Origin of the sequence: Citrobacter rodentium NBRC 105723 = DSM 16636, from assembly GCF_021278985.1 — a bacterium.
In the GTDB taxonomy this organism is placed as follows: Bacteria; Pseudomonadota; Gammaproteobacteria; order Enterobacterales; family Enterobacteriaceae; genus Citrobacter_A; species Citrobacter_A rodentium.
Genome location: NZ_CP082833.1, coordinates 2295460 through 2351132, shown reverse-complemented (window position 1 = coordinate 2351132; position 55673 = coordinate 2295460). Strand labels below are relative to the sequence as shown.

Annotated in this window: 54 protein-coding genes, 6 tRNA genes and 1 pseudogene (2 of these 61 only partly in view); 32 read left to right on the top strand and 29 right to left on the bottom strand. The window is 57.6% G+C overall.

Features of this window, described 5'->3' with window-relative positions; translation table 11 throughout:
* Together sitB and sitA are read right to left on the bottom strand one after the other, a co-directional pair.
* Window positions 1-110: the start of an iron/manganese ABC transporter ATP-binding protein SitB gene (gene sitB, locus K7R23_RS11160; protein WP_012907194.1), read on the bottom strand. It extends 706 nt beyond the left edge of the window; only the first 110 of its 816 coding nucleotides appear in the window; the start codon lies at window positions 108-110; its stop codon lies off the left edge, out of view.
* A complete protein-coding gene (gene sitA / locus K7R23_RS11155) occupies window positions 107-1024 on the bottom strand; it encodes an iron/manganese ABC transporter substrate-binding protein SitA (RefSeq protein WP_012907195.1) in 918 nt (305 codons plus the stop codon). The genes sitB and sitA overlap by 4 nt, the downstream gene beginning before the upstream one ends.
* 201 nt (window positions 1025-1225) lie before the next feature.
* Here sitA and K7R23_RS11150 point away from each other — a divergent pair, with 201 nt between their 5' ends.
* Window positions 1226-1570: a nitrous oxide-stimulated promoter family protein gene (locus K7R23_RS11150; protein ID WP_012907196.1), complete on the top strand. Its 345-nt coding sequence runs from the start codon at window positions 1226-1228 to the stop codon at window positions 1568-1570.
* A gap of 98 nt (window positions 1571-1668) precedes the next feature.
* Here K7R23_RS11150 and flhA read toward each other — a convergent pair whose 3' ends face one another.
* The 6 genes from flhA to hypA form a co-directional block, all read right to left on the bottom strand.
* A complete protein-coding gene (flhA, locus tag K7R23_RS11145; RefSeq protein ID WP_012907197.1) occupies window positions 1669-3750 on the bottom strand; it encodes a formate hydrogenlyase transcriptional activator FlhA in 2082 nt (693 codons plus the stop codon).
* 144 nt (window positions 3751-3894) lie between these two features.
* Window positions 3895-4905: a hydrogenase maturation carbamoyl dehydratase HypE gene (gene hypE, locus K7R23_RS11140; RefSeq protein WP_024132864.1), complete on the bottom strand. Its 1011-nt coding sequence runs from the start codon at window positions 4903-4905 to the stop codon at window positions 3895-3897.
* Entirely contained in the window at window positions 4902-6023 is a 1122-nt protein-coding gene (gene hypD / locus K7R23_RS11135; protein ID WP_012907199.1) for a hydrogenase formation protein HypD, read from the bottom strand. The genes hypE and hypD overlap by 4 nt, the downstream gene beginning before the upstream one ends.
* Entirely contained in the window at window positions 6023-6295 is a 273-nt protein-coding gene (gene hypC, locus K7R23_RS11130) for a hydrogenase 3 maturation protein HypC (protein ID WP_012907200.1), read from the bottom strand. Before hypC ends, hypD begins: the two co-directional genes overlap by 1 nt.
* Window positions 6286-7158, bottom strand: coding sequence for a hydrogenase nickel incorporation protein HypB (hypB, locus tag K7R23_RS11125; protein WP_012907201.1), 873 nt, complete (start codon window positions 7156-7158; stop codon window positions 6286-6288). Before hypB ends, hypC begins: the two co-directional genes overlap by 10 nt.
* Before the next feature lie 58 nt (window positions 7159-7216).
* Window positions 7217-7591: a hydrogenase maturation nickel metallochaperone HypA gene (gene hypA / locus K7R23_RS11120; protein ID WP_012907202.1), complete on the bottom strand. Its 375-nt coding sequence runs from the start codon at window positions 7589-7591 to the stop codon at window positions 7217-7219.
* Window positions 7592-7801: 210 nt separating this feature from the next.
* Here hypA and hycA point away from each other — a divergent pair, with 210 nt between their 5' ends.
* The 11 genes from hycA (at window position 7802) to K7R23_RS11065 (ending at window position 16400) form a co-directional block, all read left to right on the top strand.
* The gene (hycA, locus tag K7R23_RS11115) at window positions 7802-8263 is read left to right on the top strand and encodes a formate hydrogenlyase regulator HycA (RefSeq protein WP_012907203.1); all 462 of its coding nucleotides are present in this window, start codon (window positions 7802-7804) and stop codon (window positions 8261-8263) included.
* A gap of 133 nt (window positions 8264-8396) precedes the next feature.
* A complete protein-coding gene (hycB, locus tag K7R23_RS11110; RefSeq protein WP_012907204.1) occupies window positions 8397-9008 on the top strand; it encodes a formate hydrogenlyase subunit HycB in 612 nt (203 codons plus the stop codon).
* Window positions 9005-10831: a formate hydrogenlyase subunit 3 gene (gene hycC, locus K7R23_RS11105; protein ID WP_012907205.1), complete on the top strand. Its 1827-nt coding sequence runs from the start codon at window positions 9005-9007 to the stop codon at window positions 10829-10831. The genes hycB and hycC overlap by 4 nt, the downstream gene beginning before the upstream one ends.
* Window positions 10832-10833: 2 nt before the next feature.
* Entirely contained in the window at window positions 10834-11757 is a 924-nt protein-coding gene (locus K7R23_RS11100; protein ID WP_012907206.1) for a respiratory chain complex I subunit 1 family protein, read from the top strand.
* Between the two features lie 17 nt (window positions 11758-11774).
* Entirely contained in the window at window positions 11775-13484 is a 1710-nt protein-coding gene (gene hycE, locus K7R23_RS11095; protein ID WP_012907207.1) for a formate hydrogenlyase subunit HycE, read from the top strand.
* A 9-nt stretch (window positions 13485-13493) separates the two neighbouring features.
* Window positions 13494-14036 carry a formate hydrogenlyase subunit HycF gene (gene hycF / locus K7R23_RS11090; protein WP_012907208.1) on the top strand — a complete coding sequence of 181 codons (543 nt, stop codon included), beginning with the start codon at window positions 13494-13496 and terminating at the stop codon, window positions 14034-14036.
* Window positions 14036-14803 (top strand): formate hydrogenlyase subunit HycG, encoded by a 768-nt coding sequence (hycG, locus tag K7R23_RS11085; RefSeq protein WP_012907209.1) that lies wholly within the window; start codon window positions 14036-14038, stop codon window positions 14801-14803. The genes hycF and hycG overlap by 1 nt, the downstream gene beginning before the upstream one ends.
* The gene (locus K7R23_RS11080) at window positions 14800-15210 is read left to right on the top strand and encodes a formate hydrogenlyase maturation HycH family protein (RefSeq protein ID WP_012907210.1); all 411 of its coding nucleotides are present in this window, start codon (window positions 14800-14802) and stop codon (window positions 15208-15210) included. Before hycG ends, K7R23_RS11080 begins: the two co-directional genes overlap by 4 nt.
* On the top strand, window positions 15203-15673 hold the full coding sequence (gene hycI / locus K7R23_RS11075; protein ID WP_012907211.1) for a hydrogenase maturation peptidase HycI: 471 nt from the start codon (window positions 15203-15205) through the stop codon (window positions 15671-15673). The genes K7R23_RS11080 and hycI overlap by 8 nt, the downstream gene beginning before the upstream one ends.
* A gap of 86 nt (window positions 15674-15759) precedes the next feature.
* A complete protein-coding gene (locus K7R23_RS11070; protein ID WP_012907212.1) occupies window positions 15760-16032 on the top strand; it encodes an AbrB/MazE/SpoVT family DNA-binding domain-containing protein in 273 nt (90 codons plus the stop codon).
* Window positions 16032-16400: a type II toxin-antitoxin system PemK/MazF family toxin gene (locus K7R23_RS11065; RefSeq protein WP_012907213.1), complete on the top strand. Its 369-nt coding sequence runs from the start codon at window positions 16032-16034 to the stop codon at window positions 16398-16400. Before K7R23_RS11070 ends, K7R23_RS11065 begins: the two co-directional genes overlap by 1 nt.
* Before the next feature lie 58 nt (window positions 16401-16458).
* Here K7R23_RS11065 and K7R23_RS11060 read toward each other — a convergent pair whose 3' ends face one another.
* From K7R23_RS11060 to ascF, 3 genes are all read right to left on the bottom strand, one after another.
* Window positions 16459-16695, bottom strand: a complete 237-nt coding sequence (locus tag K7R23_RS11060; RefSeq protein ID WP_024132865.1) for a SymE family type I addiction module toxin — start codon at window positions 16693-16695, stop codon at window positions 16459-16461.
* Between the two features lie 171 nt (window positions 16696-16866).
* Complete coding sequence (locus K7R23_RS11055; protein ID WP_012907215.1) at window positions 16867-18291, bottom strand: 6-phospho-beta-glucosidase; 1425 nt, start codon at window positions 18289-18291, stop codon at window positions 16867-16869.
* Window positions 18292-18313: 22 nt separating this feature from the next.
* Window positions 18314-19768, bottom strand: coding sequence for a PTS cellobiose/arbutin/salicin transporter subunit IIBC (ascF, locus tag K7R23_RS11050; RefSeq protein ID WP_012907216.1), 1455 nt, complete (start codon window positions 19766-19768; stop codon window positions 18314-18316).
* Window positions 19769-20032: 264 nt separating this feature from the next.
* Between ascF and K7R23_RS11045 the strand changes: the two genes are divergently transcribed.
* The 3 genes from K7R23_RS11045 to hypF all read left to right on the top strand — a co-directional run bounded on the left by K7R23_RS11045 (window position 20033) and on the right by hypF (window position 24120).
* A complete protein-coding gene (locus K7R23_RS11045; RefSeq protein ID WP_012907217.1) occupies window positions 20033-21049 on the top strand; it encodes a LacI family DNA-binding transcriptional regulator in 1017 nt (338 codons plus the stop codon).
* A gap of 142 nt (window positions 21050-21191) precedes the next feature.
* Complete coding sequence (gene hydN, locus K7R23_RS11040) at window positions 21192-21737, top strand: electron transport protein HydN (protein WP_012907218.1); 546 nt, start codon at window positions 21192-21194, stop codon at window positions 21735-21737.
* A gap of 139 nt (window positions 21738-21876) precedes the next feature.
* The gene (hypF, locus tag K7R23_RS11035; RefSeq protein ID WP_012907219.1) at window positions 21877-24120 is read left to right on the top strand and encodes a carbamoyltransferase HypF; all 2244 of its coding nucleotides are present in this window, start codon (window positions 21877-21879) and stop codon (window positions 24118-24120) included.
* A gap of 251 nt (window positions 24121-24371) precedes the next feature.
* On the opposite strand, the gene norW is transcribed toward hypF, so the two are convergent.
* Window positions 24372-25505: an NADH:flavorubredoxin reductase NorW gene (gene norW, locus K7R23_RS11030; protein ID WP_012907220.1), complete on the bottom strand. Its 1134-nt coding sequence runs from the start codon at window positions 25503-25505 to the stop codon at window positions 24372-24374.
* The gene (gene norV, locus K7R23_RS11025; RefSeq protein WP_012907221.1) at window positions 25502-26947 is read right to left on the bottom strand and encodes an anaerobic nitric oxide reductase flavorubredoxin; all 1446 of its coding nucleotides are present in this window, start codon (window positions 26945-26947) and stop codon (window positions 25502-25504) included. Before norV ends, norW begins: the two co-directional genes overlap by 4 nt.
* A 187-nt stretch (window positions 26948-27134) precedes the next feature.
* On the opposite strand from norV, the gene norR reads away from it, so the two are divergent.
* Complete coding sequence (gene norR, locus K7R23_RS11020) at window positions 27135-28652, top strand: nitric oxide reductase transcriptional regulator NorR (RefSeq protein ID WP_012907222.1); 1518 nt, start codon at window positions 27135-27137, stop codon at window positions 28650-28652.
* Here the strand turns inward: norR and gutQ are convergent.
* The 7 genes from gutQ to srlA form a co-directional block, all read right to left on the bottom strand.
* Complete coding sequence (gene gutQ, locus K7R23_RS11015) at window positions 28649-29614, bottom strand: arabinose-5-phosphate isomerase GutQ (protein ID WP_012907223.1); 966 nt, start codon at window positions 29612-29614, stop codon at window positions 28649-28651. The two genes, norR and gutQ, sit on opposite strands and share 4 nt — an antisense overlap.
* Entirely contained in the window at window positions 29607-30380 is a 774-nt protein-coding gene (gene srlR / locus K7R23_RS11010; protein WP_012907224.1) for a glucitol operon DNA-binding transcriptional repressor SrlR, read from the bottom strand. The genes gutQ and srlR overlap by 8 nt, the downstream gene beginning before the upstream one ends.
* Before the next feature lie 68 nt (window positions 30381-30448).
* Window positions 30449-30808, bottom strand: a complete 360-nt coding sequence (gutM, locus tag K7R23_RS11005; RefSeq protein ID WP_012907225.1) for a transcriptional regulator GutM — start codon at window positions 30806-30808, stop codon at window positions 30449-30451.
* A 97-nt stretch (window positions 30809-30905) separates the two neighbouring features.
* Window positions 30906-31685 (bottom strand): sorbitol-6-phosphate dehydrogenase, encoded by a 780-nt coding sequence (gene srlD / locus K7R23_RS11000; protein WP_012907226.1) that lies wholly within the window; start codon window positions 31683-31685, stop codon window positions 30906-30908.
* Between the two features lie 10 nt (window positions 31686-31695).
* Entirely contained in the window at window positions 31696-32058 is a 363-nt protein-coding gene (gene srlB / locus K7R23_RS10995; protein WP_012907227.1) for a PTS glucitol/sorbitol transporter subunit IIA, read from the bottom strand.
* 11 nt (window positions 32059-32069) lie between these two features.
* Window positions 32070-33041, bottom strand: a complete 972-nt coding sequence (srlE, locus tag K7R23_RS10990) for a PTS glucitol/sorbitol transporter subunit IIB (RefSeq protein WP_012907228.1) — start codon at window positions 33039-33041, stop codon at window positions 32070-32072.
* Entirely contained in the window at window positions 33038-33601 is a 564-nt protein-coding gene (gene srlA / locus K7R23_RS10985) for a PTS glucitol/sorbitol transporter subunit IIC (protein WP_012907229.1), read from the bottom strand. Before srlA ends, srlE begins: the two co-directional genes overlap by 4 nt.
* Window positions 33602-33863: 262 nt before the next feature.
* Here srlA and mltB point away from each other — a divergent pair, with 262 nt between their 5' ends.
* The 16 genes from mltB (at window position 33864) to luxS (ending at window position 45387) form a co-directional block, all read left to right on the top strand.
* Complete coding sequence (gene mltB / locus K7R23_RS10980) at window positions 33864-34943, top strand: lytic murein transglycosylase B (protein WP_012907230.1); 1080 nt, start codon at window positions 33864-33866, stop codon at window positions 34941-34943.
* A gap of 212 nt (window positions 34944-35155) precedes the next feature.
* Window positions 35156-35653, top strand: a complete 498-nt coding sequence (gene pncC / locus K7R23_RS10975; RefSeq protein WP_012907231.1) for a nicotinamide-nucleotide amidase — start codon at window positions 35156-35158, stop codon at window positions 35651-35653.
* Between the two features lie 92 nt (window positions 35654-35745).
* Window positions 35746-36807: a recombinase RecA gene (gene recA / locus K7R23_RS10970; RefSeq protein WP_012907232.1), complete on the top strand. Its 1062-nt coding sequence runs from the start codon at window positions 35746-35748 to the stop codon at window positions 36805-36807.
* 112 nt (window positions 36808-36919) lie between these two features.
* On the top strand, window positions 36920-37420 hold the full coding sequence (gene recX, locus K7R23_RS10965; RefSeq protein WP_012907233.1) for a recombination regulator RecX: 501 nt from the start codon (window positions 36920-36922) through the stop codon (window positions 37418-37420).
* Between the two features lie 207 nt (window positions 37421-37627).
* Entirely contained in the window at window positions 37628-40255 is a 2628-nt protein-coding gene (gene alaS / locus K7R23_RS10960) for an alanine--tRNA ligase (RefSeq protein WP_012907234.1), read from the top strand.
* A 238-nt stretch (window positions 40256-40493) separates the two neighbouring features.
* Window positions 40494-40679: a carbon storage regulator CsrA gene (gene csrA, locus K7R23_RS10955; RefSeq protein ID WP_000906486.1), complete on the top strand. Its 186-nt coding sequence runs from the start codon at window positions 40494-40496 to the stop codon at window positions 40677-40679.
* 309 nt (window positions 40680-40988) lie between these two features.
* A tRNA-Ser gene (locus K7R23_RS10950) sits at window positions 40989-41081 on the top strand.
* 3 nt (window positions 41082-41084) lie between these two features.
* Window positions 41085-41161, top strand: a tRNA-Arg gene (locus K7R23_RS10945).
* A 61-nt stretch (window positions 41162-41222) separates the two neighbouring features.
* Window positions 41223-41299: transfer RNA gene (locus K7R23_RS10940), tRNA-Arg, on the top strand.
* Window positions 41300-41360: 61 nt separating this feature from the next.
* Window positions 41361-41437 (top strand) — tRNA-Arg (locus tag K7R23_RS10935).
* Between the two features lie 62 nt (window positions 41438-41499).
* Window positions 41500-41576, top strand: a tRNA-Arg gene (locus K7R23_RS10930).
* A 194-nt stretch (window positions 41577-41770) separates the two neighbouring features.
* Window positions 41771-41847 (top strand) — tRNA-Arg (locus tag K7R23_RS10925).
* A 251-nt stretch (window positions 41848-42098) separates the two neighbouring features.
* Window positions 42099-42665, top strand: coding sequence for a fructose-1-phosphate/6-phosphogluconate phosphatase (yqaB, locus tag K7R23_RS10920; RefSeq protein ID WP_012907235.1), 567 nt, complete (start codon window positions 42099-42101; stop codon window positions 42663-42665).
* A complete protein-coding gene (locus K7R23_RS10915; protein WP_012907236.1) occupies window positions 42662-43090 on the top strand; it encodes a YqaA family protein in 429 nt (142 codons plus the stop codon). Before yqaB ends, K7R23_RS10915 begins: the two co-directional genes overlap by 4 nt.
* A gap of 76 nt (window positions 43091-43166) precedes the next feature.
* Window positions 43167-44723 (top strand): glutamate--cysteine ligase, encoded by a 1557-nt coding sequence (gshA, locus tag K7R23_RS10910; protein WP_012907237.1) that lies wholly within the window; start codon window positions 43167-43169, stop codon window positions 44721-44723.
* A gap of 148 nt (window positions 44724-44871) precedes the next feature.
* Complete coding sequence (gene luxS, locus K7R23_RS10905; RefSeq protein WP_012907238.1) at window positions 44872-45387, top strand: S-ribosylhomocysteine lyase; 516 nt, start codon at window positions 44872-44874, stop codon at window positions 45385-45387.
* Between the two features lie 55 nt (window positions 45388-45442).
* On the opposite strand, the gene emrB is transcribed toward luxS, so the two are convergent.
* The 9 genes and pseudogenes from emrB to nrdE all read right to left on the bottom strand — a co-directional run.
* Window positions 45443-46981 carry a multidrug efflux MFS transporter permease subunit EmrB gene (emrB, locus tag K7R23_RS10900; protein ID WP_012907239.1) on the bottom strand — a complete coding sequence of 513 codons (1539 nt, stop codon included), beginning with the start codon at window positions 46979-46981 and terminating at the stop codon, window positions 45443-45445.
* 16 nt (window positions 46982-46997) lie between these two features.
* Window positions 46998-48170: a multidrug efflux MFS transporter periplasmic adaptor subunit EmrA gene (emrA, locus tag K7R23_RS10895; RefSeq protein WP_012907240.1), complete on the bottom strand. Its 1173-nt coding sequence runs from the start codon at window positions 48168-48170 to the stop codon at window positions 46998-47000.
* Window positions 48171-48293: 123 nt separating this feature from the next.
* Window positions 48294-48824, bottom strand: coding sequence for a transcriptional repressor MprA (gene mprA / locus K7R23_RS10890; protein ID WP_012907241.1), 531 nt, complete (start codon window positions 48822-48824; stop codon window positions 48294-48296).
* 521 nt (window positions 48825-49345) lie between these two features.
* A pseudogene (locus K7R23_RS10885) lies at window positions 49346-50530 on the bottom strand (MFS transporter).
* Between the two features lie 149 nt (window positions 50531-50679).
* Window positions 50680-51675: a glycine betaine/L-proline ABC transporter substrate-binding protein ProX gene (gene proX / locus K7R23_RS10880; protein WP_012907243.1), complete on the bottom strand. Its 996-nt coding sequence runs from the start codon at window positions 51673-51675 to the stop codon at window positions 50680-50682.
* A gap of 74 nt (window positions 51676-51749) precedes the next feature.
* Window positions 51750-52811, bottom strand: a complete 1062-nt coding sequence (gene proW, locus K7R23_RS10875; RefSeq protein ID WP_012907244.1) for a glycine betaine/L-proline ABC transporter permease ProW — start codon at window positions 52809-52811, stop codon at window positions 51750-51752.
* Window positions 52804-54006 (bottom strand): glycine betaine/L-proline ABC transporter ATP-binding protein ProV, encoded by a 1203-nt coding sequence (gene proV / locus K7R23_RS10870; protein WP_012907245.1) that lies wholly within the window; start codon window positions 54004-54006, stop codon window positions 52804-52806. Before proV ends, proW begins: the two co-directional genes overlap by 8 nt.
* A gap of 354 nt (window positions 54007-54360) precedes the next feature.
* Window positions 54361-55320, bottom strand: coding sequence for a class 1b ribonucleoside-diphosphate reductase subunit beta (nrdF, locus tag K7R23_RS10865; protein WP_012907246.1), 960 nt, complete (start codon window positions 55318-55320; stop codon window positions 54361-54363).
* Window positions 55321-55330: 10 nt separating this feature from the next.
* A protein-coding gene (nrdE, locus tag K7R23_RS10860) for a class 1b ribonucleoside-diphosphate reductase subunit alpha (protein WP_012907247.1) crosses the window boundary here: on the bottom strand, window positions 55331-55673 show its end. Its footprint extends 1802 nt past the window's final position; 343 of the gene's 2145 nt are visible here — the last part of the coding sequence; its start codon lies off the right edge, out of view — the gene reads right to left on this strand; it ends in the stop codon at window positions 55331-55333.

Genomic DNA, 55673 nt, shown 5'->3' with positions numbered 1-55673 from the left:
AGCGCGGCAATGGAGCCGCCCGGCACCTGAAAGGTTGCGTCACGCAGCGCAGTATGCCCGTTGCGATACGTCACCGTCAGTTGATTCACGGTAATCGCCGGTTGACTCATTTTTGACTCCCCAGTCCGTCGTTAATCCCCTTGACGATGGTTTCGGTTGTGACGCGAAGCAGATCGAGATAGGTCGGCACCGGGCCGTCGGCGGCGCTCAGGGAGTCGACATACAGCACGCCGCCGTAGTGCGCACCGGACTCACGCGCCACCTGGCGCGCCGGTTTATCGGAGACGGTGCTTTCACTGAAGATGGCCGGGATTTGATGCGCTTTGATTGTGTCGATCACTTTACGCACCTGCTTTGGCGTACCCTGCTGATCGGCGTTGATCGGCCACAAATACAGCTCTTTCAGTGCGTTATCGCGCGCAAGGTAGGAAAACGCCCCTTCGCTGGTGACCAGCCAGCGTCTGTCGGCCGGTATTTTTGCCAGTCTGGCCTGTAGCGGGGCCAGCGTCTGGCGGATTTTCGCCTTATAGGCGTCGGCGTTTTTCTGGTAGATGGCGGCGTGTTTCGGGTCGTATTTCGCCAGCGCATCGCGAATATTATCGACGTAGATCAGCGCGTTTTCCGCCGACATCCACGCGTGCGGATTCGGTTTGCCGTTATAGGGGCCTTCGCTGATGCCCATCGGCTGCACGCCATCGGAAACCGTCACCTCCGGCACGCCAGACAAGTGCTGATAAAAACGGGCAAACCATAGCTCCAGATTCAGTCCGTTAGAGAGGATCAGCTGTGCGCCTTGCGCGCGTTTAATGTCGCCGGGCGTCGGCTGGTATTCATGGATCTCCGCGCCGGGTTTTGTAATGGAGCTGACCTCTGCGGCATCGCCTGCGACGTTTTGCGCCATGTCAGCGATAACCGTAAAGGTGGTGATCACCTTAAATTTTTCACTGGCGCTGGCGGGCGTCAGCGTAAAGAAGGCAAGTGCGCCAGTCAGCAGATACGACGTCAAACGGTGCAGGTGCGGCATAGTATCCCTCATAATAGAGTGGTTAATTATTCATCGAATATAGCCTTTGCTATGTTATATAGCACAAGGTATAGATAAGATACAGTTAAATGAAAATAATTCTTATTTAAGTTAAGAGGAGAGGTGTCACCTTTGGGTGATAGTGCCGCGCCGGTTTAAGTTGTAGAATAAATGCACTTTAACCGCAGCGGAGGGCGCATCATGACCGACAAGCGTATTGCTCGCGAAAAACTGACGATAAAAAAAATGATCGCGCTGTATGAGAGCCAGTGCCCGCAGGCGTCAGTTGAGCCGGGACATTATGAGACGCTGTTTGTTTATGCGCAGAAGCGGCTGGATAAATGCGTTTTCGGTGAGGAAAAACCGGCCTGTAAGCAGTGCCCGGTTCACTGCTATCAGCCCGCTAAGCGTGAAGAGATGAAGCAGATTATGCGCTGGGCGGGGCCGCGGATGCTCTGGCGGCATCCGATTCTCACCGTGCGCCATCTGATAGACGATAAGCGCCCGGTCCCGCCGTTGCCGGAGAAATACCAGCGTAAGAAGTAAAAAAACAGAGGCCCGATGGCAGCCGGTGATCGGTAGGCCGGATAAGCGTAGCGCCATCCGGCGTTGAGATGCCGGATGGCGGCTTTGCCTTATCCGGCCTACGGGACCAGCGCGTCCTTATCAATACCCAACCGCTTCATGCGCGACAGCAGCGTGGTGCGCTTCAGCCCCAGGCGCTGGGCGGCGCCTTTCGGTCCGGCGACCACGCCATTGGTCTCTTTCAGCACGCGCATAATCAGCTGATACTCATCTTCCCCTTCCTGAGCAACTTCGGTGGCGACCGGCGGCGTGGCCGGAGAGAGGAGGCCAATATCGGGCAGAGAGAGCTGTAACACGCTGCCTCTGGTGAGCAGAACGGCGCGCTCCACCACGTTTTCCAGCTCGCGCACGTTGCCCGGCCACTCCATGTTGCTGAGGGTGCGCAGCGTCTCCGCCGGAATACTGTCGATATTGCGTCCCAGGCGACGGGCGATCTTAAAGGTGAACGCTTTCACCAGCAGCGGGATATCTTCCGGACGCTCGCGCAGCGGCGGCAGCTGGATCGGAAAGACGTTCAGACGATAGTAGAGATCGCTGCGAAACTCCCGATCGAGCACCATTTTTTTCAGATCGCGGTTGGTGGCGGCGATCAGCCGCACGTCGGTCTGGATCAGTTTGTTGCTGCCCAGACGCTCAAACTCCTGCTCCTGCAACACGCGCAGCAGCTTCGGCTGTAGCTCCAGCGGCATATCGCCCACTTCATCCAGAAACAGCGAGCTTTTATCCGCCAGTTCGAAGCGGCCAATGCGCTGGGCGCTGGCGCCGGTGAAGGCGCCGCGCTCATGGCCGAACAGGTCGCTTTCCAGCAGTCCGGCCGGCATCGCCGCGCAGTTCATTTTCACCATCCGGCGCGCGTTACGCCCGCTCAGATTATGGATGGCGCGGGCAATCAGCTCCTTACCGGTGCCGGTTTCGCCGAGGATCAGCACCGTACTGTCGCTTTTCGCCACCATTTCCACCTGCTTCAGCACGCTGTACATCGCTTCACTGCGGCCGATGATCTCGCCGAATTCGCTGTCGACGTTATTAAGCTGTTCGGTCAGCGCCAGGTTTTCATCCACCAGACGCTCTTTCAGGCGGTGGATCTCCTGATAGGCGAGGGCGTTATCGACGGCAATCGCCACGCGCTCGGCAATCTGGCGCAGCAGCTTCAGGTTGGCGGTGGTAAACACTTTTTCTTCACACTGCGCCAGCTTGAGCACGCCGACCATGGTATTGCCCGACATCAGCGGCAGCAGGCACAGCGTCTGGATCTGATTGCCCCAGGTTTCAAACAGCATCCGCTCATACGGCGCCAGCGCATCCCGTTCGTTGAGGTTAATCAGCAGCATCTCTTTGCTTTTAAATACCCGCTCGGTGAGGGTACCGGCTTCATCCACTTCGCTTTGCTCGTGCGCGGGATGGTTTTCATCCAGATAGTGGGTGGAATAGATGTTAAGTTTGTTCTTCCGGTGGCTGCGCAGAACGATGCTGATATCGTCGATGCTGAAATAGTGGTGGATCTCTTTGGCGACTTCGCTGACCAGTTCGTCCATGTCGAGGCGCGAGAGCACGGCGTTAGTAATGGCGACCAGAATGCGGAAATTATCGCGCTCGCGGCACAGCAGTTCGTAATCAACGTTGTTGGTCACCCGGCACTGAATCTGCTCCGCCACCACGCCGACGATCTGGGTGAAGGTTTGCAGGCGCTCGTACTCTTTTTCGCTCCAGGGGCGATCTTCATTGCGGATAAATTCGCAGCCGCCGAATATGCGTCCCTCTGCCGCCAGCGGCAGCAGACAGTAATGGCCGAAGTCTTCATAAAGATCGCCTGCCGCCAGCTGCGGCCAGGTGTCGCTGAACTCCCGGTAGTTACAGTGCAGGGCGTCAGGACGCGAAAGAATACGGCGAACCGGCCCGTGAGCCAGCACGGTTTCATCCTCGTAAGCGATGGCTTTGCCGTTCTCACGCGTGGCGTAATACGATGCGCGCTGCGTTGCCGCGTGCCACAAGACGATAGCGGCGCTGTCGGCAAGCGCTGAGCGCTTTACCAGCTGCGAAAGCGCCTCGCTCAGCGACTGCAGGTCGGGCTGTTGTAATAATGTACGAGTGATGTCGAACAATCCTTGCTGCCCGAGATCGCTCATCGGTGTATACGACATGTTGCTTTTCCAGGAAAGTACCGCTGCGCGGTGCGAAAAGATAGTTGAATTACAGGTATTCGTTTTAACGTATTGCGGATCTCTGTGTCGATCCGCTTATGCAGGCCGGATAAGCGTTCAGCGGCTATCCGGCATTATGACAAACTAACAGATTCGCGGCAGCGGCTCGGCGTGCGGTAAATCAAGCGTGCGCTTCACGCCGTAAAGACCCGCCAGGCGCACGCCTTTACGTTCCACCACTTCGCCAATCAGCGCCGCGTCGCGCCCCAGCGGATGGGCCTGTAGCGCCGCCAGCGTTTGTTCCGCCGCCTGACGATCCACGGCGATCACCAGTTTGCCTTCGTTGGCGAAGTTGAGGGCATCCAGCCCCAGCAGCTCGCAGACGCCGCGAACCGCAGGTTTTACCGGGAGTGCGGATTCGGACAGTTCGATCCCGCAGCCGCAGGCGGCGGCAAATTCATGGGCCACCGCATTAACGCCGCCGCGGGTGGCGTCACGCAGCGCCTTCACGCCCGGAATATCCCGCAGCGTCTGGATAAGCGGTGTTAATACCGCGCAGTCGCTGACCAGCTCGCCGTCCAGCCCCAGCTGTTCACGCAGGTTGAGGATGGTGGCGCCGTGATCGCCCAGCGTGCCGCTGACCAGCAAAACGTCCCCGGCGGCCAGCGTTTGCGCGCCCCAGCGGATGCTGGCGGGAATTGCTCCCATCCCGGCAGTGTTGATAAACAGCTTATCCGCCGCGCCGCGCTGAACAACTTTGGTGTCGCCGGTGACGATGGCGATATTCGCCTCGCGCGCGGTGGCGGCCATGCTGTTGACCACGGCCTTCAGCGTCTCCATCGGCAGCCCTTCTTCAAGGATAAAGCCGCAGGAGAGGTAGCGCGGGATCGCGCCGCTGACCGCAACGTCGTTGGCGGTGCCGCAAATCGCCAGCTTACCGATGTTGCCGCCGGGGAAAAACAGCGGGTCGATGACGTAGCTGTCGGTGGAAAAAGCCAGACGATCGCCTTCGGCCACCAGCTGCGCCAGCTCCAGCCGCGCCTGGTCTTCCTGCTCGGCCAGCCACGGATTGGCGAAGGCCTCCATAAACAGGCTGTTGATCAGTTGCTGCATGGCCTGACCGCCGCTGCCGTGGGCGAGTTGTACGCTGTTCATGCTTCACACTCCTGCTGACGATACTGATACCAGGCGGCGCATGCCCCTTCCGATGAGACCATCAGCGCGCCAAAGGCTGTTTCCGGGTTACAGGTCTTACCAAACAGCGGGCACTGATGCGGTTTGCATTTCCCGGTCAGCACTTCGCCGCAGCGGGCGCGCGGATCGTCGCAGACCTGCTGCGGCGCCGGACGGAAGTGGGCTTCGGCATCAAAGCGCTGATAATCCGCCGTCAGATGCACGCCGGAAGAGGCGATGACGCCCAGTCCACGCCACTCGCTGTCGCCGGTCACGCAAAACACTTCGGCGATGGCCTGCTGCGCCAGCAGGTTACCGGCGTCCGGCACCACGCGGCGATACTGATTTTCCACCTGACTGTGGGCCGCTATTTTCTGCTCAACCAGCATCACCACGCCTTGCAGTAGATCAAGCGGTTCGAATCCGGCGACCACCAGCGGACGATTAAAGTCGCTGGCAATGAAATTATAGGCGTCGGTACCGATCACCATACTGACGTGACCCGGCGCGAGGAAGGCGTCGATGCCGTTGTCGGGCTGTTCGAGCAGGCTGCGAAGGGTTGGGATAAGCGTAATGTGCTGGCAGAAAAAATAAAAATTCTTTACGTCGCGCAGTTTCGCCTGCTGAAGCGTGATGGCGGTGGTCGGCATGGTGGTTTCAAAACCGAGGCCGAAAAACACGACTTTACGCGTCGGGTTCTCCTGCGCCAGTTTAAGGGCGTCCATCGGCGAGTAGACGATGCGAACGTCCGCGCCGCGCGCTTTCACCTGCAGCAGCGAACCCTGTTTACCGGGCACGCGCATCGCGTCGCCGAAGGTGCAGAAAATCACCTCCGGACGGCTGGCGATCTCCACACAGCTGTCGATACGTCCCATCGGCAGCACGCAGACCGGGCAGCCAGGGCCGTGGATAAACTCGACGTTGTCGGGCAGCAACTGGTCAAGGCCAAACTTGAAGATCGCGTGGGTATGGCCGCCGCAGACCTCCATAATGCGCAGTGGACGTTCGGCGGTGTAAGGCAGATGAGCGGCGCGCTCGCGCAGATGCTCAATCAACTGCATCACCTGTTCCGGCGCGCGGTATTCGTCAACAAAACGCATTATTTTTCCTCGCCATACAGCAAAGCGCCGACGTCCGGCTCTACATCAAACATGTTCTGTAGCGCGTCGAGGGTGTCGCGCGCTTCGGCTTCGTTAATCACGCTCATCGCAAAGCCGACGTGAACCAGCACCCACTGACCGATGCGCGGCGCGCCGTTTTCATCACAGTTGCCTACCAGCGTCAGATCGACGTCGCGCTGAATGCCGCAGACGTCGACTTTGGCCTGATTGCCATCAATGGCGCGGATCTGGCCGGGAACGCCTATGCACATCGCTGCGCCTCCAGCCAGTTCAGCCACTGGTCCATCCCCTCGCCGCTGGTGGCGGAAATGAGGATAATCTCAATGTCCGGATTGACTTCGCGGGCGCAGGCAAGGCACTTCTCCACGTCGAAATTAAGGTATGGCAGCAGGTCGACCTTGTTGAGCAGCATCAGCGAGGCGGCGGCAAACATATGCGGATATTTCAGCGGCTTGTCTTCGCCTTCGGTGACGGACAGCACTGCGACCTTGTGGCGTTCGCCGAGATCGAAGCTGGCCGGACAGACGAGGTTGCCGACGTTTTCAATAAACAGAATGCCGTTGTCCGCCAGCGGTAAACGCGGGGCGGCGTCGGCGATCATCTGTGCGTCGAGATGGCAGCCCTTACCAGTGTTGACCTGAATGGCAGGCGTGCCGGTGGCGCGGATCCGCGCGGCGTCGTTGACCGTCTGCTGGTCGCCTTCAATCACCGCGCAGGGGACGCGGTCTTTCAGCCTGATCAACGTTTCTGTGAGCAGGGTGGTTTTGCCGGAACCAGGGCTTGAGACGAGGTTGAGCACCAGATGCTGGCGCGCGGCGAAGCGGGCGCGGTTGCGTTCGGCCAGGCGGTTGTTTTTATCCAGCACGTCGATTTCCACTTCCAGCATCCGGCGCTGGCTCATTCCCGGCGCGTGGGTGCCGGCTTCGCCGTGACCGTAGTGCAGATCGCCTTCTTCGCTCTGTTTCGGGGTAAATGCCGGGGTTTTGATAGCGGTAATATTCAGCGTCGGGCGAGCGGCCGGGGCAAACGGCGCGCTACGAAACGCCGAATGCGGGTTATGCTCATCACCCTCTATATAAAGGTTGCCTTCAGCGCAACCGCACGTTGTACACATTGCTCACTCCTGATCTGTTTCTTGCTGTAAGCCGGATGGCGGCTTCGCCTTATCCGGTCTACGGGTTTGTGCCGTCCGACGCTGGACTCTCATCAATCTCTATGCGCCGAATCTGTAATCCATCATCGGCCACGATGCACAGCGTATCGCTGTTGCATTGCGGACAACGGCGCACGCGCTGGGTTAATAACGTGACGTATTGCTGGCAGGATTCGCACCAGCATTCGGCTTCCTCTTGTTCGAGGTGCAGTTTACAACCTTCCGCCACGGTGCCACGGCATACCAGATCAAAACAAAAGGAAAGAGCGCTGCTTTCTACGCAAGAAAATGCGCCAATTTTGAGCCAGACCGCAGTGACTCGTTTCGCCCCATGTGCGACAGCCTGTTGTTCGATCAATTCCAGCGCCCGCTGGCTAAGGGTAATTTCGTGCATATTGCCTCCCGCAGTGATGGGCTGGGTTAAGCAATTACCATGCCAGCCTGAAAAACGGCGGTCTGGCGGAATGTCGACAATGACGAAATGACATGTCATCAGCGCGTCGAAAAGCCCCTCTGATTCAGTAAATCTACTAAAAACAACCAATTAAAAACTGGCATGGAAAATGCTTATGGCTGGCTATCTCTGTTAAACGGGTAACCTGACATGACTATTTGGGAAATAAGCGAAAAAGCCGACTACATCGCGCAGCGGCATCGTCGCCTACAGGACCAGTGGCATATTTACTGCAACTCGCTGGTTCAGGGTATCACCCTGTCAAAAGCGCGCCTGCATCACGCGATGAGCTGCGCGCCGGATAAAGATCTCTGCTTTGTGCTGTTCGAACACTTTCGTATCTACGTCACGCTGGCAGATGGCTTTAACAGCCACACCATCGAATATTACGTTGAAACCAAAGATGGTGAAGATAAGAAGCTGATTGCGCAGGCGCAGTTAAGCATCGACGGCAGCGTGGACGGCGAGATCAGCAACCGCGACCGCGAGCGGGTGCTGGAACACTATCTCGACAAAATCGCCAGCGTCTACGACAGGCTGTACGCCGCCGTTGAGAGCGGGACGCCGATCAATCTGAGCCAACTGGCGGCGGGACAAAGTCCGGCGGCTTAAGCCCGTTTTCAACTGTGAGGTCGCGCCGCGCGCCGTCACAGGAAGTTTTAGGAACAGACGTGTCGATAAGTGTCGAAATGACATTTTCCCGACGTGTTTTCGTCAAAAATGACTATCACCTGAGGAATGCCTGGTGAATCGTTTTGTAATTGCTGACTCCACGCTCTGCATCGGCTGCCACACCTGTGAAGCCGCCTGTTCAGAGACGCATCGCCAGCACGGCCTGCAGTCTATGCCGCGCCTGAAAGTGATGCTGAATGAAAAAGAATCTGCGCCGCAGCTTTGCCACCACTGTGAAGATGCGCCCTGCGCCACCGTTTGTCCGGTCAATGCCATTAACCGGGTCGATGGCGCGGTACAGTTGAATGAAAGCCTGTGCGTAAGCTGCAAACTGTGCGGCATTGCCTGCCCGTTTGGCGCTATTGAATTTTCCGGCAGCCGACCGCTGCACATTCCGGCAAACGCCAATACGCCGAAAGCGCCGCCTGCGCCACCGGCACCGGCGCGCGTCAGCACGCTGCTGGACTGGGTGCCGGGCGTGCGCGCCATCGCGGTGAAGTGCGATCTGTGCAGCTTTGATGAACAGGGTCCTGCGTGCGTGCGGATGTGTCCGACCAAAGCCCTGCATCTGGTGAACAACATGGATATTGCCCGCGCCAGCAAGCGGAAACGTGAGCTGACCTTCAATACCGATTTCGGCGATCTCACCTTGTTTCAGCAGGCTCAGAGTGGGGATGCAAAATGAGCGCAATTTCATTAATTACCAGCAGCGTCGTGTGGTTCGCCGCCGCCGCGGTTCTGGCGTTTCTGTTTTCCTTTCATAAACCGCTGAGCGGCTGGATCGCGGGGGCAGGCGGCGCAGTCGCCAGCCTGTGCGCCGCGGGCGCCGGGTTCCTTGTGCTGACCCGCGGGGTTGCGGTCAGCGGCGTGCTGCCGCTTATCGGCCACGGGGTGCAAATCAGCCCGCTGAATGCCATCTGGCTGATTACCCTCGGCCTGTGCGGGCTGTTTATCAGCCTCTATAACATCGACTGGCATCGTCACCCGCAGGTTACGGCTAATGGCCTGCTGGTTAATCTGCTGATGGCGGCGGCGGTTTGCGCCGTCGTCGCCAGCAATCTGGGCGCGCTGGTGGTGATGGCGGAAATTATGGCGCTGTGCGCCATGTTCCTGACCGGATGCAGCAAAGAGGGCAAGCTGTGGTTTGCGCTCGGGCGTCTCGGCACGCTGCTGCTGGCGCTTGCCTGCTGGCTGGTGTGGCAGCGCTACGGCACGCTGGAATTACGCGCGCTGGATTTGCGCACCCAGGAACTGCCGCTGGGCGCCGACATCTGGCTGCTGGGCGTGGCGGGCTTTGGCCTGCTGGCGGGGATTATCCCGCTGCACGGCTGGGCGCCGCAGGCGCACGCCAGCGCCAGCGCTCCCGCCGCCGCGCTGTTCTCCACCGTGGTGATGAAGGTCGGGCTGCTGGGCATCCTGTCGCTGTCGCTGATCGGCGGCAACGCGCCGCTGTGGTGGGGCGTTCTGCTGCTGGTGCTCGGCATGATCACCGCTTTCGTCGGCGGTTTGTACGCGCTGATGGAGCATAACATTCAGCGTCTGCTGGCGTATCACACCCTGGAAAACATCGGCATTATTCTGCTTGGCCTCGGGGCTGGCGTCACCGGCATCGCGCTGCAACAGCCTGCGCTGATTGCGCTGGGGCTGACCGGCGGGCTGTATCACCTGGTGAACCACAGCCTGTTTAAGAGCGTGCTGTTTTTGGGCGCGGGCAGCATCTGGTTCCGTACCGGCCACCGCGATATCGAAAAGCTCGGCGGCATTGGCAAACGGATGCCGGTCATTTCTGTGGCGATGCTGGTGGGGCTGATGGCGATGGCCGCGCTGCCGCCGCTGAACGGTTTTGCCGGCGAGTGGGTGATCTATCAGTCCTTCTTTAAGCTGGGCGACAGCGGCGCGTTTGTGGGGCGTCTGCTGGGGCCGCTGCTGGCGGTTGGCCTGGCGATTACCGGCGCGCTGGCGGTGATGTGTATGGCGAAAGTCTACGGCGTGACCTTCCTTGGCGCGCCGCGCACCAAAGAGGCGGAAAACGCCTGCTGCGTACCCATCCTGATGGGGGCGAGCGTGGTGGCGCTGGCAATTTGCTGCGTATTGGGCGGCGTTGCCGCGCCGTGGCTGCTGCCGATGATTTCCACCGCCGTTCCTCTGCCGCTGGAAACGGCGAACACCACCGTGTCGCAACCGATGATCACCCTGCTGCTGATCGCCTGTCCGCTACTGCCATTTATCATCATGGCGATCTGCAAAGGCAACCGCCTGCCGTCACGCTCGCGCGGCGCGGCGTGGGTCTGCGGCTACGACCACGAACGGTCGATGGTCATTACCGCGCACGGTTTCGCCATGCCGGTGAAAGAGGCTTTTGCGCCGGTACTTAAACTGCGCAAATGGCTTAATCCGGTATCGCTGGTTCCGGGCTGGCAAAACGCGGAGGCGCCGGTTCTGTTTCGTCGCCTGGCGCTGATTGAGCTGGCGGTGCTGGTGGTGATTGTGGTTTCCCGAGGAGCCTGAGAATGAATGTTTTGTATCCGTTAATTCAGGCGCTGGCGTTATTTGCCATTGCGCCGCTGCTGTCAGGCGTTACCCGCGTGGCGCGCGCCCGTCTGCACAATCGTCGCGGGCCGGGCGTTCTGCAGGAGTACCGCGACATTATCAAACTGCTCGGTCGGCAAAGCATCGCCCCTGCCGATGCCGGCTGGGTGTTTCGTCTGACGCCGTTTGTGATGGTCGGCGTGATGCTGACCATCGCCACCGCGCTGCCGGTGGTGACCGTCAGTTCGCCGCTGCCGCCGCTGGGCGATTTGATCACCCTGATTTACCTGTTCGCCATTGCCCGTTTCTTCTTTTCCATCGCCGGTCTGGATACCGGTAGCCCGTTTACCGCGATCGGCGCCAGCCGTGAAGCGATGCTTGGCGTGCTGGTGGAGCCGATTCTGCTGCTGGGCCTGTGGGTTGCCGCGCAGGTGGCAGGCTCCACTCACATCAGCAATATCACCGACGTCATTTACCACTGGCCTGCGGCCCGCAGTATTCCGCTGATCCTCGCGCTGTGCGCCTGCGCGTTCGCCACTTTTATCGAGATGGGCAAACTGCCGTTTGACCTGGCGGAAGCGGAGCAGGAGCTACAGGAAGGCCCGCTGACCGAATACAGCGGCAGCGGCTTCGCGGTGCTGAAGTGGGGCATCAGCCTCAAACAGCTGGTGGTGCTGCAACTGTTTGTCGGCGTATTTCTGCCGTGGGGCCAGATGGAAACCTTCAGCTTCGGCGGACTGCTGCTGGCGCTGGTGATTGCCGTCGTCAAACTGCTTGTCGGCGTGCTGGTGATTGCCCTGTTTGAAAACAGCATGGCGCGCCTGCGTTTTTGCGCCACTTCCCGCGTGACCTGGGCCGGTTTTGGGTTTGCGTTTTTAGCGTTCGTCTCCTTGCTGGTGGCGTGATTTAAGAGAGTTTGAGCATGTCTGAAGAAAAATTAGGTCAACACTACCTTGCGGCGCTGCATGAGGCTTTCCCCGGCGTAGTGCTGGACGAAGCCTGGCAGACCAGAGATCAACTGACCATCACCGTTAAGGTGAACTACCTGCCGGAAGTGGTTGAATTTCTGTACTACAAACAGGGCGGCTGGCTTTCGGTTCTGTTCGGTAACGATGAGCGCCAGCTGTGCGGGCATTACGCGGTTTACTACGTGCTGTCGATGGAGCAGGGGCAGAAGTGCTGGATTACGGTGCGCGTGGAGGTTGATCCGAACAAACCGGAGTACCCGTCCGTTACGCCGCGCGTTCCCGCCGCCGTCTGGGGCGAGCGCGAAGTGCGCGATATGTACGGGCTGATCCCGGTCGGCCTGCCGGATGAACGCCGCCTGGTGCTGCCGGATGACTGGCCGGATGAACTCTATCCGCTGCGTAAAGACAGCATGGATTATCGTCAGCGTCCGGCGCCGACGACCGACGCTGAAACCTACGAGTTTATCAACGAGCTGGGCGATAAGAAAAATAACGTGGTGCCGATTGGTCCGCTGCACGTGACCTCCGATGAACCGGGGCACTTCCGCCTGTTCGTTGACGGCGAAAACATTATCGACGCCGACTACCGCCTGTTCTACGTTCACCGCGGTATGGAAAAGCTGGCGGAAACCCGCATGGGTTACAACGAAGTCACCTTTTTGTCAGACCGCGTATGCGGCATCTGCGGCTTCGCCCACAGCACGGCGTACACCACTTCCGTCGAGAACGCGATGGGCATTCAGGTGCCGGAGCGCGCGCAGATGATCCGCGCGATTCTGCTGGAGGTGGAGCGTCTGCACTCGCACCTGCTGAACCTCGGCCTGGCCTGTCACTTCACCGGCTTTGACTCCGGCTTTATGCAGTTCTTCCGTGTGCGTGAAACGTCAATGAAGATGGCGGAAATTCTCACCGGGGCGCGTAAAACCTATGGCCTGAACCTGATCGGCGGGATTCGCCGCGATCTGCTGAAAGATGACATGATTCAGACCCGCCAGCTAGCGCAGCAGATGCGCCGCGACGTGCAGGAGCTGGTGGATATGCTGCTCAGCACGCCGAATATGGAGCAGCGCACGGTCGGCATTGGTCGACTCGATCCGCAAATCGCCCGTGACTTCAGTAACGTCGGCCCGATGGTGCGCGCCAGCGGCCACGCCCGCGATACCCGCGCCGATCACCCGTTTGTCGGCTACGGTCTGCTGCCGATGGAGGTCCACAGCGAGCAGGGCTGCGACGTCATCTCCCGCCTGAAGGTGCGCATCAACGAAGTCTACACCTCGCTGAATATGATCGACTTCGGCCTGGACAACCTGCCGGGCGGTCCGCTGATGGTGGAAGGGTTCACCTACATTCCGCACCGCTTTGCGCTGGGCTTCTCGGAAGCGCCGCGCGGTGACGACATTCACTGGAGCATGACCGGCGACAACCAGAAGCTGTACCGCTGGCGCTGCCGTGCGGCGACCTACGCTAACTGGCCGACCCTGCGCTACATGCTGCGCGGCAATACCGTCTCCGATGCGCCGCTGATCATCGGCAGCCTCGATCCTTGCTACTCCTGTACCGACCGGATGACCGTGGTCGACGTGCGGAAGAAGAAGAGCAAAGTCGTGCCGTACAAAGAACTTGAGCGCTACAGCATTGAGCGTAAAAACTCGCCGCTGAAATAAGGAATCGCCATGTTTACCTTTATCAAAAAAGTTATCAAAACCGGCGCGCAGACCTCCTCTTACCCGCTGGAGCCGATTGCGGTTGATAAAAACTTCCGCGGCAAACCGGAGCACAACCCGCAGCAGTGCATTGGCTGCGCGGCCTGCGTCAACGCCTGTCCGTCGAACGCGCTGACGGTGGAAACCGATCTGGCCACTAACGAGCTGGCCTGGCAGTTCAACCTCGGGCGCTGCATTTTTTGCGGGCGCTGTGAAGAGGTCTGCCCGACGGCGGCGATCAAACTCTCTCAGGAGTATGAGCTGGCGGTGTGGAAAAAAGAGGATTTCCTGCAACAGTCGCGCTTTGCGCTGTGTCACTGTCGCGTGTGCCAGCGTCCTTTCGCGGTGCAGAAGGAGATCGACTACGCCATTGCGCTGCTGAAGCACAACGGCGACAGCCGCGCGGAGCATCACCGCGAAAGCTTTGAGACCTGCCCGGACTGCAAACGACAGAAGTGCCTGGTGCCGTCCGACCGTATTGAACTGACTCGCCATATGAAAGAGGCCAGCTGATGAGCAATTTATTAGGCCCGCGCGACGCAAACGGTATTCCTGTACCGATGACGGTGGACGAATCCATCGCCAGCATGAAGGCGTCTTTACTGAAAAACATTAAGCGTTCGGCATACGTTTACCGCGTGGACTGCGGCGGCTGTAACGGCTGTGAAATTGAAATTTTCGCCACCTTATCGCCGCTGTTCGACGCCGAACGTTTCGGTATTAAGGTTGTGCCGTCGCCGCGCCATGCCGACATCCTGCTGTTCACCGGGGCGGTGACCCGGGCGATGCGCTCACCGGCGCTGCGCGCCTGGCAGTCCGCGCCGGACCCGAAAATCTGTATCTCTTACGGCGCCTGCGGCAACAGCGGCGGGATTTTTCACGATCTGTACTGCGTCTGGGGCGGCACCGATAAAATCGTTCCGGTAGATGTCTACATTCCGGGCTGCCCGCCCACGCCTGCGGCGACCCTCTACGGCTTTGCGATGGCGCTGGGTCTGCTGGAGCAGAAAATCCACGCCCGCGCGCCGGGAGAACTGGACGACCAGCCGGCAGACATTCTGCATCCGGATATGGTACAGCCGCTGCGGGTGAAGGTGGATCGCGCGGCGCGTCGTCTGGCGGGGTATCGCTATGGTCGCCAGATTGCCGATGATTACCTCAACCAGTTAGGCAAAGGGGAACATCAGGTGGCGCGCTGGCTGGAAGCGGAAAACGATCCGCGCCTGACGGAGATCGTTAATCATCTGAACCATGTGGTGGAAGAGGCGCGGATCCGATGAGTGAAAAGGTGGTGTTCAGTCAACTGAGCCGTAAGTTTATTGATGAGAACGATGCGACGCCCGCCGAGGCGCAGCAGGTGGTCTATTACAGCCTCGCGATTGGTCACCACCTCGGGATAATCGACTGCCTCGAAGCGGCGCTGACCTGTCCGTGGGAAGCGTACCTGGCGTGGATTGCCACGCTGGAAGCGGGCAGCGATGCCCGCCGTAAAATGGAAGGGGTGCCGAAGTACGGCGAGATTGTTATCGATTACAATCATGTGCAGATGCTGGCGCGCGCGTTTGACAACGCGCTCGCGGCGCAAACCCCGCAACAGCAGGCATGGAGCAAACAGATGCTCGGCATGCTGCATAATATTCATCAGGAAAGCGCCATTTATCTGATGGTGAGGAGAGTGCGTGACTGACGTTTTACTGTGTGTTGGCAACAGCATGATGGGCGATGACGGCGCCGGACCGCTGCTGGCGGAGAAGTGCGCCGCCGGGCCGAAAGGCGGCTGGATCGTCATCGACGGCGGCAGCGCGCCGGAAAACGATATCGTGGCGATCCGCGAACTGCGCCCGGATCGCCTGCTGATTGTCGATGCCACCGACATGGGGCTGAATCCCGGCGAGATCCGTATTATCGACCCTGACGATATTGCCGGGATGTTTATGATGACCACCCACAATATGCCGCTCAATTACCTGGTCGATCAGCTAAAAGAGGATGTCGGCGAGGTGATTTTCTTAGGTATTCAGCCGGATATCGTCGGTTTTTATTATCCGATGACCCAGCCGGTTAAAGATGCGGTGGACATCATCTATCAGCGGCTCGACGGCTGGCAAGGGCACGGCGGTTTTGCGCAGTTAGAGGCGCCGGAGACATAAGCTGTCATTCGTCTGTCTTTCAGGTGTGACTTTGTGTGACTTGCGCTATACTCCGGTGTAACTTTGTCACACTTAGGGGAGACGTTATGCCATTAACAAAACTGAGACAGCAGGGCGGAGCGGTCGTTGTGACAATTCCAGGTGAAATCGCCTCTGCTATGGGCTGGAGCGCCGGGACGACCCTGATTGTGACGGCTGATGGTAATACGGTTAGCATGACGCCAGCGAAGCGCGTCGCCAGAGGCCGCCGTTCCGTCACGGAGATACTGGACGGAATCGACGAACAGGAAATCTCCAGGTTTAATGACGACATGCGTGATGACTTGTCTGACGCTCCTCAGGGTAAGGAGAAAATTTGATGGCTCAGGGAAGGAGAACGCCGGCAAAGGGAGAAATTTGGCACGTTAATGGTGATCCTGTGGAGGGGCATGAATTTAGAGGGGCCCACTACTACCTCGTTATTTCTGACAAAAAACTGGTTTCCGCATTGGGTACGGCGGTTTGCGTGCCAGTGACAAGCGGTGGCGTACTGTCGCGTTCTCATGCGGTAACCGTTTATCTGGATGGCGATAGCACAGATACCGGACGCATTACGGGGGTTGTGTTTTGTTATCAACTCCGCGCGTTGGATCTGGTTGCGCGCAATGCCCGTTACGCTGCGACTGTTGCGCCACATATCATGGACGAAATCTTAGGCATGGTGATTGATCTCATTGATCCGCAATAATTCTGCCTGTCATTCTCATAAAAGAAGAATGCAGGAATAATCATTCCTGCAAAAAGAATTACTCTCTCGCCAGCCCGATTATCAGCTTTCCCTGCATTACCTCAACGTTCACCACCGTTCCGGTGGGGAAACCCGCCTGCTCCAGCCAGTCGCCGTTAATCGTTAACGATGCGTGGCGGGTATAGCGTCGCGTATTGCCGGTTTTACGATCCTCATGACGCTTTCTGACATAGCCGACTTTTAAACGACGGAGTGGTTTTGTTATTGCGGCTTTATTTTCGCTCTGAACAGTCATAAACGATTCCTTGTTGCCCACGCACAGAAGTAAAAATACCTGTTTAAAATGCCAGTAAAAAGCGGCGCGGGCAAATCTGAAACTGGAAGGCGAATTCCAAAAAGAGAATGCAATAAATGTAACGGGAAAGCAGAGAGGCCGGACAAACGCAAGCGCCGTCCGGCAAGCCGATTACGCCAGGTCTTCTCCGTTGCTGGCGATCGCTTTTTTATACCACCAGAATGATTTTTTACGGATTCGCGCAAGGGTGCCGCTTCCGTCATCGTTGCGGTCGACGTAGACGAAACCGTAGCGTTTGCTCATTTCGCCCGTCGATGCCGATACCAGATCGATGCAGCCCCAGGTGGTATAACCCATCAGCGGCACGCCGTCTTCGATAGCGTCGGCCATCGCCCGGATATGTTCGCGCAGATAGCCGATCCGGTAATCATCGTTGATCTCACCGTTGGCATCGATTTCATCTTTTGCGCCGAGGCCGTTTTCCACCAGAAACAGCGGCTTCTGATAGCGGTCATACAGCATGTTCATCGTGATACGCAGGCCGAGCGGGTCGATGCCCCAGCCCCATTCGCTGACCGGCAGGTAGGGATTACGCAGCGATTTGACCACGTTAGCCGCGCTGGTGTTATGGGCGTTCATTTCCGCCGAGGCGCAGCGGGAGGCGTAGTAGCTGAATGACACGAAATCGACGGTGTTTTTCAGGATTGCCTCGTCTTCCGGCATTTTCTCGATCGTGACCCCTTTTTCACGCAACAGGCGGGCGGACCAGGCCGGATACGCGCCGCGCGCCTGGATATCAATAAAGAACAGGTTTTCACGATCCTTCTCCAGCGCCGTCCAGACATCTTCCGGTTTGCAGGACCAGGGATAGAAATTCCCGCCCGCCAGCATACAGCCGACCTGGTTCTGCGGGTTAACGTCATGGGCGATACAGGTCGCCAGCGCGCTGGCGACCAGCTCATGATGGGCGGCCTGGTATTTCACCTGCTCCTGATTCTCCCCTTCCTCAAACACCAGCCCGGCGCCGGAAAATGGGCTGTGCAGCATGATGTTGATTTCATTGAAGGTCAGCCAGTATTTCACCAAGCCGTCAAAGGCTTCAAAGCAGGTGCGGGCATAGCGGGTGAAAAATTCCACCATTTTACGACTGCGCCAGGAGCCGTATTTCGTCACCAGATGCATCGGCACGTCGAAGTGGCAAAGCGTTACCAGCGGTTCGATGCCGTACTTTTTACATTCGGCGAACAGCGAGCGGTAAAAGGCAATGCCCTCTTCGTTAGGGATCAGTTCGTCGCCGTCAGGGTAAATGCGGCTCCAGGCAATCGAGGTGCGAAACACCGTGAAGCCCATTTCCGCCATCAGCGCGATATCCTCTTTATAGCGATGGTAAAAATCGATCGCCTCATGGCTCGGGTAAAATTCGTCATTCCGCAGTTGAAAACGCTTTTCCAGCCCCAGCTTGACCGCCATGCGATGCGCGCCGTGCGGGATCATATCGACGGTGGTCAACCCTTTGCCATCCTCGCGATACGCCCCTTCAGACTGGTTGGCGGCCAGCGCGCCGCCCCATAAAAATCCTTGCGGAAATACAGACATAGTAAACCTCAGTTAATGCCAGTCAGACGCTGGCCTGTTTTGCAGTATTCGGTTGTGCGGCGTGCTTATCGCGCGCCTGCGCGGCGGCCTCTTCGACGGGAATATCCTCGAAGCCGAGCAGCAGCGTCAGCACGAACGACAGCACCACCGCCAGCGCCATCACGCCAAACACCCAGACAATGGTCATGGGGTTGGCCGGATCGAAGAACTGGACGCTGGTAAACAGGCCGGGCGCCGCCATCGAGTGGCTGGCAAGGCCGGCCATACCGGCCACCGCGCCGCAGATAAAGCCGCTGATCAGGCTGGCGATTAATGGCCGCTTCAGACGAATCGCCACCCCGTACAGCGCCGGTTCCGAAATCCCGGCCATAATGGCGGAGGCGGCGGCTGCCAGCGCGGTCTGGCGCAGCGCCGGGTTTTTGGTTTTCCACGCCACCGCCAGCGAAGAGCCGCCGAGCGACAGGTTCGCGCCAATCTCCGACGGCATCACCATGCCCTCTTTGCCCGTCTCGGCGATGGTCTGAATGATGGTTGGAGTAAAGACGCGGTGCATCCCGGTCATCACCAGCAGAGGCCACAGCGCGCCCATGATGGCGACCGAAAGCCAGCCCAGATAACCGTGAATGGTATAGACCAGCGCCGAAATGGCGCTGCCGATCCAGATGCCGATCGGGCCTATCAGCACGATAGCGAGCGGGGCGGCGATCAATACGATCAGCATTGGTTTGAGGAAGTTTTTCGTCACCGCCGGCGTAATGCGATCCACCCAGCGTTCGATATAGGACAGGCACCAGGTCATCACCAGCGCCGGGATCACCGTGTAGGTGTATTTCACCGCGGTGACCGGGATGAGCGCGAACTCCACGTGCTCGCCCTGCGCCGCTTTCGCCATCAGGTCGATAAAGCTCGGGTGCACCAGCACGCCCGCAATGGCGATGGCCAGCGACATATTGGTTTTAAATTTAATGGCGGCAGAGGCGGCGACCATCAGCGGCAGGAAGAAGAACGCGCCGTCGCCAGTCACCGTCAGGATGGTCAGCGTTGAGGAGCCTTTCTCCAGTAAGCCGGGCATTTCGAGGATCATCGCCAGCAGTTTCAGCATCGATCCGCCGATAATCGCCGGGATCAGCGGCGACATGGTGCCGATCAGCGCGTCAAGGATCCCCGCGCCAATGCGCTTAAGCGTCAGCTTCGGTTTACCGACCGGTTCCGCGGGCTGCATACCGGCGGGCAGCAGGCCGACGACTTCACTGTAAGCCTGCGAAACGGTATTGCCGACGATCACCTGGCACTGGTTGTCATTGCGGACCACCCCGAGCACGCCGTCGATCGATTTCAGCGCGGCGCTGTCGACCAGCGAGTCATCTTTGATAACGAAACGCAGACGCGTCATGCAGTGAGTCACTGCGGTGATATTGTCTGCGCCACCCAGAGCCATCACTACCGAGCGCGCCAGCGCTGCATAATTCCTGGACATAGGATTTTTATCCTGTTTTATCAGTAGGGTACGTTTTATTTTTGCCGTCCGTTCAGGGGAGAGCGCGACGGTGATGAAATGTTAATGAGAAACCGGTTTCACAAAATCATGAATAGTTAATATGTATTCCACAAGATGTGATTTTTACTATTTTTTATAAATGTGACTTTTATCACTTATGTTTTTTGGTCGCGGTTTACCATCAGGGACAACCACGCAGCGGTGCAGTACACTGCGTCTCATTGCGGGAAAAGGGATAAAAAGATGACGACAATGCTGGAGGTAGCGAAGCGGGCGGGAGTGTCAAAGGCAACGGTGTCGCGGGTGCTTTCAGGGAACGGTTACGTCAGCCAGGAGACAAAGGATCGCGTATTCCAGGCGGTGGCGGAGAGCGGCTACCGGCCAAATCTGCTGGCGCGCAGCCTGGCGGCGAAAACCACCCAGACGCTGGGGCTGGTGGTGACGAACACCCTCTATCATGGGGTCTATTTTAGCGAACTGCTGTTCCATACCGCCCGGATGGCGGAGGACAAAGGGCGTCAGCTGCTGCTTGCCGATGGAAAACACAGCGCGCAGGAGGAACGTCAGGCGATCCAGTACCTGCTGGATTTGCGCTGCGACGCGATCATGATTTACCCGCGCTTTCTCAGCGTCGATGAGATCGATAAGATCATCGACAGCCATCCGCAGCCGATTATGGTGCTCAACCGTCGACTGCGCAAAAACAGCAGCCACTGCGTCTGGTGCGATCACAGGCAAACCAGCGAGAATGCGGTGAGCGAGCTGATTGCCGCCGGGCACCGACAGATTGCCTTTATCACCGGCTCAATGGACTCGCCAACCGGCGTGGAACGTTTATCCGGTTATAAAGACGCCCTGACCCGCCACGGTATCGCCATCGATGAAAACCTGATCGTCCGGGGCAAATGGACGCCAGCCTGCGGCGCGGCGGGGGTGGAAACGCTGCTTGCGCGCGGCGCGGCCTTTAGCGCGCTGGTCGCCAGTAATGACGACATGGCGATTGGCGCGATAAAGCAGCTTCATGACCGTGGAGTGGCGGTGCCGTCACAGGTGTCGGTGATTGGCTTTGACGATATTGCGCTGGCGCCATACACCGTTCCGGCGCTTTCCAGCGTCAGGATCCCGGTGACCGACATGATCAAGGAGACGATTGGTCGTCTCATCTTTATGCTCGACGGCGGGGCGTTTACGCCGCCGAAAACCTTCACCGGTTCGCTTATCCGGCGCGCTTCCGTTGCGCCGCTACCTTCGTCGCTGTGATTGTCACCCGTCATCGTCATTCGTGACGATGACACCGTTTTTTTCCATTTCTTTGACTAAATAGTTTTAAATTACAATAATATAAAAACTGGCATGATTTATGTATGTTCCGGCACATTATCCGTTATTGCTGGAGAATTTGATGAACCGTTTCATCATTGCAGACGCCAATAAATGCATTGGTTGCCGTACCTGTGAAGTGGCCTGCGTGGTCTCCCATCAGGAAAACCAGGACTGCGCGTCGTTAACCCCTGATACCTTTTTACCGCGTATTCACGTTATTAAAGGCGTGAATGTCTCGACGGCGACGCTGTGCCGCCAGTGTGAAGACGCGCCGTGCGCCAACGTCTGCCCGAACGGCGCTATCAGCCGGGATAAAGGCTTTGTTCACGTTATGCAGGAGCGCTGCATTGGTTGCAAAACCTGCGTAGTGGCCTGTCCGTATGGTGCGATGGAAGTGGTCGTTCGCCCGGTGGTGCGCAACAGCGGGGCGGGATTGCAGGTGCGCGCCGAAAAAGCGGAAGCCAACAAATGCGATCTGTGCCATCACCGCGACGCGGGACCGGCGTGTATGGAGGCCTGCCCGACGCATGCGCTGATCTGCGTTGACCGTAATAAGCTGGAACAGCTGAGTGCGGAAAAACGCCGCCGCGCCGCGCTGGATTCTTCTGCGTCATTGCTGTTCTGATCGCTGTAAAACCGCGTAAAATAGCGCAGTCTTTATGCCTGATGGTGCTGCGCTTATCAGGCCTGCAGGCGCGCAAGACGTAAGCCGGATCGGGCAAAGCCGCCATCCGGGATATCGCGGATCACGGTGAGACATCAAAATGGCAACAACCAACCACTCCGGCGTACAGTTACGCATTCGGGGCAAAGTGCAGGGCGTCGGTTTCCGGCCCTTTGTCTGGCAATTGGCGCAACAGCTGCGCCTGCACGGCGATGTCTGTAACGATGGCGACGGCGTGGTGGTCCGCCTGCTGGAAGAGCCGGCGACCTTTATCCGCGAACTGCATCAGCACTGCCCGCCGCTGGCGCGCATCGACAGCGTAGAGCAGGCGACGTTTATCTGGAGGCAGCAGCCTGCGGAATTCACCATCCGTCAGAGCGCGGGCGGTGCGATGAACACGCAAATCGTGCCGGATGCCGCCACCTGTCCGGCATGTCTTGAAGAAATGAATACCCCCGGCGAACGGCGCTATCGCTATCCTTTCATCAACTGCACCCACTGCGGCCCACGCTTTACCATTATTCGCGCAATGCCCTACGACCGCCCTTATACCGTTATGGCGGCGTTTCCGCTCTGTCCGCAGTGTGACCAGGAGTATCGCGACCCGTATGACCGCCGCTTCCACGCCCAGCCGGTAGCCTGTCCGCTATGCGGCCCGCATCTGCAATGGCGCAGCGGCGATGCTTATGCGGAAAAAGAGGCGGCATTAACCGCGGCGGCAGAGGTGCTGAAAGCGGGCGGAATTGTCGCCGTTAAAGGCATTGGCGGCTTTCATCTGGCCTGCGACGCGCGAAACCCCGACGCGGTGGCAACGCTGCGGGCGCGCAAGCGCCGTCCGGCAAAACCGCTGGCGGTGATGCTGCCGGACGATGGCGGTCTGCCGACGGCGGCGCGGGAGTTACTCAACGCGCCCGCCGCGCCGATAGTGCTGATCGACAAACGGTACGTTGCTTCACTGTGCGCGGAGATTGCCCCCGGGCTGAGCGAAGTGGGGGTGATGCTGCCCGCCAATCCGTTACAGCATCTGCTGATGCAGGCGCTGAATTGCCCGCTGGTCATGACCTCCGGCAACCTCAGCGGCAGGCCGCCCGCGATGAGCAACGCTCAGGCGATGGAGGATTTGCAGGCGATTGCCGACGGCTTCCTGCTGCACAACCGTGATATCGTGCAACGGATGGATGATTCGGTGGTACGCGAAAGCGGTGAAATGCTGCGACGTTCGCGGGGCTACGTGCCGGATGCCCTGGCGCTGCCGCCGGGATTTCATGACCTGCCGCCGATGCTGTGTCTGGGGGCGGATCTGAAAAACACCTTTTGTCTGCTGCGCGGCGGTCAGGCGGTGCTGAGCCAGCATCTGGGCGATCTCAGCGACGATGGCATTCAGGGCCAGTGGCGCGAGGCGCTGCGCCTGATCCAGAATATCTACGACTTTACGCCAGAGCGCGTGGTGCGCGACGCGCATCCCGGCTATGTCTCCGGTCAGTGGGCCAGCGAGATGAACCTGCCGACAGAAAGCGTGCTGCACCATCACGCCCATGCCGCGGCCTGTCTTGCCGAGCACGGCTGGCCGCTGGACGGCGGCGATGTTATTGCGCTGACGCTGGACGGTATTGGCATGGGCGAAGCGGGCGCGCTATGGGGCGGAGAGTGCTTGCGGGTGAACTACCGCGAGTGTGAACATCTCGGCGGTCTGCCCGCCGTGGCGCTGCCGGGGGGCGATCTCGCCGCCCGCCAGCCGTGGCGGAATCTGCTGGCCCACTGTTTACGCTTTGTGCCCGACTGGCAACAGTATCCGCAAACCGCCATGCTTCAGCAGCAAAACTGGCCGGTGCTGGCGCGCGCGATTGAGCGCGGCCTTAACGCGCCGCTGGCGTCGTCCTGCGGACGTCTGTTTGACGCCGTGGCGGCGGCGCTGGAGTGTACGCCAGTATCGCTCAGCTATGAAGGCGAGGCGGCCTGCGCGCTGGAAGCGCTGGCGACGCAGTGTGACGAGGTAACCCATCCGGTGACCCTGCCGCTCAGCGGCAATCAGCTGGATCTGGCGACCTTCTGGCGTCAGTGGCTGAACTGGCAGGCGACGCCCGCTGCGCGCGCATGGGCGTTTCATGACGCGCTGGCGCAGGGCTTTGCCGCGCTGATGCGTGAACGGGCCGCGGCGAGGGGGATCGCCACCCTGGCGTTCAGCGGCGGCGTAATGCACAACCGATTACTGCGCGCGCGGCTGGCATTTTATCTCTCTGATTTTGAACTGTTATTCCCGCAGCAGCTTCCGGCGGGCGATGGCGGGCTGTCATTCGGGCAGGGGGTTATCGCGGCGGCGCGCTGGCTGGCAAGCCAAAAATAAAAAAAGCCCCGGGACTGGCGGGGCAAAACAACAAGCAATAGTGTACGTCCGTGTACGTGAGGTTAGTAAAGCAGTGGCAGCGTTGCCGGATGGCGACGCATAATCTCTCATCCGACCTGCAATCTTACGTAGGCCGGATAAGGCGCAGCCGCCATCCGGCAAACTGTGCCGGGGGCGCTTCGCTTGCCCGGCCTACAACAGACCCGTCTCCAGGCCGGATAAGGCATCGCCGCCATCCGGCACAGCCGGACTTATGCCGGTAGCGATTTCAGCAAAGCGAACGCCTCTTTCATCCGGTCTTCGCTCACGACGAAGGCGCAAAGCTGACCTTCTTCGTTCATCCCTTTCGCGACCATCCCGTCGGCTTGCGTACCGATCTGCCAGCTCAGATCGCGCCGCTGGGTTTCTCCGGCGAGATGCAGCGGCAGCTCCGGCGTTTTGATTTTCACCAGCATAGCGGGCAGCTTCAGCGGCGCATTGCCGCCGAGCAGGTTCTTCGCCAGGTACATCGCGCTGAGCTGGATGGGTTGCAGGAATGGCAGCACCTGACCGTTGATTTCCGCGCAGTCGCCGAGAGCATAGATATCCGCATTGCTGGTTTGCAGGTAGCTATCCACGCAGACCCCGCGATTAACCGTTACTCCGGCGCGGCGCGCCAGCGCCGTTTCCGGGCGCAGGCCGGTGGCGGCAATCACCGCATCCACCTCAATGCTGCGATCGCGATCCAGCGTGGCGCGAATGCCGCTATCGGTTTTCTCCAGCGACTGGAGCTGTGATTTCAGCAGCAGGTGCACGCCCATGTCGGTAAGCCGGTGCTGTAAGCGACTGCTCACTTCAGGCGGCATCAGCGAGGCGAGGATGCTGGCGGCGTTGTCGATCAGCGTCACCGCTTTACCGGCGCGGCAGAAGTCCATCGCTAACTCGCTGCCAATCAGCCCACCGCCGACAATCAGCACCCGCTGCGCGTCGTGCAGCTGCGTTTCACAGGCGCGGTACTCCTGCTGGCTGTTTAAAGTAAGCATTAACTCACGCCCCGGCACAGGCGGAACGAAGGCCGCCGCGCCAGTGGCCAGCACCAGCTTTTCGTACTGCCACTGTTTGTCCTGGCTTTTCACCACGTGGGCGTCGGCGTCGATGTCGGTCACCCAGGTATGCGGGAAAAGGCGCAGATTAAACTGTTCGGCAAACTCCCCCGCCGACTGGCGGGTGAGGTCATCGGCGCGCTGGGCCTGGCTTATCACATGGCTGAGATCGGGCTTGTTGTACTCATCCATGCTGTCGGCGGCGATCAGGGTTAACGGAATCTCCGCGTCCTGCTTACGGATATTTTTCACTAACTGGCGGGCGGCGAAGCCCGAACCAATGATAACTATTCCCCGGCTCATTTTGCCTCCGTCGCCAGTTCGTCGAACACTTCTTTACCTAATGAACATTCCGGGCACAGGAAGTTGTCCGGCACTTCGCTCCACGGCGTACCCGGCGCGACTTCCTGCATCGGCTCGCCTTTGGCCGGGTCGTAGATCCACTGGCAGACGCTGCACTGCATGCAGGGGCCGAGATCGGCGGCCGCAGGCGCTTCAGCCGGAGCGCTTTCTGCCGCTACTGCTTTCGGCGCGGCTTCCGGCAGCGGGGCGAGCGCCCACTGACGGGCAATGTCACGACCGTGCTGGCGGCACAGTTCCAGCGCGTCCAGATCCGGACGCCATTTCGCCTTCAGGCTCAGCGACATTTCAAAACCGGCGTCCTGCAGGCGAGTGGAGAGACGGTCAACCGCGCCGCCGCTCCAGCCGTGGGAACCGAAGGCGCTGGCGCGTTTATTACGAAAACGCAGGCCGGTCATCTCTTCCACCAGACCGGCGATTTTCGGCATCATCACGTTGTTCATGGTGGAGGTGCCGACCAGCACGCCTTTTGAACGGAAGACGTTAGTGAGAATTTCATTTTTATCGCTGCGGGCAACGTTAAAAATTTTCACCGCCACGTTCGGGTCGACTTCATTAATGCCCTGGGCGATGGCGTCGGCCATCATGCGGGTGTTATTGGACATGGTGTCATAGAAGATGGTGATGCGATCTTCCTGATAGTCCGCCGCCCATTTCAGGTACAGTTCGACGATCTGCGTCGGGTTATCGCGCCATACCACGCCGTGCGAGGTGGCGATCATATCGACCGGCAGGTTGAAGCCGAGGATCTCGGTGATTTTTGGCGTTACCAGACGGCTGAACGGGGTCAGAATGTTAGCGTAGTAGCGCTGGCACTGCTCAAACAGTTCACTCTGATCTACTTCATCATTAAACAGACGTTCGTCGCAGTAGTGCTGTCCGAAGGCGTCGTTACTGAACAGCACCGCGTCGCCGGTCATGTAGGTCATCATGCTGTCCGGCCAGTGCAGCATCGGAGTTTCGACAAAAATCAGCTGTTTGCCGTTGCCGATATCCAGCGTGTCGCCGGTTTTGACCACGTTAAAGTTCCATTCCGGATGATGGTGATGACCGGTAATCGAGTCGATGGCGTTGGCGGTGCAGTAGATTGGCGTATCCGGGATCTGGGTCATCAGCTCCGTCAGCGCCCCGGCATGATCTTCTTCCGCGTGGTTAATGATGATGTAATCAATGTCGGCAAGGTCGATTTCGGCGCGCAGGTTCTGTACGAACTCACGGCTGAATTTATGATCGACGGTATCAATCAGGACGTTTTTTTCTTCGCGGATGAGATAGCTGTTGTAGCTGCTGCCGCGCAGGGTTTTGTATTCAGTACCGTGAAAATCACGCACTTCCCAGTCACGTTGGCCAACCCAATGAATGTTATTTTTAACCAGAATAGACATAGCAACCTCAATTAATTCAGCGTTGTTCGAAAGTGTTGTTTTGCTTATTGCAGGTTGCGTGCCAGTTTTTTATTGAATTTATTTTAAAGGGTTTTTTATTTTCCTGGTGTTTTTTTATAGTCAAAAAGACTATCACTATTACAGTCAATATGACATTATAGATTGTCAAAATGACAATGAGGTAATGATGAGCTTTTCTGTAGACGTGCTGGCGGGTATCGCCATTGAGTTACAGCGCGGCGTCGGGCATCAGGACCGTTTTCAGCGTCTGATTACCACGCTGCGCCAGGTGCTGGAGTGTGACGCCTCGGCGCTGCTGCGCTATGAGGCGCGGCAGTTTATTCCGCTGGCGATCGACGGTCTGGCGCAGGACGTGCTGGGCAGGCGCTTTACCCTGGAAGGGCATCCGCGGCTGGAGGCCATCGCCCGCGCCGGTGACGTGGTGCGCTTTCCGGCGGACAGCGATCTGCCCGATCCGTATGACGGGCTGATTCCCGGCCAGGAGAGCTTAAAAGTGCACGCCTGCATCGGCCTGCCGCTGTTTGCCGGGCAAAATCTGATTGGCGCGCTGACCCTCGACGGTATGGCGCCGGATCAGTTTGACGTATTCAGCGACGAGGAGCTACGGCTGATCGCCGCGCTGGCCGCCGGGGCGCTCAGTAATGCGTTGCTGATTGAACAACTGGAAAGCCAGAATATGCTGCCGGGCCCGACCCCCGATTTCGGCCAGGTAAAAGAGACGCAGATGATTGGCCTGTCGCCCGGCATGATGCAGCTGAAAAAAGAAATTGAGATTGTGGCGGCCTCCGATCTCAACGTCCTGATCAGCGGTGAAACCGGCACCGGGAAAGAGCTGGTGGCGAAAGCGATTCATGAGGGATCGCCGCGGGCGGTAAATCCGCTGGTCTATCTGAACTGCGCCGCGCTGCCGGAGAGCGTCGCCGAGAGCGAGCTGTTCGGGCATGTCAAAGGCGCGTTTACCGGAGCCATCAGCAACCGTAGCGGTAAGTTTGAGATGGCCGATAACGGCACGCTGTTTCTGGATGAAATCGGCGAGCTGTCGCTGGCGTTGCAGGCCAAACTTTTACGTGTTCTGCAATACGGCGACATTCAGCGCGTCGGTGACGACCGCAGCCTGCGCGTTGACGTGCGCGTGCTGGCGGCGACCAACCGCGATCTGCGCGAAGAGGTGGTGGCAGGACGCTTTCGCGCCGATTTGTTCCACCGCCTGAGCGTCTTTCCGCTTTCCGTTCCGCCGCTGCGCGAGCGCGGGGAGGACGCGGTGCTGCTGGCGGGCTATTTCTGCGAGCAGTGTCGGCTACGGCTGGGACTTTCCAGAGTGGTGCTGAGTCCGGGCGCGCGCAGCCATCTGCTGAACTACGCCTGGCCGGGCAACGTGCGCGAACTGGAACATGCCATTCACCGCGCGGTAGTGCTGGCGCGGGCGACGAGGGCGGGGGATGAAGTGGTGCTGGAAGCGCAGCACTTCGCATTGCAGGAAGAGGCTATCGCGTCGCAAACGGAAACCCTGCCGGAGAGTGCGCCGCATACCAGTTTACGTGACGCCACCGAATCTTTTCAGCGCGAGATGATCCGTCGGGCGCTGGCGCAGAATAACCATAACTGGGCGGCCAGCGCGCGGGCGCTGGAGACGGACGTCGCCAACCTGCACCGGCTGGCGAAGCGTCTGGGGCTGAAAGGCTAGAGGATCCCGGCCTGATAAAAGTCCTGCAGGTTGATGGCGCCGGTGAGCTTGCCGTTTTCATCAACCACCGGCGCGGCGGTGATTTTGCGCTTCATCAGGATCTCTTTGGCGTCAATGGCGCGACTGTCAGCCTGAAGCGTGATGCCGTTGCGGGTCATCGCTTCGCTGACCGGCGTGGTGAGCGCGCCGCCGCCGACCAGCCAGCGGCGCAGGTCGCCGTCGGTAAAGACGCCGTTCACCTGCTGTTGCGCGTCGCAGACGGCGACCAGACCGAGTCCGGTACGGCTTAACTCAAGCATGGCGTCCATTACGCTGGCGGACAGCTGCACCTGCGGCACCGCGTCGTCACGACGCATCAGGTGATGCACCTTGTTAAGCAGCCGGGCGCCGAGCGCGCCAGCCGGGTGCGAGCGGGCAAAATCCTCTTCGCTGAAGCCGCGCGCCTGCATTACCGCCATTGCCAGCGCGTCGCCCATCATCAGGGTGTTGACGGTGCTGGAGGTTGGCGCCAGGTGCATCGGACAGGCCTCGCGTTCAACCGAAATGTCCAGAACGGCTTTCGCCGCCAGCCCCAGCGGCGAGCCGGGCTTACCGGTCATCGCCAGCAGGGCAATGGATTTATCTTCCAGGCGCGGGATGATCAGATCCAGCTCTTTGGCGCCGCCGGAGTAGGAGATAAACAGCATCACGTCGCGGCTTTCGATCATTCCCAGATCGCCATGCAGCGCCTCTGCCGGATGTACGAAAAAGGCCGGGGTGCCGGTACTGGCGAGGGTCGCGGCGATTTTTTTGCCGATATGCCCCGATTTGCCGATACCCGAAACCACCACTTTGCCTTCGCAGTGGATAATGGTATTGGCGGCGCGGACAAAATCATCGCCCAGACGTTCCGGCAGACGGCTTGCTTCCTGTAGCTCCAGCAATAACGTCTGACGGCCTGCGTTCAGTAGTGCATCACTCATTGGTTTCTCCGGTTATGATCACGTCTATTCCTTTCTCTTCCAGCGCCCGACGAAACGCCGGATCGATGCCCGCGTCGGTAATCAATTTATCGACGCTTTCCAGGCTGCATACGACATTCGGGCTTTTGCGGCCAAACTTTGACGAGTCGGCCATCAGAATCACTTCGCGCGCGGCGTTGCACATCGCTTTGCTGACGGTGTAGACCTCGTTAAAGGTGGTAACGCCTGCGTCCAGGTCAATGCCGTCGGTGCCCATGAAGAGTTTGTCAAAACTGAACTGCGCAAAGGCGTTTTCCGCCAGCTGACCATGAAACGAGGCCGATTTTTTACGGAAGGTGCCGCCGGGCATCAGGATGGTTTGTTCGTTATCTAACTCTGACAGCGCGTTAACAATATGCAGGCTGTTGGTCATTACGGTGATATTACTGAAGCGGCTGAGCATTGGCACCATCTGTAAAACGGTGCTGCCGGCGTCGAGAATGATCGAGTCGCCGTCGTAGATGAACCTGACCGCCGCTTCGGCAATACGCGCCTTTTTATGCGTATTGATCAGCGTCTTGTGATCGATAGGCGGGTCAGACTCCTCTTTATTTAACACCACGCCGCCATAGGTACGTATGACGGTGCCGGCATTTTCCAGAATGACCAGATCCTTGCGGATGGTCGTGCCCGTGGTGTCAAAGTGCTGGGCCAGTTCCTCAACCGAGCATTTTCCCTGCTTTTGCAGATGCTCCAGAATGGCGGCCTGACGCTGACGAGGTTTCATTGGCGTGCATATCCTGAATTGAAGTTTCGAAATGACAATTTCGCAAGCTATTGGCATTCACAACGAAATTATCCTTGTTTCAGATTAAGCGCCAATGATAGTGCATTCTGTGATAGCGGATCACGGGGAAAGATCACATCAGGCTGTAATTCATTGAGATGTTTACCCTGAATAGAGGGAATTTTTAGGGGGCTGGCGAATACCGTCAGCCCTTTCATAAACAATGTATCCGTTACCCGCTGATTTTCGTCGAGCGCGATGGCGACCACCACGCGAGGTTTAAACCGTCCGCCTGAGCGTCCCACGCCGACCCGCCCCTGTTGACAAAGCAGGTCAAAGGCGCGGTTAAAGCGGGAGAGCTGCCAGCCGCCGAGAGCCAGTTGCGCGCCCCAGGCGATAACAGCGACGGTAATCAGTGCGGAAACCATTATATGCTCCTTAAATTGTCTACCGAAGATCGGGCCTACGGTGCGGGGGTTGTGTAGGCCCGGTAAGCGCGCGCAGCGCCACCGGGCAGGGTCGCTATCAGAACATCACCTGACCGCCGGTTACGTTGATTGACTGGCCGGTACAATACGACGCTCCAGGACTGGCATAGAACAGCAGCATATTCAGCACATCCTGATAATCGCAGCCGCGTCTGAGCGGGACTTTATCAATGTAATACTGCTCCACTTCCTCCGGCTTAATGCCAAGCTTGGTGGCGTACTGCGGCAGCAGCGACTGGAACATCGGCGATTTCAACAGGTTGCCGAGCATCAGCGCGTGTACGGTAATGCCATATTCCGCCAGATCCAGCGCCAGCGACTGGGTTAAACCGACGCCGCCGAACTTGGCGGCGCTGTAGCCGGAATTATGCTTACTGCCCACTTTGCCGGATTTCGAGTTGATCTGAATAATGCGTCCCTGAATGCCATCGCGGATCATCAGACGGGAAAATTCCCGTGCGCAGAGGAAGTAGCCGACCAGATTCACCTGTAATGAACGGTCGAAATCGCCGAGCTGGAAGTCGCTGATAAACGCCGCTTTGGCGATCCCCGCGCTGTAAACCAACAGATCCACCCGGCCAAAGATCTCATCCACGGCGCGGGCGAGGGCGAGAACGCTCTGCTCGCTGGTGGCGTCAGCGCCAAAACCCCAGGCCATGCCTTCGCCAAATTCGGCGTTAATCTCCTGCGCCACCCTGGTGGCTTTATCGCTCTGAATGTCGACAACCGCCACGTGATAGCCTTCTGCTGCAAGCCCACGGCACAGGAACGCCCCCAGGGTCTGTCCTCCGCCAATGACTACGGCAACCTGATTCATTTTTCTCTCCTTAAGCGACAAACTTCAAAATACAGCCCGGCGCGATATCGTCCGGTACGGGCCCCGCAACGTGCACGGTGCCGGGGAATTCCGCTTCGTTCAGTCCGTCGAAGCGCAGGGTGATATGGCCCAGTTCACGTAAATTTTGCTCCGCCACGCTGCCGACGGCGGTTACCGGGTAGCGATGCTGGCCCAGCTCAAACTGCGCGCCGGGCTGTAGCACGCCGTTCAGCTCGCCATGACAGTGGATGAAGCAAAATTCTTCGATATCCGCCGGCGCGCCTTCGCGAAAAGTAATCAGCATCTGGTCGCACAGCGCATCCGGCGCGCTCTGGCCGATACGGGTGATGGTGGTCTGATAAATCACGGTCATCCCGGAACCTCCTATTGATAAATAAAGCCGGAAACAAACCAGGCGATGAGCACCGTTGGCGCGCCGGTCAAAAAGCGGCTCACCAGCACTGACGGCACCCCGACGCGTACCGTGTCCTGACGGGCTTCCGCCAGCGAGAGGCCAACCGGAATAAAGTCGCAGGCCGCCTGGGCGTTGATGGCGAACAGGGCGGGTAGCGCCAGATGCGGCGGAATGTTGCCCAGACCAATCTGCACGCCGATCAGCACCCCAATTACCTGGGCGATAACCGCGCCGGGGCCGAGAAATGGCGACAGCAGCGGGAAAGAGCAGATTAGCGCCAGCGTCACCAGTCCCAGCGGATGGCTGGCCAGCGGCGCCAGACCGTGGGCGATCCAGTCGCCGAGGCCCGATGCCATGATGATGCCGATAAGCGCCGAGACGAACGCCATAAACGGCAGGATGGTTTTCAGCACCGTGTCGATGGTGTCGCGACCGGACTGGAACAGCACCGCTACCGCCGAGCCCATTCCCATCCCAACCTTCGCCAGCAGGCCGTCGCTCTGCTCGGTGATCTTTTTGCTGGCGTCGTAATCGCGCCCGCTCGTTACGCCTGACGGCTGCGGCGCGGCGCTCGCTTCGCCAACTGCGGTGATGTTCTCTTCCTTCACGCCGGAGACATAAATGTCTTCGACAATGTACTGGGCCAGCGGGCCGGATTTCCCCGTTGAGTGAATATTCACCGTCGGAATGCGACGCTTGGGATAGATGCCGCAGCGCAGCGTGCCGCCGCAGTCGATGATCGCCACGCCAATCTCCTCTTCCGGCGGCTCGCCCTCCTTAAAGCCGTCCACGGCCTGCCAGCCGGTAAGGCTGGCCAGTTTGTCGACGATGGCCGGGCGGGTGCCCGCGGTGATATAGACGATTTTCTTGCCTGCGACCACGTCCAGCTCAAGCGGGCCGCCCCAGCCGCCGGTTCCTTTCTCAATACGAATACGCGTCATGATGCTGCTCCTGAAAGATGGACTTTCTGCTCAAGCTGGATGCCCATTTTTTTCTCAAAAATGGCGGTGGTCAGATCGGTGACCCAGCCGCGGAAGAAGTTGGTCACCAGGCCGACCAGCAGATAGCTCACCGCCAGCGGGCCGAGCGGCAGACCGAGCGTGGTCAGGCCGCTGGCGATGCCGAGGTAAACGAACAGTTCGCCGGGGTTGATATGCGGGAACAGGCCGTTCATCGAGTGGCAGCTGTATGAAGCCGCCGCATAGTAGCTGGGCTTGTATTTCTCGGGCATAAAGCGGCCCAGGCTCAGGGTCATCGGGTTACAAAACACAAATGTGCCGATGCACGGTAAAAGCAGGTAGCGCGACAGCGGATTACCGGCGCAGCGCTGGGCAAAGCGTTCAATTCGCTGCTGGCCGATAAAGTTGATCAGCGCGTTCATGATAACCAGCAGGCTAATTAATAGCGGAAGAATGCCGGTCACCATGCCGGTAAACACCTCTCCACCTTTCTGGAACAGCCCGATAAACCACTCTGCTCCATGTGTAATGGCTTCGATCATTGTTCTCTCCTGTAGGGTTTTCTCGTTATCTTGCCAATTGGTGAGTTATTTTAATCAGATCGAAAGATTTAAAAGTGTTATTTTGATCGCAAAATGAAAGTAAAATATTTTATTTTGAAAGATTGCGTGTTTGCGCCAGCGCAATGACGTTGGGGGAAAGCGATACGTAAATTGTGTGAAGGAGAATATCCCGCGCTTCCTTGTACGGCGGGGGATGCTTTACCATACTTCCCTCTGGCTGAATCTGTTTAATGGATGTCTCATGTTCAAGCGTCGTTATCTGGCATTACTCCCTCTTTGCGTGTTACTCGCTGCCTGCAGTAGCAAACCGAAACCCCAGCAGCCTCAAACGACTGCGGGTACGCCGTCAGGCGGCTTCCTGCTGGAGCCTCAGCACAACGTGATGCAGATGGGCGGCGACTTCGCCAATAACCCCAATGCGCAGCAGTTCATCGACAACATGGTGAGTAAGCACGGCTTTGACCGCCAGCAGTTGCAGGAGATCCTCTCGCAGGCGAAACGACTGGACTATGTGCTGCGCCTGATGGACAGGCAGGCGCCGACCACGCAGCCGCCCGCCGGGCCTAACGGCGCATGGCTGCGTTATCGCAAACAGTTCATTACGCCGGATAACGTGCAAAACGGCGTGGCGTTCTGGAACCAGTATGAAGAGGCGCTGAACCGCGCCTGGCAGGTGTATGGCGTACCGCCGGAAATTATCGTCGGCATTATCGGCGTGGAAACCCGCTGGGGGCGCGTGATGGGGAAAACGCGCATTCTGGATGCGCTGGCGACCCTCTCCTTTAACTACCCGCGTCGCGCGGCCTATTTCTCCGGCGAGCTGGAAACTTTTCTGCTGATGGCGCGCAACGAACAGGACGATCCGCTGGATCTGAAAGGGTCGTTCGCGGGCGCGATGGGCTACGGTCAGTTTATGCCGTCGTCTTATAAAGAGTATGCGGTCGATTTCAACGGCGACGGACACATCAATCTGTGGGATCCGGTGGATGCTATCGGCAGCGTGGCGAACTACTTCAAAGCGCACGGCTGGGTGAAAGGCGACGCGGTGGCGGTGATGGCTAACGGCCAGGCGCCGGGGCTGGCGAACGGCTTTAAGACGAAATACAGCGTCTCGCAGCTTGCCGCCGCAGGCTTAACGCCGCAGCAGCCGCTGGGCGATCACCGCGAGGCGAGCCTGCTGCGGCTGGATATCGGCACCGGCTATCAGTACTGGTACGGCCTGCCGAATTTCTATGCGATTACCCGTTATAACCACAGCACGCATTACGCGATGGCGGTCTGGCAGTTAGGGCAGGCGGTGGCGCTGGCGCGGGTCCAGTAAGTTTCTTTGTTGCCGGATGACGATGCCTGGGCATCTTATCCGGCGCTGAAGAGCGTCCTGATTTTGCCGGCCGGATAAGGCAACGCTCCCTTCCGGCATGTGACGTCCGGACGTTTTTTCGGAATGCCCCTCGTAAAATCGTCACCTCATCCCCATCTCTGTCGGGAAAGTGCTATCTTGTCCGGCATGAATTTTAACTGACAGAGGTCGAAATGACTGACAGTGAACTGACGCAGTTAAGCGAGCAGGTCGGGCTGGCGTTAAAAGCGCGCGGCGCGACGGTGACCACCGCGGAATCGTGCACCGGCGGCTGGGTGGCGAAAACGCTTACCGATATAGCCGGCAGCTCCGCCTGGTTTGAACGCGGGTTTGTCACCTACAGTAATGAAGCGAAAACGCAGATGATCGGCGTGCGGGAAGAGACGCTGGCGCAGCATGGCGCGGTCAGCGAACCGGTGGTGGTGGAAATGGCGATCGGCGCGCTGAAAGCCGCGCGCGCGCATTATGCCGTCTCTGTCAGCGGTATCGCCGGGCCGGACGGCGGCAGCGATGAAAAGCCCGTCGGCACCGTCTGGTTCGCGTTCGCCAGCGCGAGCGGAGAGGGGATCACCCGCCGGGAATGCTTCAGCGGCGACCGCGACGCGGTGCGCCGACAGGCCACCCTTTTTGCGCTACAAACGCTGTGGCAACAATTTCTACAAAACACTTGATACTGTATGAGCATACAGTATAATTGCTTCAACAGTACAGAATTCACTATCCGGATAAGCGCAAGCGGAACCCGGCATGACAGGAGTAGTTAATGGCTATCGACGAAAACAAACAGAAAGCGTTGGCGGCAGCACTGGGCCAGATCGAAAAGCAATTCGGTAAAGGCTCCATCATGCGCCTGGGTGAAGACCGCTCCATGGATGTGGAAACCATCTCCACCGGTTCGCTTTCACTGGATATCGCCCTGGGCGCAGGCGGCCTGCCGATGGGCCGTATCGTTGAAATTTACGGTCCGGAATCATCCGGTAAAACTACGCTGACGTTACAGGTGATCGCCGCAGCGCAGCGCGAAGGTAAAACCTGCGCGTTTATCGATGCGGAACATGCGCTGGACCCTGTTTATGCGCGCAAGCTGGGCGTCGATATCGACAACCTGCTCTGCTCACAGCCGGATACCGGCGAGCAGGCGCTGGAAATCTGTGACGCGCTGGCGCGCTCCGGCGCCGTTGACGTTATCGTCGTCGACTCCGTTGCGGCGCTGACGCCGAAAGCGGAGATTGAAGGCGAAATCGGCGACTCTCACATGGGCCTCGCGGCGCGTATGATGAGTCAGGCGATGCGTAAGCTGGCGGGTAACCTGAAGCAGTCCAATACGCTGCTGATCTTCATCAACCAGATCCGTATGAAAATCGGCGTTATGTTCGGTAACCCGGAAACCACTACCGGTGGTAACGCGCTGAAATTCTATGCCTCTGTTCGTCTGGACATCCGTCGTATCGGCGCGGTAAAAGAGGGCGATAACGTGGTGGGTAGCGAAACCCGCGTGAAGGTGGTGAAGAACAAAATCGCCGCGCCGTTTAAACAGGCCGAGTTCCAGATCCTCTATGGTGAAGGGATCAACTTCTATGGCGAACTGGTTGACCTGGGCGTGAAAGAGAAGCTGATCGAGAAAGCGGGCGCATGGTACAGCTATAACGGCGAGAAAATTGGTCAGGGTAAAGCGAATGCCACTACCTGGCTGAAAGAGAACCCGGCTACCGCCAAAGAGATTGAGAAAAAGGTTCGCGAGCTGCTGCTCAACAACCAGGACTCCACGCCGGACTTCTCCGTTGACGACGGTGAAGGCGTGGCGGAAACCAACGAAGATTTTTAATTTTCAGGTAACCGCAAGCCGGATGGCGCAAAGCTGCCGTCCGGCAAGAAGGTAAGTTACAACTCAGGGTCGCTTATGCGGCCCTTTTGCATTTGCTGATTTGAAGGTGGTTATGAGTGAATCAACGCCGCGCCGTTCCGCCAGCGCCCGCCTGCTCGATCGCGCAGTCCGTATTCTGGCGGTGCGCGACCACAGCGAGCAGGAGTTACGGCGTAAGCTGGCGGCACCAGTAATGGGGAAAAACGGCCCGGAAGACATCGGCGCGACGGCGGAAGATATCGAACAGGTCATCGCCTGGTGCTATGAGCACAACTACCTGGACGACTGTCGTTTCGTCGCGCGCTTTATCGCCAGCCGCAGCCGGAAAGGCTACGGTCCGGCGCGTATTCGCCAGGAGCTAAACCAGAAAGGTATTTCCCGCGAATCCGCTGAAAAAGCGATGCGCGAATGTGAGATAGAGTGGCACGTGCTGGCTCGCGAACAGGCAGTTCGCAAGTACGGCGAACCGCTGCCGGTGGTATTTGCAGAAAAGGTAAAAGTACAGCGTTTTTTACTCTACCGCGGCTATCTGATGGAGGATATACAGGAAATATGGCGAAATTTTGACGATTGAGCGCATACGGTATTTTACTTCCCACCAAAGAAAACTTATCTTATTCCCACTTTTTTCCGTCTGGTCGCGGATTGTCCGCAAGGCAATTCGCGTCTACGACGATAATTCCATAGACACAAAGTCAATCAAGCTGCGTCAGGGTGGCAAAAGCAGCCAGCGCAGGGGCGGTTTGATGGATGTAGTGTTGAGCAAGATTTCAGGATAATTATGAGCAAGAGCACCGCTGAGATCCGTCAGGCGTTTCTCGACTTTTTCCATAGTAAGGGACATCAGGTAGTTGCCAGCAGCTCCCTGGTTCCAAACAATGACCCAACTTTGTTGTTTACCAACGCCGGGATGAACCAGTTCAAGGATGTCTTCCTTGGGCTCGACAAGCGTAATTATTCCCGTGCGACCACCTCCCAGCGCTGCGTGCGCGCAGGCGGTAAGCATAACGATCTGGAAAACGTCGGTTACACCGCGCGCCACCATACCTTCTTCGAAATGCTGGGTAACTTCAGCTTCGGCGACTATTTCAAACACGATGCTATCCAGTACGCCTGGGAACTGCTGACCGGTGAAAACTGGTTTGCGCTGCCGAAGGAGCGTCTGTGGGTCACCGTCTACGAAACCGACGATGAAGCCTATGAAATCTGGGAAAAAGAGGTGGGTATCCCGCGCGCGCGTATTATCCGTATCGGCGATAACAAAGGCGCGCCCTATGCCTCCGATAACTTCTGGCAGATGGGTGATACCGGTCCATGCGGCCCGTGCACCGAAATTTTCTACGACCACGGCGACCACGTCTGGGGCGGACCTCCGGGAAGTCCGGAAGAGGACGGCGATCGCTACATTGAGATCTGGAATATCGTCTTTATGCAGTTTAACCGCCAGGCCGATGGCACCATGGAACCGCTGCCGAAGCCGTCCGTGGATACCGGTATGGGGCTGGAGCGTATTGCGGCGGTGCTGCAACACGTTAACTCCAACTATGACATCGACCTGTTCCGCACGCTGATTGACGCGGTGGCGAAGGTAACCGGCGCAACGGATTTGAGCAACAAATCGCTGCGCGTCATTGCGGATCACATCCGTTCCTGCGCCTTCCTCGTCGCCGACGGCGTAGTGCCATCGAACGAAAACCGCGGCTACGTGCTGCGTCGAATCATCCGCCGTGCGGTGCGTCATGGCAACATGCTTGGTGCGAAAGAGGCCTTCTTCTACAAGCTGGTGGGTCCGCTGATTGAAGTAATGGGATCTGCCGGCGAGGAGCTGAAGCGTCAACAGGCGCTGGTTGAGCAGGTACTGAAAACCGAAGAAGAGCAGTTTGCCCGCACGCTGGAGCGTGGGCTGGCGCTGCTGGACGAAGAGCTGGCGAAACTGACCGGCGATACGCTGGATGGCGAAACGGCTTTCCGTCTGTACGATACCTACGGTTTCCCGGTTGACCTGACGGCAGACGTTTGCCGCGAGCGCAACATTAAGGTGGACGAAGCGGGTTTTGAAGCGGCGATGGAAGAGCAGCGTCGCCGTGCGCGCGAAGCCAGCGGTTTTGGCGCGGACTACAACGCGATGATCCGCGTTGACAGCGCCTCTGAATTTAAAGGCTACGAGCACCTTGAGCTGAACGGTAAAGTCACCGCGCTGTTCGTAGACGGTAAAGCGGTTGAGGCGATTAACGCAGGCCAGCAGGCGGTTGTCGTTCTCGATCAGACGCCGTTCTATGCGGAGTCCGGCGGCCAGGTTGGCGATACCGGCGAACTGAAGGGCGCAGGCTTTACCTTCGCGGTTAGCGATACGCAAAAATATGGTCAGGCGATTGGTCATATCGGCACACTGTCTGCGGGTTCTCTGAAAGTGGGCGATGCGGTACAGGCCGACGTTGATGAAGCGCGTCGTGCGCGTATCCGTCTCAATCACTCCGCAACGCACCTGATGCACGCGGCGCTGCGCCAGGTACTGGGCACGCACGTGGCGCAGAAAGGTTCGCTGGTCAATGACAAGCTGCTGCGTTTTGACTTCTCCCATAACGAAGCGATGAAGCCGTCTGAAATCCGCGCGGTTGAAGACCTGGTGAACGCGCAGATTCGCCGTAACCTGCCGGTTGAAACCAACGTGATGGATCTGGAAGCGGCCAAAGCCAAAGGCGCGATGGCGCTGTTCGGCGAAAAATATGACGAGCGCGTTCGCGTACTGAGCATGGGCGATTTCTCTACCGAACTGTGCGGCGGTACACACGCCAGCCGTACCGGGGATATCGGCCTGTTCCGTATCATTTCCGAGTCCGGCACGGCGGCAGGCGTTCGTCGTATTGAAGCGGTAACCGGAGAGGGCGCGATGGCTACCGTCCATGCGCAAAGCGACCGTTTAAACGAGATTGCGCATCTGCTGAAGGGCGACAGCCAGAATCTGGGCGACAAAGTGCGCTCCGTGCTGGAACGTACCCGTCAACTTGAGAAAGAGCTTCAGCAGCTGAAAGAACAGGCCGCGGCGCAGGAAAGTGCGAATCTTTCCAGCAAAGCGGTGGATATCAACGGCGTTAAGCTGTTGGTCAGCGAGCTTGCTGGCGTTGAGCCGAAAATGCTGCGAACCATGGTTGATGACCTTAAAAATCAGCTGGGTTCCACCATTATCGTGCTGGCGACAGTGGCCGAAGGGAAAGTTTCTCTGATTGCCGGCGTGTCTAAGGACGTGACAGACCGTGTCAAAGCAGGGGAACTGGTCGGTATGGTCGCTCAGCAGGTGGGCGGCAAGGGTGGCGGTCGTCCGGACATGGCGCAAGCCGGTGGTACGGATGCGGCTGCTCTGCCAGCAGCGTTAGCCAGTGTAGAAGCCTGGGTCAGCGCAAAACTGTAATAACTATAAGCGTTAGCCAGCGCCGCGGATTATCCTCCGCGGCGTTCGTCTCAACGTTGTCGACAATGATAAAGTCAGGTTGAATTGTGTATATCGGCTAAACTTAGGTTTAACAGAATGTGATGCCGTGACTGCTTACATGTAAAGTGTTTGTCATCGCTTACTTTTTGGCGTTATATGATGGATAATGCCGGGATACAGAGAGACCCGACTCTTTTAATCTTTCAAGGAGCAAAGAATGCTGATTCTGACTCGTCGAGTTGGTGAGACCCTCATGATTGGTGATGAGGTCACCGTGACAGTTTTAGGGGTGAAGGGCAACCAGGTACGCATCGGCGTAAACGCCCCGAAAGAAGTCTCTGTCCATCGTGAAGAGATCTACCAGCGTATCCAGGCTGAAAAATCCCAGCAGTCCAGTTACTAAGGTTTTCGCGTCTCACCGGGATGGTGAGACGCCACCTGCTTTCCCTGTCTTCCCCCGCCTTTCTTGCTTTTCTTTTTCCAGCCCCACTCTGCGCTATGACAAGCGTGTCGGTCAGGGCAATTTTGCGCTAAATTATCTGTTGATAAAACACTCTTTTTGCCGTTTTTGCAGACTAATTGAGCGTGAAGTGTGCAAACGATAAAAGCGCAGGAAAAATTGTTTGACTTATAAGTCTCAGAAAGTAATATGTGCGCCACGCAGCGACGATGAGCAGAAACAAGTTCTTCGAAGCACTCGTAAGAGGCGTGTGGTGAGGTGGCCGAGAGGCTGAAGGCGCTCCCCTGCTAAGGGAGTATGCGGTCAAAAGCTGCATCCGGGGTTCGAATCCCCGCCTCACCGCCATTTGCATCCGTAGCTCAGCTGGATAGAGTACTCGGCTACGAACCGAGCGGTCGGAGGTTCGAATCCTCCCGGATGCACCATCTTACTTAAGTATGGCGTCAGCGCGATACTTGATATCAGCAGTAAAGCAGTAATTCCGATGCATCCGTAGCTCAGCTGGATAGAGTACTCGGCTACGAACCGAGCGGTCGGAGGTTCGAATCCTCCCGGATGCACCATCTTACTTAAGTATGGCGTCAGCGCGATACTTGATATCAGCAGTAAAGCAGTAATTCCGATGCATCCGTAGCTCAGCTGGATAGAGTACTCGGCTACGAACCGAGCGGTCGGAGGTTCGAATCCTCCCGGATGCACCATCTGTTACTCAGTATGGCGTCAGCGCGATACTTGATATCAGCAGTAAATCAGCAATTCCGATGCATCCGTAGCTCAGCTGGATAGAGTACTCGGCTACGAACCGAGCGGTCGGAGGTTCGAATCCTCCCGGATGCACCATCTTCTCCGAAATAACAGAAAGCTTGTTGTTTCATGGCTTGCCGGATTTATCGCAGGCACCAGGGAGGATAACGTTGCTTTTGCAACGGCCCGCAGGGCGAGGCGTAGCCGAGTCATCCTCCCGGATGCACCATCTCTTATTCAGTATGGCGTAAGTGCGATACTTGATATCAGCAGTAATCAGCAATTCCGATGCATCCGTAGCTCAGCTGGATAGAGTACTCGGCTACGAACCGAGCGGTCGGAGGTTCGAATCCTCCCGGATGCACCATCTTTCTCCGAAATAACAGAAAGCTTATTGTTTCGTGGCTTGCAGGCTTTATCGCAGGCACCAGGGAGGATAACGTTGCTTTCGCAACGGCCCGCAGGGCGAGGCGTAGCCGAGTCATCCTCCCGGATGCACCATATACTTCCTGTTCCTGTTTCATTCTTCTCCCTGAACAAACCTCATTTTCGCCGTCAGCGACAAAATCAATCCTTTACGATAAAATAACGACTGGTTTTTCGGTTTGCGAGAACACAATGTACGATCGTTATGCGGGTCTGATTTTCGATATGGACGGCACCATTCTGGATACTGAGCCTACGCACCGTAAGGCGTGGGACGAAGTATTAGGGCGTTATGGCATGCGTTTCGACCATCAGGCGATCATCGCGCTGAACGGTTCTCCCACCTGGCGCATCGCGCAGGCGATCATTGAGCTGAACCAGGCCGATCTTGACCCGTACGCGCTGGCGGAAGAAAAAACCGTGGCGGTAAAAAGTATGTTGCTCGATAGCGTTGAACCGCTGCCGCTCGTCGAGGTGGTCAGGGCATGGTATGGCCGTCGCCCGATGTCCGTCGGGACGGGCAGTGAAAGCGTGGTGGCGGAAGCATTGCTCAACCACCTGGGGCTGCGTCGCTATTTCGACGCCGTCGTCGCCGCCGATCATGTCCGGCACCATAAACCCGCGCCAGATACCTTCCTGCTTTGCGCACAACGCATGGGCGTGCCGCCGGCGCGGTGCGTGGTGTTCGAAGACGCCGATTTCGGCATACAGGCCGCGCGCGCCGCCGGTATGGACGCCGTGGACGTTCGTCTGCTGTGAGTGACGGACTGTCGCTCATCTCTCTGTTCGCCAGTAGTTTTCTCAGCGCGACGCTATTGCCCGGCAACTCTGAGGTCGTTCTGGTTGCCATGCTGCTCGCCGGGGTCAGTCAACCCTGGGTCTTGGTCTTAACAGCAACAATGGGTAATAGCCTTGGAGGGTTAACTAACGTTATCCTTGGACGTTTCTTCCCGTTACGCAAAACATCGCGCTGGCAGGAGAAAGCGACGGGCTGGCTTAAGCGTTATGGCGCGGTCGCACTATTATTAAGCTGGATGCCGGTAGTGGGCGATTTGCTGTGTCTGTTAGCGGGATGGATGCGTCTCGCGTGGGAACCGGTGCTCTTTTTTTTATGCCTTGGCAAAGCGCTGCGCTATATTGTCGTCGCGGCTGCAACCATTCAGGGCTCTTTATGGTGGCACTAATTGTGCCTGGAATAGCCTTCAGGGCAACCACTACAATTATGCTAATTAAAACGATTTTGACAGGCGGGAGGTCGATTTGATCCCGGACGTATCACAGGCGCTGGCCTGGCTGGAAAAACATCCTCAGGCGCTTAAGGGGATTCAGCGCGGGCTGGAGCGCGAAACACTGCGGGTAAATGCCGATGGCACCCTGGCAACAACAGGGCACCCGGAAGCCTTAGGTTCGGCGTTGACGCATAAATGGATCACCACGGATTTTGCCGAAGCGTTGCTGGAATTTATCACCCCGGTAGACGGGGAGATATCGCATATGCTGACGTTCATGCGCGACCTGCATCGCTATACCGCCAGAAAGCTTGGCGATGAACGCATGTGGCCGCTGAGTATGCCGTGCTACATCGCGGAAGGGCAGGAGATTGAGCTGGCGCAATACGGCACCTCTAACGTGGGCCGTATGAAGACGCTATACCGCGAAGGGTTGAAAAACCGCTATGGCGCGTTGATGCAAACCATCTCCGGCGTACACTACAATTTCTCGCTGCCGATGGCGTTCTGGCAGGCGAAGTGCGGCGAGATGGACGCTGAGGCGGCGAAAGAGAAAATCTCTGCCGGTTATTTTCGTCTGATCCGTAACTATTATCGCTTTGGCTGGGTCATTCCGTACCTGTTCGGCGCGTCACCGGCGATTTGTTCCTCTTTCCTGCAGGGCAAGCCGACCGCGTTGCCGTTTGAGAAAACCGACTGCGGTATGTATTACCTGCCTTATGCCACTTCGCTGCGCCTCAGCGATCTGGGTTATACCAATAAGTCGCAAAGCAATCTCGGTATTACGTTTAACGATCTGCATGAATATGTGGCAGGATTGAAGCGGGCGATCAAAACGCCGTCTGAAGAGTACGCGGCGATCGGTCTGGAAAAAGAGGGCAAGCGTCTGCAAATCAACAGCAACGTTTTGCAGATTGAAAACGAGCTGTACGCGCCGATTCGACCGAAGCGCGTTACCCGCAGCGGCGAGTCGCCTTCAGACGCGCTGCTGCGCGGCGGCATTGAATATATTGAAGTGCGCTCGCTGGACATTAACCCGTTCTCGCCAATTGGTGTGGATGAACAACAGGTACGTTTCCTCGATCTGTTTATGGTCTGGTGCGCGCTGGCTGACGCACCGGAGATGAGCAGCGGCGAACTGCTGTGTACGCGCGCCAACTGGAACCGGGTGATCCTGGAAGGCCGTAAACCGGGCCTGACGCTGGGCATCGGCTGTGAAACCGCGCAGTTCCCGCTGACCAAAGTGGGTAAAGATCTGTTCCGCGATCTCAGACGCGTGGCGCAAACGCTGGACAGCATTCACGGCGGAGAGGATTATCAGAAGGTGTGCGACGAACTGGTCGCCTGCTTTGACGATCCGGAACTGACGTTCTCAGCGCGTATTTTGCGATCGATGATCGATTCCGGCATTGGCGGAACGGGCAAAGCCCTGGGCGAAGCCTGGCGCAATCTGCTGCGTGAAGAACCGCTGGAAATTTTGCAGGAAGAAGACTTTATCGCCGAGCGCGACGCTTCGATACAGCGTCAGCGTGAGGTGGAGGCGGCGGACCGCGAGCCGTTTGAGCGCTGGCTGGAAAAACAGGCCTGACAGAAAAGAAAAAGGCCACTCGGGAGTGGCCAAAATTTCATCTCTGAAATCAGGGATGATGATAACAAATGCGCGTCTTTCATATACTCAGACTCGCCCCGGAACAAAGAGTTCAGTTTATTTTTAAAAAAATATCGGAGGTGGCTAAATGCCGTTGTTAGATAGCTTCACAGTCGATCATACACGGATGGAAGCACCTGCCGTCCGCGTCGCGAAAACGATGAACACCCCGCATGGCGACGCGATTACCGTGTTTGACCTGCGTTTCTGCATTCCAAATAAAGAGGTGATGCCGGAGAAAGGGATTCACACGCTGGAGCATCTGTTTGCAGGCTTTATGCGCAACCACCTCAATGGTAACGGCGTTGAGATTATCGATATCTCGCCGATGGGCTGCCGTACCGGTTTCTATATGAGTCTGATCGGTACGCCTGACGAACAGCGCGTGGCGGATGCGTGGAAAGCGGCAATGGCCGACGTGCTGAAAGTCCAGGATCAGAGTCAGATCCCGGAGCTTAACGTTTACCAGTGCGGAACTTACCAGATGCACTCTCTGAGCGAAGCGCAGGAGATCGCCCGTCATATTCTGGAACGCGATGTTCGCGTCAACAGCAACGACGAGCTGGCGCTGCCGAAAGAGAAATTGCAGGAGCTGCATATCTAGTAGCGCTGCCGCTATCCGGCACAAAAAAGCCAGTTCATCTGAACTGGCTTTTTTATTAATGCGCGCCGCCTCCACCACCGCCAGCGCCAAACGGCGGTTTGGCGAACCAGACAAGGCCAAGCAGTACCAGGAAAACCCCCGCCGACATCCAGAAAATCTCGTTGGCGGAGATAATCAGTCCCTGGTTGGTGATCTGCTGGGCGATCCAGCCTGACGCCTGCTGCTGCGTCATGCCGAGTCCCTGAAGCTGATCGTATATCGCCTGGGCGTTCGGATTATAGGGGGTCACCGATTCGGTGAGCTGCGCATGGTGCATCGATTCCCGGTTGGTCCACATGGTGGTGGTGATCGAGGTGCCGATAGAGCCTGCCAGCGTTCGCGTAAAGTTCGACAGGCTTGACGCCGCCGCCAGACGCTCGGGCGGTAAACCTGACAGCGTAATGGTGGTCAGCGGCATAAAGAAGCAGGCCACCGCGAAGCCCTGGATAAACTGCGGCCAGGCCGAGGCGCCGAAGTCCATTCCAGGCTCAAAGGTGTAAGCGCGCCAGTAAAAGCAGACGGCGTACATAATAAAGCTGAACGTCACCAGCCTGCGCATATCCAGCTTATGCGCAAAGCGGCCGATAATCGGCGACAGGATCACCGGGATCACCCCAACCGGCGCGGAGGCCAGCCCCGCCCACGTCGCGGTATAGCCGTAAACCTCCTGCAAGAGCTGCGGCAGCAGAACAATCGCGCCGAAGTAAAGCATATAGGCGAGGCTGATACACAAACAGCCGATGGTGAAGTTTCGCGACTTAAATAGCGAGAGATCGACAATTGGGTTATCGTCGGTCAGCTCCCAGACAATCAGGAAGCTGATGGCGATCACCGCGACCACCGTCAGAATAATAATCTCCTGCGAGGCGAACCAGTCCAGCTCTTTCCCGCGATCGAGCATAATCTGCAGGCTGCCGATACCGACAACCAGCAGCGCCAGACCGATAGCGTCAATCCGCCGCCGTTCGGTACGGGTTTCGCGACCGCGCAGGGTTTGCAGGGTCATCAATACGACCGCAATGCCGATCGGCACGTTGATAAAGAAGATCCAGCCCCAGTGGTAGTTATCGCTGATATAACCGCCCAGAATCGGGCCGCAAATCGGCGCGACGATCACCGTCATCGACCACAGCGCCAGCGCGATAGAGCGTTTTGCGGGCGGATAGTTATTCAGCAGCAGACTCTGGGAAAGCGGAATCAGCGGCCCGGCGACGATCCCCTGCACCACGCGGAAGAAGATCAGCATGTTCAGGCTGCTGGAGACGCCGCACGCCCATGAGGCGATGGCAAACGCCACCGTAGACCACATGAACAGCTTCACTTCCCCGACGCGCTTCGCCAGCCAGCCGGTAATCGGAATCGAGATGGCGTTCGCCACCCCGAAGGAGGTGATTACCCACGTTCCCTGGCTCAATGAGGAGCCAAGATTCCCGGCGATGGTCGGGATCGCCACGTTAGCAATGGTGGAGTCCAGCACCTGCATGAATGTCGCCAGCGACAGCGCAATCGTCATAATGACGAGCTGCGCGCCCTCCAGCGGTTTTTGCTGTTGCATCACACGCCCCTCGGAATTAGCCAGCGTTGGCCTGCACAGTCTCTTCGATCAGCTTATTGACCGGCGCAAGGTCGATTTCACGGGCGTTACTTTCCGCGACCGGCGTGCTGCGAACCTGACTTGCCAGCACCTGGCCGTCGCGGTTGGTCGTATCGACGGTGACAAGCGTGGATAAGCCAATACGCAGCGGATGCTGCGCCAGCTGTTGCGCATCGAGTTCGATACGCACCGGCAGACGCTGAACCACTTTGATCCAGTTACCGGTGGCGTTCTGCGCGGGCAGCAGAGAGAAAGCGCTGCCAGTCCCCATATCCAGACCGACCACTTTACCGGTGTACTTGACGTCATCGCCGTAAATATCGCTGACCACCGTGGCAGGCTGGCCGATACGCATATTCGCCAGCTGCGTCTCTTTAAAGTTCGCATCCACCCACAGATTGGTTGCCGGGACGACGGCCATCAGCGGCGTTGAGGGGCTTATCTGCGCGCCGGGCTGAACGGCGCGGCGGGAGACGTAGCCGGTCATCGGACTGACGATTTTGGTACGCTCCAGCGCCAGCCAGGCGTTACGCACTTCGGTCGCGGCCTGTTGGACAGCGGGCTGATCTTCCAGCTTGCTGTTGAGAATCATCGCCTGATTGGCGTTGTATTGCTGGACAGCGACGTCGAGCTGCGCCTGGGCGCGGGTTACGGCATCGCGGGCATGTTGCAGTTCTTCGCGACCAATCAGATTGGCGCTGCCGAGCGGCACGCGGCGGTTAAGATCGCTTTGCGCCTGCGCGAGGGCGGTTTTCTGCACCGCAATATTGGCCTGCAGCTGTTTGCTGTTGATCATTAACTGATGGGTCTGGCGTACGCTGGACGCCAGCGCGGTCTTCGCTTTTTCGAATGCCTGCTTCGCATCCGTCTGGTCGAGCGTCACGAGGACGTCGCCCTGTTTGACGAAGTCGGTATTATCCGCCCAGACTTTGGTGACGCTGCCGGATACCTGCGCCATAATCTGAACCTGGTTCCCTGCCACGTACGCATCATCCGTCTCTTCGTGATGACGCAGTACTAAAAACCAATAGATGCCATATGCCACGGCAATGATAATAAAGAGCAAGGTCAGCAGAATCAGCGCACTTTTACGTTTGCCTTTCTTTTTAACCGGTTGCTGCGGGGTGTGGGTCTCCGCATTTGCGCTCATGTTGTTCTCCACGATTTTATTTTTTGTCGGCCGGGCCGAGCTGTTTATCAGAAAGGCCAGCACGTGTGGATGCTGGCCAGTCAGTTTTCTTTGTTAATCTGGATTATTGAGCGAGTCGACGCGTTAGCTCAGCGCCTCAAGAATGGCGCCATCCTGGTCCATCTGATCGAGACGCGTCAGAAGCTTACGGGTGATGTGCTCAAGTTGATCTTTTTCCGCGACGCTGAGGGCCGACCAGAGCTGATGCAGACAGTTATGCTGCGGCGGTAAGACTTCGCGCAGAAAAGCATGGCCTTTATCGGTCAACTGCAGATGCAGGCAACGGCGATCGTTGTCGCTTTCACGGCGCTCAATCCAGCCGCGCTTTTCCAGCTCATCCGCAATACGCGTTGCGTTAGTACGGGAGGAACCCAGCGCGCAGCTCAGTTCAGAGGGCTGAATGCTATGGTTTTCCTGAGACTCCAGCGTAATCAACGCCATAAACAACGTCTCGTTAATCCCTTGAGCCTTCAGCATTTTATTGCGGTTGTCCAGCAGCTTGCCCTGCATATGCATGCAGAGACGGGTGAGCAAAATTTCCTGATACGGAAAGTCTTCGTGGCGGCTGGCGCGAAATTTTAGCATTTGTTCAATGGGCGTAAACGAACTATCCATTTGGCATGACCTCATTAATTTCAGCCGATATAGTAACGACGGTGACAAATAAAGTAAATGTATTAATAAACGAAAATGATTCTTTATGGTTATAAAATCACCAGCATCTCCCTGGTGAATCTGTGGCTCAGGGCACCCGACAATGCGGGTACGAAAATGCGCTGCGCAACCTGCATAATGCTGATGAGAGTAACGGCAAGAAAGGAAGGGATAACGGGCTGACAGGAGAGCGAGCGGAAAAGAACAGGTGTTCGAGGGGACGAAATCCCCGATGAAGGAGAGTCAGGCCACAGGTAACCGTTACGGTCAGGCAACTGATGACGATGGCGACGCTGTCGGTCAATTTTTCCGTGAACAATGCCCGGAAAGTTGCGAACAGAGGTAAAAGGCTTTCCATAAAATTTAGCGCGTTATCACCCATGTTAAAATAACCAGGAGAAATGATTACCATAACCTTAACAGACTGGGGGGCTCCTTAACACCCTAAGGAGCCTAAACAGAGGTAAACGCTTGCTAACCGCTTAATTTGCAGCTTCCAGGCGGTGAAAACCTCGCCACCAGACCAGCAGGTTAAGCACTGCAACCGTTGTTCCCGCCAGACAGACTCCCGTTCAGCCAGCATGTTGCCACGCTGAGGCTGAAATTAACGAACCTGCGGCGCCGCCAATAAAATAGCTGGTCATATAGCCTGCGGTGAGACGGTTACGGGCGTCTGGATGCAGGCGGTAAATCACCGTCTGGTTAGTGATGTGCACGCCCTGAACCGTCAGATCCAGCGCCAGGATGCCGACGATCAGCGCCAGCACCGACGCTTGTCCCAGCCAGATCGCCAGCCAGGAGAGTAAAAGAAGCGCAAGTCCCCAGCTGGTCGTGAGATGAGCGTGCCCTTTGTCCGCCAGACCGCCCGCCGGACGCGCGCCGAACGCCCCGGCGGCGCCAGCCAGACCAAACAGGCCGATGATACCTTCGGAGTAGCTGAAGGGCGGAGCCGCCAGCAAAAAGGCCATTGAGGTCCAGAGAATACTGAAGTTGGCAAACGTCAGACAGCCCAGCAGCGCGCGGGTGCGCAGCAATTTATCGTGGGTGAATAAGCGAAATACCGAACCGAGCAGCTGCGGATAGTTCAGATGCGTTTCTGGTTTCACTTTCGGCAGACCGCGCCACAGGGCGATGGCCATTAGCGCCATTAATAGCGAGGCGACCCAGAAAACGGTGCGCCAGCCGCCAAGGCCGGCGAGCAAGCCCGCCACCGTACGCGCCAGCAGGATCCCCAGCAGCAGCCCGCTCATAATAGTGCCGACCACCTTACCGCGCTTATCCGGCGTGGCGAGGGTCGCCGCCAGCGGCACCAGAATCTGGGCGACGACGGAGAACAGGCCGGTCAGCGCGGTGCCGAGAAGCATCATTGTCAGCGACTGGCTGCTGGCGGTGATCAGCATGCCGCCAGCAGCCAGCAGGGTCATCAGGACAATAAGCGCCCGGCGCTCAAACATATCGCCAAGCGGCACCAGCAACAGCAGCCCCGCGGCATAGCCTGTCTGAGCGGCCGTGACGATAAATCCCGCAGCGCTGGCGGAAAGGGAGAAGTTATTGGCGATGGTGTCGAGCAGCGGCTGCGCGTAATAGTTGCTGGCGACCGCCAGTCCGGTTGCCACAGACATCAGCATTGTCAGCGCCGGGCTAAGCCCGTGAGAGGTTTTTGTCATTATATTTGCAATCGTGATTCAGGTGATGATTTCCAGGGGAATCAATAATAGCGGATGTTTATGGTATTGGGTGAGGGGCCGTGTGATGGATTGTGCGCAAGGAAAAAGGCCGGACGGGGCGTGGCGTCCCCCTCCGGCGTTAAAGGCAATTATTTCTGCGCGGCCAGCGCCTCTTTCACCCAGCCGTCAAACTGCTGCTGGTGGGCTTTGATCCAGCCGTCAACGTGCCCCTGCACGTCGGCTTCAGAGGCTTTGCCTGCGTGCATCATCGCATTCTGCGCGTTGATATCGGCCAGCGGCAGTTTCATGATGGCGAACAGTTTCGCTGCCGCCGGGTTTTTCTCCGCCCAGGCTTTATTGGCCACAATGTGCATGGTATTCACCGGGAAGCCGTAGTTCGCGCCGTTCGGCAGGCTGGTATCAATATCCTTCTGCTCGCCCGGCAGGGAAGAGAACGGCACCTGTAACCAGACCACATCTTTACCCGGCTTCATCACGTCGCTCACCCAGTATGGCGTCCAGGTGTAGTACAGAATCGGCTTGCCTTCTTTAAAACGGGTGATGGTGTCGGCCATCATCGCCGCGTAGTTACCGTGGCTGACCTCAACGGTTTTTTGCAGATCGAAGGCTTTATTCTGATGGTTAATCACCGCTTCACAGCCCCAGCCCGGCGAGCAGCCCATCATGTCGGCTTTGCCGTCGCCGTTGGTGTCAAAAATTTTGGCGATGTTGGGATCTTTCAGCTGCGCGATATTGGTGATGTTGTACTGTTCGGCGGTTTTTTTATCGATCAAATATCCCTGCGCCGCGCCGTTCACAAAAGTTCCTTCGCGGTAAAACTTGTTGTCTCCGCCCGCGGCGGCGTACATATCGTCATGCAGCGGCTGCCAGTTCACCGCGGTGAAGGTGGCGTCGCCAGAAGCGATAGAGGTATAGCCGACGTTGTAATCGACTTCGCTGGGTTTATTGACCGTGTAACCCAGCTTTTCCAGCGCCCGGCTGACCAGCAGCATCTGGAAGGTTTCTTCGGTGATGGTGCTCTGTACCGGCTGAACGGTAATGCCTTTACCCGGCAGGTCGGCAGCGAATGCGCTGGTGGCGACAAGGGTGGCAAACGCTGTGGTTATGAGGAATTTCTGTCGCATCGTTGTTCCTTTAATTACAGAGGGATGTCATCGGCATGGCCCGGCAGGCATAGCGCCACCGGGCAACGGATGATTTACTTAACGAAAGGGCGGGTTAGCAGCCCGACCGGACCGGTGGTATACCAGCGACGATTGCCCTTGCTGCGCGAGTCGCGGCCCACGGCCTGGGTCAGGCGGTCCAGAATGATGGCGAGGATCACTATGCCAACCCCGCCGACGGTCGCCAGTCCCATATCGAGACGGCCAATACCGCGCAGCACCATCTGACCCAGTCCGCCGACGGCGATCATTGAGGCGATCACCACCATTGACAGCGCCAGCATCAGCGTCTGGTTGACGCCCGCCATAATGGTTGGCATCGCCAGCGGCAACTGCACTTTAAACAGCATCTGCCGCGGGCTGGCGCCGAAGGAGCGCGACGCTTCAATCAGATCCGCCGGCACCTGGTTAATCCCCAGAATGGTCAGACGGACAATCGGTGGCAGCGCAAAGATAATGGTCACCACCACGCCCGGCACGTTGCCGATACCGAACAGCATCACAATCGGTACCAGGTAAACGAACGCGGGCGTGGTCTGCATGGCATCGAGCAGCGGGCGGACGATTTTCGCCGCGCGCGGGCTGCGCGCCAGCCAGATGCCCATCGGCAGGCCGATGACCACGCAGAACAGCAGGGCGGTCAGCACCAGCGCCAGGGTGATCATCGCCTGCGACCAGGCGCCAATCGCGCCAATGGCGATCAGCGAGACAAGCGTCGCCACGCCCATGCCGACCCCGGAGATCTGCCAGGCGAGCAGCGCGAAAACGATAATCGCCACCGGCGCAGGCATCCCCAACAGCAGCTGCTGGAAGCCGTTAAGAATGTAATCCACCGGGACGCGAATCCCCTGGAAAACGGGACGGAAATGGGCAACCACCCAGTCGATGCCGTCAGTGACCCAGCTGTCGAGCGGGATCAGCGTCTTATGGAACGGGTCCAGAATATTGAAATGCTCTGGCGCCGGCGCAGGAGCGCTGGTCAGCCAGTCTGCGCTGCCGTCGGTCGGCGTGCCGGCCGCCGTACCCCAGGCGTCAGCGGAACGGGCGGCGCTATCGGCCGCCGGTGCGGTATCCCACGGATTGGATTGATCAGCCATTGTTTGCCCCCTCGCGATCTAAAGCCTGTAACAGCATGCGTTTTGAGATAATGCCGACATACTGTTGTTCCTCATCGACTACCGGCACCGCGCAGGGCGCCTGACCGACATGGGAGAGCAGTTCGCTCAGTGGGGTTTGCGCGTCGACCGCCAGCGGTTCGTCGATCAACGCGCCGTCAATCCCCTGGGCCTGGCTTAATGCAGTTTTTAATGAGTCGATGGACACGACGCCGACATATTTATTTCCGCGCTCAATGACGTAGCCATATTCCCGGTCTTCGTCCTGCAATAATTTCAGCGCAGAACGCGGACCGAATCCCGGCGTTTTACGAATCAGCCCCACCGGGCTGCGGCGGGCGATATCTTTAGCGCTGAATACCTGGCTAATATCAACGCCGCGGAAGAAGGTGCGCACATAATCGTTGGCCGGACTATTCAGTATTTCATCCGGCGTACCGACCTGTACCACTTCGCCATTTTGCATAATGGCGATACGGTCGCCAATACGCATAGCCTCGTCGAGATCGTGGGAAATAAAGACGATGGTGCGCTGATGTTTCGCCTGCAGTTTTACCAGTTCATCCTGCATCTCGGTACGAATTAATGGATCGAGCGCCGAGAAGGCCTCGTCCATTAATAAAATATCAGGATTAATGGCTAATGCGCGGGCAAGGCCGACACGCTGTCGCATCCCGCCGGAAAGTTCATCCGGATATGCCTGCGCATAATTTTCCAGACCGACCTGACGTAAGGCGTCCAGCGCTTTTTCCCGGCGCTCTTCCGCGGCGATGCCGGCTAATTCCATGCCGAATGCCGTATTATCCAGGACGGTCATATGCGGCATTAAGGCAAAGGACTGAAAGACCATCGCAATCTTCTTCCTGCGCACCTCGCGGAGCTCAGCGTCGGATATTTTGGCAATATCGACGCCGTCGATCAGCACCTGCCCGCGGGTGGGTTCAATCAGGCGATTGAGAAGGCGTACCATTGTGGACTTACCCGATCCGGATAATCCCATGATGACAAAAATCTCGCCTTCTTCAATGGCCAGACTGGCGTTTTTCACGCCAAGCGACAGCCCGGTTTTTTCCAGTATTTGCTCTTTTGAAAATCCTTTTTCAATATATTTAAAGGCACGTTGCGGATGCTCGCCAAATACCTTATAGAGATTCTTAACTTCTAATTTAATTGCCATGCAATAGAATATTTCCCGTTATTTATTTATGTCGATATGATACCCAAAAGTAATAGTTACCTTTTTCTACCCTAACATAATGAGAATTTGAGACAACCCTGAATGTGAATTTCAGCGGAATATATGGAGGAGAGATCTGGCCGAATTTCCCGTGACAGAAGGGCTGAGCGCCAGTGCGCCCGCGGTAATATTTTTTGTAAAAAACACAAAAATTACGCCTAAATTGCGGAAATTCAGGCGAATAAACCCACTACGAATGAGTGTAGTCCACTTACGGATATTTGTGTGATAAAAACGTGATCGGCTTAAAATAATAACCCGACAAGCGTAAGGATATTTACCCTGTCATTAACGTTAAAAGTTCCAGTCCTCATCTTCCGTTTCGACGGCTTTTCCCATCACATAAGACGAACCCGAGCCGGAGAAGAAATCGTGGTTTTCGTCAGCATTTGGCGACAGCGCGGCAAGGATTGCCGGATTAACCTCCGCCATCTCCGCCGGAAACAGCGCTTCATAACCCAGGTTCATCATCGCCTTATTCGCGTTGTAACAGAGAAAGGCTTGCACATCCTCCGCGTGGCCGGTGTCGGCATACAGTTCTTCGGTATAGCGCACTTCGTTATCGTAGAGTTCCATCAGCAGATCGAGCGCGAAATTTTTGAGATCTTCGCGGGCGGCGTCGGGAAGTTTTTCCATTCCTTTCTGGTATTTATAGCCGATGTAGTAGCCATGCACCGCTTCGTCGCGGATGATCAGGCGGATCAGATCGGCGGTGTTGGTCAGCTTACCGCGGCTGGAAAAATACATCGGCAGCCAGAAGCCGGAATAGAACAAAAAGGATTCCAGAAACACGCTGGCGATCTTCTTCTTCAGCGGTTCGTCGCTGGCGTAATGCGCCAGAATAATCTGCGCTTTACGCTGTAGCGGCGCGTTTTCTTCGCTCCAGGCGTAGGCGGCATCGACATCTCTGGTCTGACAGAGCGTTGAGAAAATAGAGCTGTAGGAGCGGGCGTGTACCGCTTCCATAAAGCTGATATTCGACAGCACCGCCTCTTCGTGCGGCGTTAGCGCATCGGCCATCAGCGACGGCGCGCCGGCGATGTTCTGAATCGTATCGAGCAGCGTCAGGCCGGTAAATACGCGGATAGTCAGCTGCTGTTCAGCCGCATTGAGGCTCTGCCACGCCGGAATATCATTCGATAACGGCACTTTTTCCGGCAGCCAGAAGTTGCTGGTCAGGCGGTTCCAGACTTCCAGGTCCTTATCGTCCTGAATCTTGTTCCAGTTGATGGCGCTCACGCGTGATAATGTCATTCCGCTCTCCTTACAGTGCGCACGAGACGCAACCTTCAATTTCTGTACCTTCCAGCGCTAACTGGCGCAGCCGGATGTAGTACAACGTTTTTATCCCCTTGCGCCAGGCGTAAATCTGCGCCCGGTTGATGTCGCGGGTGGTGGCGGTGTCCGGGAAAAACAGCGTCAGTGACAGCCCCTGATCGACGTGGCGCGTCGCTTCGGCGTAGGTGTCGATGATTTTTTGCGGACCGATTTCGTACGCATCCTGATACATGTCCAGATTTTCATTGGTCATAAACGGCGCAGGGTAATAAACGCGGCCGGTTTTTCCCTCTTTGCGGATCTCCACCTTCGAGACAATCGGATGAATA

What these genes read in the sequence shown, in the direction of transcription:
- sitA (WP_012907195.1), bottom strand. Translation starts at nt 1,024, where the DNA reads ATGCCGCACCTGCACCGTTTGACGTCGTATCTGCTGACTGGCGCACTT.
- K7R23_RS11150 (WP_012907196.1), top strand. Translation starts at nt 1,226, where the DNA reads ATGACCGACAAGCGTATTGCTCGCGAAAAACTGACGATAAAAAAAATG.
- flhA (WP_012907197.1), bottom strand. Translation starts at nt 3,750, where the DNA reads ATGTCGTATACACCGATGAGCGATCTCGGGCAGCAAGGATTGTTCGAC.
- hypE (WP_024132864.1), bottom strand. Translation starts at nt 4,905, where the DNA reads ATGAACAGCGTACAACTCGCCCACGGCAGCGGCGGTCAGGCCATGCAG.
- hypD (WP_012907199.1), bottom strand. Translation starts at nt 6,023, where the DNA reads ATGCGTTTTGTTGACGAATACCGCGCGCCGGAACAGGTGATGCAGTTG.
- hypC (WP_012907200.1), bottom strand. Translation starts at nt 6,295, where the DNA reads ATGTGCATAGGCGTTCCCGGCCAGATCCGCGCCATTGATGGCAATCAG.
- hypB (WP_012907201.1), bottom strand. Translation starts at nt 7,158, where the DNA reads ATGTGTACAACGTGCGGTTGCGCTGAAGGCAACCTTTATATAGAGGGT.
- hypA (WP_012907202.1), bottom strand. Translation starts at nt 7,591, where the DNA reads ATGCACGAAATTACCCTTAGCCAGCGGGCGCTGGAATTGATCGAACAA.
- hycA (WP_012907203.1), top strand. Translation starts at nt 7,802, where the DNA reads ATGACTATTTGGGAAATAAGCGAAAAAGCCGACTACATCGCGCAGCGG.
- hycC (WP_012907205.1), top strand. Translation starts at nt 9,005, where the DNA reads ATGAGCGCAATTTCATTAATTACCAGCAGCGTCGTGTGGTTCGCCGCC.
- K7R23_RS11100 (WP_012907206.1), top strand. Translation starts at nt 10,834, where the DNA reads ATGAATGTTTTGTATCCGTTAATTCAGGCGCTGGCGTTATTTGCCATT.
- hycE (WP_012907207.1), top strand. Translation starts at nt 11,775, where the DNA reads ATGTCTGAAGAAAAATTAGGTCAACACTACCTTGCGGCGCTGCATGAG.
- hycF (WP_012907208.1), top strand. Translation starts at nt 13,494, where the DNA reads ATGTTTACCTTTATCAAAAAAGTTATCAAAACCGGCGCGCAGACCTCC.
- hycG (WP_012907209.1), top strand. Translation starts at nt 14,036, where the DNA reads ATGAGCAATTTATTAGGCCCGCGCGACGCAAACGGTATTCCTGTACCG.
- K7R23_RS11080 (WP_012907210.1), top strand. Translation starts at nt 14,800, where the DNA reads ATGAGTGAAAAGGTGGTGTTCAGTCAACTGAGCCGTAAGTTTATTGAT.
- K7R23_RS11070 (WP_012907212.1), top strand. Translation starts at nt 15,760, where the DNA reads ATGCCATTAACAAAACTGAGACAGCAGGGCGGAGCGGTCGTTGTGACA.
- K7R23_RS11065 (WP_012907213.1), top strand. Translation starts at nt 16,032, where the DNA reads ATGGCTCAGGGAAGGAGAACGCCGGCAAAGGGAGAAATTTGGCACGTT.
- K7R23_RS11060 (WP_024132865.1), bottom strand. Translation starts at nt 16,695, where the DNA reads ATGACTGTTCAGAGCGAAAATAAAGCCGCAATAACAAAACCACTCCGT.
- K7R23_RS11055 (WP_012907215.1), bottom strand. Translation starts at nt 18,291, where the DNA reads ATGTCTGTATTTCCGCAAGGATTTTTATGGGGCGGCGCGCTGGCCGCC.
- ascF (WP_012907216.1), bottom strand. Translation starts at nt 19,768, where the DNA reads ATGTCCAGGAATTATGCAGCGCTGGCGCGCTCGGTAGTGATGGCTCTG.
- K7R23_RS11045 (WP_012907217.1), top strand. Translation starts at nt 20,033, where the DNA reads ATGACGACAATGCTGGAGGTAGCGAAGCGGGCGGGAGTGTCAAAGGCA.
- hydN (WP_012907218.1), top strand. Translation starts at nt 21,192, where the DNA reads ATGAACCGTTTCATCATTGCAGACGCCAATAAATGCATTGGTTGCCGT.
- hypF (WP_012907219.1), top strand. Translation starts at nt 21,877, where the DNA reads ATGGCAACAACCAACCACTCCGGCGTACAGTTACGCATTCGGGGCAAA.
- norW (WP_012907220.1), bottom strand. Translation starts at nt 25,505, where the DNA reads ATGAGCCGGGGAATAGTTATCATTGGTTCGGGCTTCGCCGCCCGCCAG.
- norV (WP_012907221.1), bottom strand. Translation starts at nt 26,947, where the DNA reads ATGTCTATTCTGGTTAAAAATAACATTCATTGGGTTGGCCAACGTGAC.
- norR (WP_012907222.1), top strand. Translation starts at nt 27,135, where the DNA reads ATGAGCTTTTCTGTAGACGTGCTGGCGGGTATCGCCATTGAGTTACAG.
- gutQ (WP_012907223.1), bottom strand. Translation starts at nt 29,614, where the DNA reads ATGAGTGATGCACTACTGAACGCAGGCCGTCAGACGTTATTGCTGGAG.
- srlR (WP_012907224.1), bottom strand. Translation starts at nt 30,380, where the DNA reads ATGAAACCTCGTCAGCGTCAGGCCGCCATTCTGGAGCATCTGCAAAAG.
- gutM (WP_012907225.1), bottom strand. Translation starts at nt 30,808, where the DNA reads ATGGTTTCCGCACTGATTACCGTCGCTGTTATCGCCTGGGGCGCGCAA.
- srlD (WP_012907226.1), bottom strand. Translation starts at nt 31,685, where the DNA reads ATGAATCAGGTTGCCGTAGTCATTGGCGGAGGACAGACCCTGGGGGCG.
- srlB (WP_012907227.1), bottom strand. Translation starts at nt 32,058, where the DNA reads ATGACCGTGATTTATCAGACCACCATCACCCGTATCGGCCAGAGCGCG.
- srlE (WP_012907228.1), bottom strand. Translation starts at nt 33,041, where the DNA reads ATGACGCGTATTCGTATTGAGAAAGGAACCGGCGGCTGGGGCGGCCCG.
- srlA (WP_012907229.1), bottom strand. Translation starts at nt 33,601, where the DNA reads ATGATCGAAGCCATTACACATGGAGCAGAGTGGTTTATCGGGCTGTTC.
- mltB (WP_012907230.1), top strand. Translation starts at nt 33,864, where the DNA reads ATGTTCAAGCGTCGTTATCTGGCATTACTCCCTCTTTGCGTGTTACTC.
- pncC (WP_012907231.1), top strand. Translation starts at nt 35,156, where the DNA reads ATGACTGACAGTGAACTGACGCAGTTAAGCGAGCAGGTCGGGCTGGCG.
- recA (WP_012907232.1), top strand. Translation starts at nt 35,746, where the DNA reads ATGGCTATCGACGAAAACAAACAGAAAGCGTTGGCGGCAGCACTGGGC.
- recX (WP_012907233.1), top strand. Translation starts at nt 36,920, where the DNA reads ATGAGTGAATCAACGCCGCGCCGTTCCGCCAGCGCCCGCCTGCTCGAT.
- alaS (WP_012907234.1), top strand. Translation starts at nt 37,628, where the DNA reads ATGAGCAAGAGCACCGCTGAGATCCGTCAGGCGTTTCTCGACTTTTTC.
- csrA (WP_000906486.1), top strand. Translation starts at nt 40,494, where the DNA reads ATGCTGATTCTGACTCGTCGAGTTGGTGAGACCCTCATGATTGGTGAT.
- yqaB (WP_012907235.1), top strand. Translation starts at nt 42,099, where the DNA reads ATGTACGATCGTTATGCGGGTCTGATTTTCGATATGGACGGCACCATT.
- luxS (WP_012907238.1), top strand. Translation starts at nt 44,872, where the DNA reads ATGCCGTTGTTAGATAGCTTCACAGTCGATCATACACGGATGGAAGCA.
- emrB (WP_012907239.1), bottom strand. Translation starts at nt 46,981, where the DNA reads ATGCAACAGCAAAAACCGCTGGAGGGCGCGCAGCTCGTCATTATGACG.
- emrA (WP_012907240.1), bottom strand. Translation starts at nt 48,170, where the DNA reads ATGAGCGCAAATGCGGAGACCCACACCCCGCAGCAACCGGTTAAAAAG.
- mprA (WP_012907241.1), bottom strand. Translation starts at nt 48,824, where the DNA reads ATGGATAGTTCGTTTACGCCCATTGAACAAATGCTAAAATTTCGCGCC.
- proX (WP_012907243.1), bottom strand. Translation starts at nt 51,675, where the DNA reads ATGCGACAGAAATTCCTCATAACCACAGCGTTTGCCACCCTTGTCGCC.
- proW (WP_012907244.1), bottom strand. Translation starts at nt 52,811, where the DNA reads ATGGCTGATCAATCCAATCCGTGGGATACCGCACCGGCGGCCGATAGC.
- proV (WP_012907245.1), bottom strand. Translation starts at nt 54,006, where the DNA reads ATGGCAATTAAATTAGAAGTTAAGAATCTCTATAAGGTATTTGGCGAG.
- nrdF (WP_012907246.1), bottom strand. Translation starts at nt 55,320, where the DNA reads ATGACATTATCACGCGTGAGCGCCATCAACTGGAACAAGATTCAGGAC.